A 57671-nucleotide genomic window follows, 5' to 3' on the forward strand; every position below is an offset into this window, starting at 1 on the left:
TTCCTCTCACGCAGATTCCTTCGTCACCGAGGCGGGAAAAGTGGCCCGCATCGTCGTCGCCACCAGGGCGGTTACCTCCTCGGCCGTGAGCCCCACCGCCTGCGCCCGACGCACCCAGTCGACCAGCTCGGCGCGCAGCTCGGCCTGGTTGACCAGGGCCTCGCGATGCAGTGACGCGGTGATGAACGTGCCGACACCGGGCCGCCCCTCCGCCAGTCCTTCGATCTCCAACTCGCGGTACGCCTTGAGCACCGTGTTGGGGTTAATCGCCAATGACTGCGCCACCTCGCGGACCTTCGGCAGCTGGTCGCCGGGCGCCAGCAACCCCACCCGCAACGCCTGTTTGACCTGCTGAACCAGCTGTACGTAGGTGTTCACCTTGGACCGGCCGTCCAGCACGAACTCGATCAACACGCTCCTCCCGACCAACCCTTACGGCTTGTCCTACGACAGTAGGACTATACGACAGGTTGGTGAACCAGGACGTCGCTGTCAAGGCATCGCGACGGCGGTCGCCGAGTCGGGGTGCCGATGGGGCCACCGGGCGCGTCAGGCACGATCAACGACATGGTGTTCCACGGGCTCGCGTACACCGCGACACCGCACGACCGGGCGGCGAGCCTACGCGTCGACCCGGCCCGGGTTGCCGACCTGCTCGACCGCGACGACAGCCAGGTGCTGCCGATGTGGCGCGACCGGCCGCTGCTCACGGCCGACGGCAGACCGGTGCGGCTCACCGGTGCGCCCGCCCGAACCCTGGTGGCGGTGGCCGGTCAGACCGCTCTGCTCGGCCTCGACGGCACCACAGCGAGTTTCACCGCCGATCTCAGCGACGTCGAGGAGACCGAGGCGCTGCGCCTGGCTACTGCGCACCGCAGCACCGACCTGCGCGGGCTGGCCACCACCCTGCCCGGCCCACTCGCCGCGACCCTGGCGTACGCGCGCGGCCTGCTCTACTGGAACCGGCACGCCAGACACTGCGGTACCTGCGGCGCGACCACGGCCAGCGCCGACGCCGGTCACCTGCGGATCTGCCAGGGCCCCGACTGCGGTCGGCAGTTGTTCCCCCGGATCGAACCCGCCGTCATCGTGCTTGTGGAATCCCCCGATCCGCAGCCACGCTGCCTGCTGGCCCGCCATCACGGTGCCGACCCGGACGGCTTCTCGCTGCTCGCCGGCTTCGTCGAGATCGGCGAGAGCCTGGAGGGCGCCGTCCGTCGCGAGGTCGGTGAGGAAGCCGGCGTGACGGTCGGTGCGGTCACCTACCAGGGTTCCCAGGGATGGCCGTTTCCGGCCGGTCTCATGGTCGGCTTCGTCGCCCGGGCCATCGAGGAGACGATCGCCGTGGACGGACGCGAACTGTCGGAGGCCCGGTGGTTCACCCGGGCCGAGATCGTCGAACGCGTCCGCAACGGTCCCGGCTCGGGACCGGTCGACTCCATCGGCGGTCGGCTGCTGCGCTCGTGGGCCGGGCTCGACCGGCCACCGCTTCCGCACGCCGAGGACTGAGACCTGGCCAGCACGGCGCACCCGCGAATGGCATTCGGCGAGTACGGCAGGTTAGCCTGCCCTAACTCATCGAACGTGAGGCGGGGGCATGACACAGACCACGGGGCGACTGATCCGCCGGATGTTCTGGCGGCAGCGTCGCGACACCGCCCTGTGCGCCGCGTTCTGGTCACTGCACCAGCTGTGTGAGGCTCTCGTTCCGGTGGCCATCGGCCTGGTCATCGACCAGGCCGTCGGAACCGGGTCGACCTCGGCGATGGCCTGGTCCGTGCTGGGCATCTTCGCGTTGTTCACCGCCCTCACCATGGGCTGGCGGTCGGGCTTCTGGTTCCTGTCCCGGGCGGTCACCGAGGAGTCGCACGAGCTGCGGATGCGGGTGGTCCGACGGGTCGTCGGCGGTCAGGGCGTCCGGACCAGCCGCCAGAGCGGGGAACTGCTCTCGATCGCGACCTCCGACACGCAGTCCGCCGCTGAGCTGCTCGAACTGGGCACCCGGGGGGTGAGCGCGCTGGTCGGGCTGACGGTGTCGACGGTCGTGCTGCTGCGGATCGACTGGTCGCTCGGGCTCGGACTGGTGGTGGGCGTGCCGCTCCTGGTGCTCGGGCTCAACGCGCTGGGGCCGGTCGTGGGCCGCCGCACGTCCGCGCAGCAGCAGGCGGTCGGTCGGGCCGCCGCCACGGCGTCGGACCTGCTGCGTGGGCTGCGACCGCTGCGTGGCTTCGGTGGGGTCGACGAGGCCGTCGGCCGTTACCGCACGGCCAGCCGTACGTCGCTGCGTGCCGGCATCGGGACGGTCAAGGCGGGCGCCACGTTCGTCGGCGCGTCCACCTTCACGACCGGCCTGCTGATCACCGCCGTGGCCGCGCTGGCTGGCTGGTACGCCCTGGACGGGCGGATCACGGTCGGGCAGCTCATCACGATCGTCGGGCTGGCCACCTTCCTCACCGATCCGGTGCTCAACCTCGCCGACTGCGTCTTCCGGCTGGCGACGGCGCGGGCCAGCGCGGCCCGCGTGGCCGAGGTGCTCGCCGCCCCGGAGCGGGTGCCCTCCGGGACGCGGACGGCCGAGCCGGGGACGTTGAGACTCGACACGGTGCACGCGCCGGGCCTGGCCGGCGTCGACCTCGCCGTGGCCCCCGGTGAGCTGCTCGGCATCGTCACCGCGGAGACCAGCACGGCGGACGACCTGACCGAGTTGCTCGCGGGGGCACGGCCGCCGGACCGGGGTGAGGTGCGGCTGGCCGGCACGCCGATGCGGGAGCTGGACCTCGCCTCGTTGCGGCGAACCGTGCTTGTCGAACCGCACGGCGTGGACCTGTTCGGTGCCACGCTGCGGGAGGTGCTCCAGACCGGCGACGACCGGGACGACGCCGCCCTGCGCGCCGCCATGGCCTCGGCCGCCGTCGGTGACCTGCTCGCCGATGACGCCGGATTCGACCGTGGACTCGTCGATCACGGCCTGAACCTCTCCGGTGGCCAGCGGCAGCGCCTCGCCCTGACCCGCGCGCTGCTGGCCGACCGGCCGGTCACCGTCTTCCGCGACCCGACCACGGCGATCGACGCGGTCACCGAGCACGCCATCGCCGACGGCATCCGCGCCTACCGGGCCACCGACGACCGGGCGACCGTCCTCATCACCACCAGCGCACCGCTGCTCGACCGGTGCGACCGGGTCGTCTTTCTCCGCGCCGGTCGGTTGGCGGCCGTGGGGCGTCACCGCGACCTGCTCGCCGACTCGTCGTACGCGGAGGTGGTGCTGCGATGACCCCGGGAGCGACGATTCTGCCGGTCGCGAGCGGCCGGGTGACGCTCACCGCCTTCTGGCGGGCTCTGCGGCGCTATCCGCTGCTCGCCTGGGCATCGGTGGCGGCGGCCACGGCGGCCAGCGTCGCGGCCGTCGTCGTGCCGATCCTGCTGGGCCGGCTGGTCGACCTGGTGGTGGCCGGTGGCACCGTCGGCTCGCTGCTGCTGACCTCGGCGTTGATCCTCGGCGCGGGCCTGGCCGCCGCGATCCTCACCGGCGCGGCCAACTGGCTGGTCACCGAGTGGGGCATGCGTGCCTGCGCCGACCTCCGCGAGGAGGTGCTCGACCGGGCGCTGCGGATGGACGCGACCCGGCTGGAGAGCGCCGGCTCCGGCGACGTGGCCTCCCGGGTCACCGAGGACGTGGAGCGGGTGACCGACTCGGTGCGGCTGGCGGCCGGGATCTTCACCGCCCTGGTCACCGTTGTCATCACCTTCGCCGGTTTCGCGACCCTCGACTGGCGCATCGCCGCCGCGTTCCTGGTCGTCTTCCCGGTGTACGTGCTGAGCCTGCGCCGTTTCGTGCCGCAGGCGAAGCGGCTGTACGCCGCCGAGCGGGAGGCCGCGGCGGTGCGTACGCAGAGCCTGCTGAACACCTTCACCGGTGCCCGGACGGTGCACGCGTACGGCATGCAGGACCGCCAGAGCCGACGGGTCGAGCAGGCCTCCCGGCACGCGGTGGTGGCGCGCCTGCGCGCGGTGCGGGGCTTCCTCTGGTTCGCGAACACGATGAACTACGCGGAGGCGCTCGGCCTGACCGCCGTGCTGCTCACCGGCTTCCTGCTGGTACGCGCGGGCGACAGCACGGTCGGCGACGTCACCGCTGCGGCGCTGCTGTTCCATCGACTCTTCGGCCCGCTCGGCCTGTTGTTGATGTCGTTCAACGACATCCAGTCGGCCGGGGCGGCGCTCGCGCGGCTCGTCGGCATCTCCGGGCTCGACGTACCCGCTACGCGGCCGGCCGGGCCGATCTCCGGTTGGCTGCCGACGAGCATCACCGCCAAGTCGGTGTGGCACCGCTACCCCGGCGGCCCTGCCGTCGTGCAGGACGTCTCGATCGAGATCGCCGAGGGCCAGTCGTTGGCGATCGTCGGCGAGAGCGGAGCCGGCAAGACCACCCTCGCGGCCATCCTCGGTGGCGTCTTCCCCGCCGCCGAGGGCGAGGTGTGGTTGGGTGACCGTCGGATCGGCGAGCTGGATCCGGCCGAGCTGCGCCGGACCGTCGGCGTGGTCACCCAGGAGGTCCACGTCTTCGCCGGCACCCTCGCCGACGACCTGCGGCTGGCCGCTCCGGCCGCCTCGGACGACGACCTGCACGCCGCCTTGCGGCTGGTCGAAGCCGACGGTTGGGTCAACGCCCTGCCCGACGGGCTGTCGACTCGGGTCGGCGACGGCGAACACCCGCTCACGGCCGGTCAGGCGCAGCAGGTGGCGCTGGCCCGGATCGCCCTGCTCGACCCACCGATCGTCGTCCTCGACGAGGCCAGCGCCGAGGCCGGCAGCGCGGGGGCCCGACAGCTCGAACGGGCCAGCGCCGCCCTGATCCGGGGCCGCACGGCCGTCGTGGTCGCCCACCGGCTCAGCCAGGCACACACCTGCGACCGGATCGCCGTGATGGCGCACGGCCGGATCGTCGAACTCGGCGCCCCGGACGATCTGGTCGCGGCCGGCGGCCGGTACGCCGAACTCTGGTCGGCCTGGCGACGCTGACCCGGCCCGTCCGACCGTCAGTCGCGCAGCAGCGGCAGTACCCGCCGACCCAGCAGGTCGATCCCGCGCTGCGGGGTCAGGCCGTGCGGGGTGCCGAACTCGACCCGGCTCGCCCCGGCGTCGAAGACCGCCGCGGCCTGCGCGGCGACCTGCTCGGGCGTACCGGAGAACGCAAACAGGTCGAGCAGGTCGTCACCGATCAGTGCGCCGGCCAGGTCGTCCTCGCGGCGGGTGACGTGTTGCTGGATTCGGGCCAGCAGTTCCGGGTCGACCTCGACGGTGGGGTCGAGGGCGGCGACCACCGCGAGGTACATGGCGACCTCGGTGCGGGCCATCCGTCGGGCCAGCGCACCGTCGGTGTCGACCACGGTGACCGCACCGAGCACCACCCCGGTGTCCCGGCCCGAGGCCGCCTCGTCCAGCCACGCCCGCATCGTCTTGGCCATCGCCGGATTCGCCGATCCGCCGACCTTCACCTCGTCGGCGAACGCGGCGGCGGACCGGGCGGTCTGCTGGCCCCACGTGCCCACCAGCACCGGCACGTCCGGCCGGGCCGGGGTGTACCGCAGCGCGGTACCCGGCGCGACGGTGAACTCACGGCCGACGAAACCACAGTCGTCACCGGCGAGCAGCCGCCGGACGATCTGCACCGTCTCGGCGATGCGTCGCAGTGGCCGGGTCTGCGCCACCCCGACCTGTTGCAGCCAGGTGCCCCGGGCCAGGCCGAGGTACGCGCGGCCGTGCGAGGCCAGGTCGAGGGCGGCCACCTGACCGGCCACCTCCACCGGGTGCAGGGTGAACGGGTTGAGGCAGGCCGCGCCGAGCCGGATCCGGCGGGTGTGCCGGGCGGCCACCAGCAGCGGAAACAGCGGCGGCTGGTACATCAGGTCGCCGAAGACCGACAGCACGTCGAAGCCGTGCCGTTCGGCCAGCTCGGCCAGCACGGCGTACTCGTCGGCGGACTTGTCCGACTGGAGGCCGACACCCACCAGGCGGGTCACGTCAGCTCCTCGGTGGGGATCTGCCGCCGTTCGGTGCGCTCGATGCGCATGATGAGCCGCTCCTCCGGGTCGGGGCAGGCGACGTGGCTGTCCCGGGCCATCCAGTCGCCGTCGTCAAGGGCCCGCTGCTTGGCCGGTAGCAGCGGCAGGCACGCGGCGAGCGCGTACAGGCAGAAGTGCTGGCCCTCGGGAATGCGCAACCGGCACGACTCGGTCAGGTCGACGTGGTCGCCCGGCTTCATGCCGCACACCGAGCGTCCCTCGATCCGCTCCACCACGATCCGCAGGTCGTAGACGTCGGTGGTGGGCTGGTCGTCGCTCATCGCACGGCCTCCGCGTGGTGGTGCACGATCCGCCAGCCCGCGTCGTCGCGCCGCAGCACATCGGTGACCCGGAAGCAGACGTCCGGTCGGTCGGCGGCGTGCCGGGCCCGCAGCACGTACCGGACCAGACCGGTGTCGTCCCACGACTCGGCGTGCAGCTGTTCCGGAGCCACGCTGACCGGTGCCGGTCCGGTCGCCTCGGCAGCCCGGCGGTCACGCAGCACGTCCAGCGCAGCCAGCCCGGTGAGCAGCCGGTCGGCGTCGGATTCCCAGATGGTCAGGTCGGGGTGCAGGTGGGCGTCGAAGGCGGACCGATCCCCCAGTGATCGGTACATGTCGGTGATCGTGCTGGTGAGTTCGTCGATACTCATCGGGGTCACTTCCGGTCGAGGGAGGCGGCAGCGGGTCGGAACGTCTCGGCGAGGCGCTCACGCAGCGGATCCAGGCCCATCGGCCCGAGCGCCAGCGCCGTGTGGTGGAACTGTTTGCGGTCGAAGGTCGGGCCGGCACGACGCTCGGCGTCCTGGCGGGTCTGCTGCCACAGCCGCGCGCCGACCTTGAAGGCGAGCGCCTGCGCCGGCCAGCCGAGATAGCGGTCGACTTCGAACCGGGCGGTGGCGGCGTCCAGCCCGGCGACCCGGGTGAGCAGATCCACGGCCACACCGTGGCTCCAGCGGGGCGCGTCGGTGAACCCGTTGCCGGGCGGGATCGGCAGGTCGAGGTGCAGGCCGAGGTCGATGACCACACGGGCGGCCCGCCACATCTGCCCGTCCAGCATGCCGAGCCGTTCCGCCGGGCCGGCGTAGAGGCCGAGTTCGTCGGCGAGCCGTTCGGCGTAGTGCGCCCAGCCCTCGGCGTACCCGTGCACGTGGCACAGCGTGCGCTGCCACGGGTGCAGGTCGGCGGTGGTGAGCGTGATGGCGTGCTGGAGGTGGTGACCGGGCAGCCCTTCGTGGCAGAGCGTGCCGACGTGCCGCCACACCGGCACCGTCGACTCGCCCGGCGGCACCGACCACCAGATGCCGCCCGGGCGGGTCAGTTGCGCGTCCGGTGGGGTGTAGTACATGACCCCGGAGGTGGCGGGACTGATCCGGCACACCACCCGGCGGGTGGCGGCGGGGATGTCGAAGTGTGTCCCGTCGAGCAGTTCGGTGGTCAGTGCGGTCCGCCTGGCCAGCCACTCCTCCAGGGCAGGGCCGACCGGCACCCGCCCGTCCGGGTCGGCATCCAGCGCCGTCCGGGCGGCGGCCACGTCCGGGTGGCCGCAGTCGGCCGCCGCCGCCCGCAGCTCGGCCGCGGTGCGGGCCAGCTCCGCCCAGCCGTACGCGTACAACTCGGCCAGGTCGACGGTGGCGCCGAGGAAGGCGCGGGCGGTGATCTGGTAGAGGTCGCGGCCCACGCCGTCCACCTCGGTCGCGGCGGGAGCCAGTTCGGTACGCAGGAACGTGGCAAATTCCGCCGTGGCAGCGGTGGCCAGCCGCGCCCCCTCAACCAACCGCTCGGCGAGCGGCCCGGCCGGTTGACCGGCGACGAGACCGCCGAAGAAGTCGGCGTCGACCCAGGCGGTGCACTGCGCGGCGACGGTCAGCACCTGCCGGCGGGCGACCAGTTGACCACGCTGGGCGGAACGGCGCAGCGTCGCGGTGTACTGGTCCAGGGTGGTGGGCAGCCGGTGCAGGTGATCGGCGACGACGGCCCAGTCGTCGACGGTGCTCCGGGGCAGGTTGTCGAAGACCTGCCTGGCCAGGTGCACCGGGGTGGCCAGCGGGGCGAGCAGCCGGGTGGTGAAGCCGGCGTCGTGGAGCGCCACCTCGCTGGCCAGTCGGTCCGCCAGGGCACCGGCGAGGGCACGCTCGGCCGGGCCGGTCACCGTGGCGGCGGCCAGGGCGGTCGCGGTCGCGCGGGTCAGTTCGGCGCGGGCGTCGAACCCGTCCGGCGACAGGTCGGCCAGCCGCCATTCGGGGGTACGCCCGGCTGCCTCGGCGGCCTGCGGGTCGAGCGCGGCGAGGGCGTGCAGGTATTTGTCGGCCACGGCGCTGACGCGCGGCGCGGTCGCGCCGGTCATCGGGGCGTCCGGAGCCGGTGGTGGTCGTCGCGGTACACCACGCCGCCCTTCATGACCCCGTGCAGGGTGCGCAACGCGGAGACGGAACGGGTCGGGTCGTCCCGCAGCACCAGCAGGTCGGCGTGCTTGCCGGCCTCGACGCTGCCGAGCGTGTCGGCCTGGTCCAGCCATTCGGCGGGACGGATGGTGGCGGCCTTCAACGCGTCGGCGACCGGCATCCCGGCGTCCACCATGAACTCCAGCTCACGCACGGTCGCGCTGGTCTCGTCGTAGCCCGCGTGCGGCGGCATGTCGCTGCCCAGTGCGATCGGCACCCCGTTGCGGATGGCGTGCTGGAGGCTCTCCCAGTGCCGGGGGCCGGCGGCCAGGGCCCGGTCCATCAACCAGCCGGGCACTGCGGAGTCACGGAAGAACTGTTCGCAGCGGCTCACCACGATTGTGGGCACGTACCAGACGCCCCGGTCGGCCATCAGGCGGGTGACCTCGTCGGTCAGCTCGTAGCCGTGTTCGACGCAGTCGAGGCCGAGTTCGACGGCCCGGCGTACGGTGTCGGCCGGGCCGGCGTGCGCGGTGACCTTGCGCCCCCAGTCGTGGGCGACCCGGATGACGGCGGCCATCTCGTCGTCGAGCAGCTGCGGGGTGTCGATCGCCTCGAACTGACCGGCGATCCCGCCGGAGATGCAGACTTTGATCAAATCGGCGCCGGCCCGGATCTGGGCCCGGGTGAGCCGCCGGAAGCCGTCGGCGCCGTCGGCCTCCAGGGCGTCGGCCTCCCAGCCGTGACCGCCGGTGCAGCACAGCGCGTGTCCGGCGGTGAAGATCCGGGGGCCGTCCACCGCGCCGGCCTCGATGCCCCGGCGCAGCGCGAAGTCGGCGTAGCGCCCCTCGCCGACCAGCCGGGCGGTGGTCACCCCGGCGTGCAGGGTGCGTCGGGCCGAGTCGGCCATCAGCAGCACCAGTTCGGCCAGGTTGGATCGGTGCACCGTGTCGGCGAGGTGACCGGGCAGCCCGAGGGAGAGGTGCACGTGCATGTTGGTCAGGCCGGGCATCACCACGTCGCCGCCGAGGTCGACCACGCGGGCGTCGCCGGCCTCGGCGAGCACGTCGTCGACGGCTGCCACGGCCTTGATCATCCCGTCGGCGCCGACCCAGACACCCCGGTCGGGCTGGAGGTGGTCGGCGACGCCGTCGTAGAGCGCGAGGTTGACCAGGACCTGTTCGGTTGCGGTGTGCATTGACGGCGTCCTCAGTTCGCGGGCACGGTGGCCGGGGCCACCGTGGGGTCGTTGAGCCAACAGGCGGCGCTGCGTCCGCCGAGGTCGAGGGTGGGTGGTTGGTCGTCGCAGGGGGCGAAGGCGTGTGGGCAGCGCGGCCGGAACCGGCAGCCGGTGGGGGCGTTGGCGGGATCGGGCACCTCACCGGCCAGGGTGGCGGGCAACCGTGGGGTGGGGCCGATGCGGGGCACCGCGTCGATGAGCGCCCGGGTGTAGGGGTGTCGCGGGTTCCGCCACAGCTCCCGGGTGGGCGCGCTCTCCACGATGCGGCCGAGGTACATCACGGCGGTGATGTCGGCGATCTCGTGTACGAGGGCGAGGTCGTGGGAGATGAACAGCATGCCCATGTCGAGATCGCGGACCAGGCCGACGAGCAGGTTGACCACCTGTGCCTGGGACGAGGCGTCCAGCGCGGTCACCGGTTCGTCGGCGATGATCATGCGGGGTTGCGGGGCGAGTGCCCGAGCGATGGCGAGGCGTTGCCGCTGGCCGCCGGAGAACTGGTGCGGGTACCGCTCGGCGGCGGTGGTCGGCATGCCGACCCGGTCCAGCAGCTCGCGCACCCGGTCGCGGCGGGCCGCGCCGGTCACCGTCGCCGGGACGCCGTCGAGCAGTTGCGCGCCGATGGTGCGCCTGGGGTTCAGCGAGGCGTACGGGTTCTGGAAGACCATCTGCAGGCCGATCTCGGTGTCCGGCCGGCGCCGCCAGCCCAGCGGGGTGACCGGCTGCCCGGCGAAGCGGACCACACCGGCGCTCGGCGGGGTCAACCCCACGGCCACCCGGGCCAGTGACGACTTGCCGCAGCCGGACTCGCCGACCAGGCCGACGATCTGCCCGGCCGCCACGTCCAGGCTGACCCCGGCGACCGCGAGCACCCGGCCGCGTCCCCGCGAGCGGTACTCGACCTCGACGTCGCTGATGTCCAGCAGGCCGGTCATCGGGCTGTCACCTCCAGGTGCGGGCGGACCACACAGGCAACCGACCGGTCGGCAGCCACCGGAGCCAGGGGCGGTGGCACGGTGCCGCAGGCCGGCTCGGCGTACCCGCAGCGGGGTTGGAACGGGCAGCCGGGCGGTGCCTCACCCGGCGCCGGCGGGGCGCCGGGGATGGGCCGTAGCGTGCCGACGGCCTGGGTGCCGTGTGGCCGGGCGCCGAGCAGCGCCGCAGTGTACGGGTGGGTGGGTGCGGTGAGCAGCGCCCCGGTGGGGCCGGTCTCCACCACGCGACCGGCGTAGAAGACGTAGCCACGGGTGGTCAACGCGCTGAGCACCCCCAGGTCGTGGGTGATGAAGGCGACGGCCAGCCCGGTCTCGGCACGCAGCCGGTCGAGCAGGGCGAGGATGCCGGCCTGCACGGTGACGTCGAGCGCGGTGGTCGGTTCGTCGGCGATCAGCAGTCGGGGCCGGGCGGCCAGGGCGATGGCGATGGCCGCCCGTTGCCGCATGCCGCCGGAGAACTGGTGCGGATAGGCGCGCAGGGCACGCTCGGGGTCGGGGATCCTGACCTGATCGAGCAGTTCCACCGCCCGGCGGGTCGCGGACCGTCGGTCCAGTCGCAGGTGCACCCGCATGTGTTCGGTGAGCTGACGGCCGACGGTGAGCATCGGGTGCAGGGCGGCGGTCGGGTCCTGGAAGACCATGGCGATGCCCGCGCCCCGGATCCGCTGCCAGCCATTGTTGTCCAGGCCGAGCAGATCGGTGCCGGCGAACCGCGCCGTTCCGGTGACCTTGGCTCCCGCCGGCAGCAGACCGAGCAGGGTCTGTGCGGTGAGGCTCTTACCGCAGCCGCTCTCCCCGGCGATGCCGACGAGTTCGCCCTCGTCGACGGTGAGCGACACGTCGTGCAGGATCGGCAGCGGCCCGCGCGGGCCGGGCAGGGTCACGGCGAGGGAGTCGACGTCGAGCAGCGGCGCCATCTCAGCGTCCCTTCGCGTAGCGGGGGTCGAGCCGGTCGCGCAACGCGTCGCCGAGCACGTTGAAGGCCATCACGACGGTGAGGATGGCCAGGCCCGGGAAGACGCTGACCCACCACATCGACAGGTCCTGGGAGCCGAGCGCGACCATCGAGCCCCACTCGGCGGCCGGTGGGCGGGGCCCCAGCCCCAGGAAGGAGAGCGCGGCGAGCAGCAGCACCGCGTTGCCGAGTTCCAGGGTGGCCAGCACGATCGCCGGGCCGATGCTGTTGGGCAGCACATCGCGGCGCAGCGCCCGGACCGGTCCGACGCCGAGCAGTCGGGCGGCGCTGAGGTAGTCGTCGCCGCGCATGCTGAGCACGGCGCTGCGGATGACCCGGGCGTAGACCGGCCAGGAGACGATGACCAGGGCCAGCACCGCGTTGCGGGTGTTCGGGCCGAAGGCGGCGGTGACCGCCATGGCCAGGATGATCTGTGGGAAGGCGAAGACCAGGTCGGTGAGCCGCATCAGCGCCTCGTCGGCGAACCGTCCCAGGTATCCGGCGACCAGGCCGAGCAGGCCGCCGACGAGCAGGGCCAGCGAGACGATGGCCAGGGCCAGCGGGATCGACAACCGGGCGCCGTGCACGACCCGGCTGAAGATGTCCCGGCCGAGGGAGTCGGTGCCGAACCAGTGCGCGGCCGAGGGTGCCGCGTAGGTGTCGGCGCTCTGGGCGAGTGGATCGTAGGGGGCGACGAGCGGGGCGAGGATCGCCACCAGCAGCCAGCCGCCGAGAATGGTCAACGCCACCACGGCGATCGGCTGTCGCCAGATCGGCCGGCCGGCCGAGCCACCACGCAGCCGACCGAGCCATCGACGGCGGGTCAGCGCCCGGTCCACCTTCGGGTCGGGGGCCACCGGATCAGGTGCGATCATCGTCATGACAGGCGGATCCTCGGGTCGATGAGCCCGTACAGCAGGTCGACGGTGAGGTTGACAAGCGTGTAGACCAGCGCGACGAACAGGCTGACACCGAGGATCGCGGGCAGGTCGAGGGCGGTGGCGCTGCGGTAGGCGTACTGACCGACGCCCGGCCAGCCGAAGATGCTCTCCACCAGCACCGTCCCGGACAGCAGCGAGGCGAAGGCCAGGCCGGAGACGGTGACCACCGGGACCAGCCCGGCGCGCAGCAGGTGCCGGCGCAGCACCACCCGGGCCGGCAGGCCCTTGGCGTACGCGGCCCGGATGTAGTCCTGCTGAAGCACCTCCAACATGGCGGAGCGAACAAAGCGGACCAGCAGCGCCACGGTGAGCGAGGTCAGCACCAGCACCGGCAGGGTGAGGTGTTGGGCCGCGTCCCAGGCCACGTCCCACTGACCGGCCAGTGCCGCGTCGACCGTGTACATGCCGGTGACGGTCGGCGGCGGGCTGAAACCGGTGGAGAGCCGTCCACCGCTGGGCGCCAGCCCGAGTTGGTAGAAGAAGACGTAGAGCACCACGAGCGACAGCCAGAACGGCGGCGTGGAGAGCCCGAGCAGGGCACCCACCCGCACGAGCTGGTCGGTGACCCGGCCGTTGCGGACCGCCGCGAGCATGCCGATCCCGGTGCCGATCACCAGCGCCAGCACCATGGTGGGGATGGCCAGTTCCAGGGTCGCCGGCACGTACCGGACCAGGTCGTCCAGGACCGCCCGACCCGTCTGCTGGGAGATACCCAGGTCACCGCGGAAGAGGTTGCCCAGGTAGTGCAGGTACTGCTGCCAGAGCGGCTGGTCCAGCCCCCACTTCTCGCGGAAGGCGGCCACCGTGGCCGGGTCGTTGAGCGCCTGGTCGGACAGGTTGGCGGTGACCGGGTCACCGGGCACCACGTTGACCAGCCCGAACGTCACCACGGTGACGCCCAGCAGCAGTCCGGCGGTGATCGCCAGCCGCTTGGCCAGGAAGGCCAGCAGCGGGTGGGACCGGCGGGGCCGGGGCGCGGTCGTGGTGACCGCGCCCGGCTCGCCGTTGTGGACGGTCGTCATGGTGCTCCGACTACCTGCGGCCGACCGCGGCGACGTCGACCTGCCAGCCGGCGGCGGAGTAGTCCGCGCCGGTCAGGTCGGCGGTCGCCACCACCGTGGAGGAGTTGCTGGCCAGCACGATGTACGGGGAGGACTGGTTCATCAGCCGCTGCCATTCCTGCATGGCGGTGGCCCGGGCCGCGAGGTCGAGGGTCTCGGTGACCTTCTCACCGGCGGCGACGACCGCCGGGTCGGCCCGCTCGACGGTCCAGCCCGAGCGCAGTGCGGTGGCCTGCCCGGGCGCCATGTTGTTGATCAGTGAGTCGGCGACCGGGTAGTTGAGGCTCTGCGGAGTGAAGCCCAGCGGGGACTTACCGCTGCGCATCTCGTCGAGGAAGGTGGTCAGCGGCTGCGGGTTCAACTCCAGCGTGATGCCGGCCTCGGCGGCGTCGCCCTGCACCTTGGTGGCGACGGTGCCCAGGTCGACGCCCTTGTAGGTGATGGCCGGGTAGTTGAACTTCACCGTCGGGTTGGTCAGTTCGGCCTCGGCGAGCAGCGCCTTGGCCTTCGCCACGTCCCGGGTGGACGCCTCACTCTCGGGCAGGGTGCCGGGGAAGGCCGGCGCGACCAGGCCGGCGCCGGGAGCGGCTCCCTCGCCGTACAGCGCGGCGATGCCCTGGTAGTCGATGGCGGCACGCAGCGCCTGGTTGAACTTCGGGTTCGCGGTCACCGCCGAGACCGCCGGGTCGGCGTTGAGGAAGAGGAAGTAGACGGTGTCCTGCACGCCGGAGGTCTGCAGGCTCTCCGGCAGGCCGTCGAGCAGCTTGCCGGAGATGTCCAGCGAGATCTCGGCGCTCTCGGCGCGTTGCATGGTCAGCTTCTGGGTCTGCACGTCCATGTTGCGCAGTACCACCCGCTCGAACTGTGGCTTGTCGCCCCAGTAGTTCGGGTTGGCCTCCAGCACCACCTGCGACTCCGGCTCGTACGACTTGAGCACGTACGGCCCACTGCCGATCGAGTTGGTGTCGAGGTACTGCTGGGCGGTGTCGCCCTGCGCGGCGTCCGCGCCGTCCTTGGCACCGTTGTCCCGGGCGACCTCGGCGTTGAGCACACCGGTGGACGGCATCGCCAGCACCACCGGAACGTTCGGGTTGGGGGTGGCCGAGGTGACCACGACGGTGCTGTCGTCGGTCTTGCTGACGCTCAGCTCGCTCACCGTGACCGCCGGGCTGCCCTTGATGTTCTTCAGCCGGTTGAGGGAGAAGACCACGTCGTCGGCGGTGAGCGGGCTGCCGTCGGAGAAGGTCACTCCGGAGCGGAGCTTGAAGGTGAAGGTCTTTGCGTCCGGCGACGCCTCGTACGACTCGGCCAACGCCGGGACGGGGGTACCGACGTCGGAGCCTTCGAAGGTGAGCAAGGTGTCGTAGAGGGCGTGCACGGCGGTCAGGCCGGTGGCTTCGTAGACGCGACCAGGGTCGAGGGTCTTGAGCACGAACGACGTGTTGACGGTGAGGGTCTTGGCCTCGCCACCGTTCGCGTTGCCACCACTGCCGCCGGCCGTGCAGGCGGTGGTGGAGATGATGGCCAGCGTCGCCAGAGCGAGCGCTCCGGCGCGGAGCCGGCGGGGGGACACCGACATGCTGTTCCTACCTTCGTATGGCGCGGCCCGCTGCGCGGGACCCGCGGGGCATCGACGTCCGGCGGCACCACCACCGGCCGGGCCCAGACGGCCAATGCCGGTGTTCCGGGTTCTCTCGGGGTGCGTCGGGTTCTCGGGGTGCGTCGTCGCAGGGTTGGATGTAGCCGGACTCGCATTCGTCCGGTTCATGTCTGGACGCGGCGTGTCCACCAGTACCAAACAGCGCCGCCCTCGTGTTTGACCACCCTAAACACGGCCGTGTAGCTTGGTCAAACATTTTTAGCCACACTGTTATCGGATCGAGGTTCACATGCTCGGTGACCGGCTCCGCGTCCTGCGCCAGCAGCACTCCCTCACGCTGCGGCAGCTCGCCACAGCCGCCGACGTGTCACCCGCCCTGCTGAGTCAGATCGAGAACGGGGCGACCGACCCGAGCCTGGCCACCCTGCGCAAGCTCGCGCAGGTGTTCGACACCTCGATCGCCGAGTTGTTCTCCGAGCCGGAGGCACCGGCGGTGCACATCAGCCGGGCCGGCAGCCGCAGCCTGCTCACCGCTCCCCCGGGCCAGATAACCTACGAGCGCCTGACCCCGGGGCGCGGCGATCTGGAGGTGCTCCAGGCCCACCTCGCCCCGGGCGACGCCAGCTCGGCCGAGCCGTGGGCGCACCCCTCGACCGAGTGCGCCATCGTCATCAGCGGCGAGGTGGTCGCCGACATCGGCGGCGAGACGTACACCCTCACCGCCGGTGAGGCCGTCACCTTCGACTCACGCCTGGCCCACCTCTACCGCAACGCCAGTGACCAGCCAGCCCACCTGATCATCGCGGTCACGCCACCCAACCCCTGAGCGGGCTGACCGGCATCGCGCTGTTGCGGCGGCCGCGCCGGTCGCTACTGTCGTCCGCGTGAATCTGGACGACATCGCCACCCGGCTCGGCGTGCCCATCGAGGACATCGACCGTGTGCACCGGCTGGCCGGCGAGCACCCGTCGGCGCCGGTGCCCGCCAGCGCCGACGCGCCCGCGCTGCTCGACCGGCTCGCCGTACGACCGGACGACGCCGCCGAGATCATGGCGGGCTGGCCGGACCCCGACTCCACGCAGTGGACCCCGGAGCTACGCTGGCTGCTCGACCGCTCGATCGCCCTGGTCCGCACGGATCTCGGCGGTCACGAATGGCTGCCGCCCGGTCCGGCGCTACCGCGCGAGCGGGGCCCCGCCTGGCGGCACCTCTACGTCTACACGTACCTGGCCCTGGTCGACGTGGTCAGGGGGTACCACCGTGACCACGGCGTTCCCGACGCCGTCTCCTGGGCGACCCTCGCTGACCTGGGTCGCAACCTCGCCATCGACCGGCGGATGAATCGCGAGGGCTGGTCGGTCATGCAGAGCTGGCTGACGCTGCACTCGCGCGGCGCGGTCTACGAGCTGGGTCGGCTTCAGCACCATCGCGGCGGCACCGCCATCGACCTGCACATCCCCGACTCGGGGTCGCTGACCCCGGAAGCGGTCGAGGCGTCCCTCGACGAGGCCCGGGCGTTCTTCCCGCGCCACTTTCCCGACGAGCACTACACGTCGTTCGCCTGCGGTTCGTGGCTGCTCGACCCGCAGCTGCGGGAGTACCTGCCCGAGGAGTCCAACATCATCCGCTTCCAGCGACGTTTCGAGCTGGAGCCCTATCAGGAACCGGAAGGGCTCGACGCCGACGTCGAAGTGGTGCGGTTCGTGTTCCGTACCCTGACCACACCGCTGGACCAACTGCCGCGCGACACCGTGTTGCAACGCGCCGTCATCGACCACCTGAAGGCCGGCCGCCACTGGCAGTGGCGCCGCGGACGCTTCCCGATTGAGCCGGTCCGCTGACCGCGGCGGGTCGGCTGGTGCTGCCGCTGTCACCTGACGCGCCCGGGTAACCCGCACCCGAGCGCTGGGACCGGATCCGGACGGCGATGGCGGCGGCGAGCAGGGCCAGACCAGCGACGTGCAGCGACCGGACGATTGTCGCGGCGAGGATGGTTGCACCGGGCAGCAGCGGCACGAGCGCCAGTCCGGCGACGGACACCAGCGCGGCGACGCTCCAGAACAGCACTGGAAGTCGACGTGGCGGTGCGAGCCGGCGAGCTCCTGCCGCCGCCGCTGCCCGCCGACCGAGGCGTGCGGTGAGCACGACGACGAGCAACGCACCGACGAGGGTGCTCGTCAGATCCGAGACCGTCCACCAGGCGACGTCCGTAACGCTCGACCATCGGAGACCGAACACCACTCGAAGCCAGCCGTCGGTGTGCGTCAGCCAGTCCCAGCCGAGGTGGCTCGCCGCGCCGAGGAGCGCCGAGCTGATCGTGATCCACCAGCGGTGCGGCCACCGGGCCAGGGAACCATGCCCACTCCAGCCGAACCGACGCTCGCCGGGCAGGTGAGCCAGGATTGCGTCGGCGCAGGACCGGCAGACCGCCGCGTACGCCAGCGCCACCGGCAGGCACCACCAGAACAGCGCCGGCCAGGAATGGGTATCGGCAAAGGTTCGTCCGGTCGGGCCGGTTGCCAGGTAGACGACGTCCGGCGACATCGCGCCCAAGCTCAACGTCACGCCGTCGAACCACCGGGGCCGCCACCACTTGAGCGCCAGCACCGGCGCGAGATGCGAAGGGAAGGTCAACGGCACGGTGCGGAGCATAGGGCCTGTCGTCCGCGCGGGCGTCGGCCCGCGACCGGGCGCGGACCCCCGAGTGGGATCCGCGCCCGGACAATGTACGGATCAGCTGACGGTGCAGGTCGCGCCGTTGAGGGTGAACGAACTCGGTTCAGCGGTGTTGCCGGTGTGGGTGGCCTGGAAGCCGATGCCGACCGACGCGTTCGGGGCGATGGTGCCGTTGTACGACATGTTCCGCGCGGTCACCTGCCCGGAGGTCGGTGAGTAACTAGCGTTCCAGCCGCCGGCGATGGTCTGCCCGCCGGGCAGCGTGAAGACCAGCGACCAACCGTTGATGGTGGAGCTGCCAGTGTTGGTGATGGTGATCTGTTCGGTCAGCCCGTTGTTCCAGGCGTTGACCTCGGCGGCGACCCGGCACGCTCCGCCACCGGGCGGCGGCGTCGTCGGGCTCGGGGCCGGCGTGGTGGGGTTCGGCGGCGGGGTGGTCGGGTTCGGCGGTGGGGTGGTGCCGCTGCCGAACTGGGTGAAGAAGCGCCAGGTCTCGCCCGGCAGCCAGGTCCGGGAGCCGCTGTCACCGGGTGCGCCGTCCTGTGGTGCGGCGATGTGTCCCTCGTCGAACGCCGCCCAGACCACCGGGTAGCCGGACGTGCAGCCGGAGTAGGTGGTGCTGCGGTGGGTGAGGCTGCCCTGCGACGGTTCCGGGGGATTCTGCGCGGTGCAGCCGTTGTTGCGGACGAACCGGTCCCGCAGCGACCGCCCGTTGGAGATGTTGAGGACGCTGTCGCGGATGCCGTGTGCCCCGAAGTAGGCGACCGGCTGGGTGCCGCCGCTGCATCCGCTCAGCTGCGCACCGCCGTAGACGGCGACGGCGCGGAAGATGTTCGGCCGGGCGCAGGCGACGGCGTAGCTCATGGCGCCGCCGTAGCTGAACCCGAGCGCGAAGCGCTGGGTGGTCTCGACGCAGAGGTCGCCCTCGATCTGCCGGAGCATGTCGTCGACGAACGTGACGTCTTCACCACCGGAGTTGGCCCAGCCGCTGTTGAGGCCCTGGGGCGCGACGAAGATGGTGCTGTTGTTCGACAGCGGCAACAGTCCGTAGTAGGCCCAGGTGTCGCGCTGCACCGTCTGGCCGGTGGCCACGTCGGTCGCCGAGCCGTTGAGCCAGTGGAACCCGAACACCAGTCGGTACGGGTGGTTGTTGTTGTAGTTGTCCGGCACCCGCAGGATGTAGCTGCGGTTCTTGCCGCTGCTCTGGATGGTGTGGGTACCGCTGCGCAGCGTGGGCGTCTTGCCGCAGCCGGCGGTCGCGGCCAGGATGCCCGACTGGGCGGCCGGGACGCTGCCGGGGTTCGCGCTCAACGTCGTACCGGCGGCGGCCAGCACCATCAGGGCCGCGAGCGCGACCGGTCCGAAAATCGATTTACGCCTGGACATCGTGACTCCATTCCGCGCCCGCTGTGGACGCGCGGCGGTGCGGCGCATCGCCCTGGTGGCGGCGCCGGGAACGGCCGGCGTACCGCGGGGTATGCGCCTGGGTACGGTGCGACACCGTTCGGGCTGTCAGGTCAGGTGGGCGGCCCGGAGCGGCGATGCTCTGCGTGTGCCACGGCTCCCGCGACGTACCGTCAGCCGCCCTGGACCGGCGGCGTGACCCGTCCCGCACGGGGCCCGCAGTGCCCGTCAGCCGGCGCAACGCGCCTCGGCTCGCCTGGTCACCGACCGGGCGGGGGACGTCGGAGCGTGCCCTTCGCTCCTGCCTCCGAAACGTAGCCAGTGAGCGATAACATCGCAAGGTGTGAATGTCTAAACTCCGAAGGGAGACGCCGTGCGTCGGTCCCCCTACCTGCTGGCACTGCTCGGCATCGGTCTGTCCGGCACGCTGGTGCTGCACGCGGCTCCGGCGGCGGCGCGGACCGCACCCACCGCCACACCGGGAATCGTGGTCGTCGACGGCATGACCCAACCGGTGTTCTCGCTCGCCGACGCGATCGAGGAGCGGGTTTACGTTCAAACCACTGTGGACACCGACCATGACGGCCGCCTCGACCGGGTGGCGATCGACATATCCCGGCCCCGGGAGACCGCCACCGAGGGATTCAAGGTGCCGGTCATCTTCGAGCACAGCCCGTACCGCAAGGACGTCTGGTATGACGTGCCGTACCCGAGCGTGCTGGTGGACGAGCTGCCGCAGAACGGCGTCGACCGCCGGGCCGGCCGACGGACGTCCGACGTGGCGGTGCAGCGGGCGGCGACAAAGGCCAACCTGCCCGGTTCACTCGACGACTACTACGTGCCCCGGGGCTACGCGGTGGTGCTCGGGCAGAGCGTCGGCACCGGCGATTCCGACGGCTGCCCGACCAGCGGCGACCAGGCCGAGACGCTCGGCACCAGAGCGGTGATCGACTGGCTGAACGGGCGGGCGAAGGGGTACGACGCGGCTGGCGCGCCGGTCACCGCCGGCTGGACCACCGGCACCGTCGGCATGACCGGCGTCTCCTACAACGGCACCCTGCCCAACCAGGTGGCTACCACCGGCGTCCCGGGGCTGCGGACCATCGTGCCCGTGGCCGCCATCAGCAGCTGGTACGACTACTACCGCGCCAACGGCCTGGTGGTGGCACCGGGGACCTATCAGGGTGAGGACACCGACGTGCTGGCCGGGTTCACCGCCGGTCAGTCCCGGGCACAGGGGCGCTGCGCCGACGAGATCGCGGAGCTGACCGCCCGGCAGGACCGGGTCACCGGCGACTATTCGGCGTTCTGGCGCGACCGTGATTACCTTGACGCACGGCAGGTGCGGGCCAGCGTGCTCGTCGTGCACGGCCTCAACGACTGGAACGTCAAGACCGAGCACTTCGCCGGCTGGTGGGACGAGTTGGCCCGGCACCGGGTACCGCGCAAGATCTGGCTGCACCGGGGCGGGCACGGTGGCCCGGGCAACACCGCGTCGGTGACCCTACCGGACGGCCGGACCTGGACGTGGAAGCAGACCGAGAACCGCTGGTTCGACCACTGGCTGTGGCAGGTGCCCAACGGGATCATGGACGAGCCGAGGGCCGTGGTGCAGCGCGAGGACGGTGGCTACACGACGTACGCCGACTGGCCCGATCCGGGCAGTCGGGAGGTCCCGCTGCGGCTGGCCGCCACCGACGCCACGATCGGCACGCTCACCTCCGCCCGGGCGCCGAAGCGCTCCGTCGAGCAACGCTTCGTCGACGAGGGGCGCACCATCCACCCGGACACCCTGGTCGCCGACCCGGAAACGGCAAGCCCGCACCGGTTGGCCTACCTGTCTCCCACGCTGCCCCGCGACGTCCGCGTGTCCGGCCGTCCGGAGCTGCGGCTGCGGCTGGCGATCGACAACAAACCGGACGCGAACCTCACCGCCTACCTGGTCGACTACGGGCGGGCCGGCTCGACCGCCGCACCGACGGTGGTGACCCGCGGCTGGATGGACCCGCAGAACCGGCGGAGCATCTCGCGCACCGACCCGCTGCGCCAGGGCAGACTGTACGACCTGCGGTGGACCCTGGAGCCCAAGGACCACGTCTTCCCGGCGGGTCACCGGATCGGTCTGGTGATCTTCTCCAGCGATCAGGATTACACCCTGCTTCCGCTGGGTGGCACCCGGCTGCGGGTCGCACCGCACCACAGTGAGCTGCGCCTACCGGTGGTCGGCGGAAGGGCCGACCTCGGCTTCTGACCCGGAAGGGTGGGCGGCACGACCGGCGCCGAAGACCCGTTCGTAGCCGACGAGCACCACGAGGAAGGTGGCGAGCAGGCCGAGGGCAACCAGGCCGGGCAGGTACCGTCCGGCCGGCAGCAGCGCCAGGGCCACCGCGGGCGCGAGCAGCTGCGCCGGGGACACCGATCGGACGCTGAGCCCACGGAACAGCACCTCGCCCGCGAGATACAGCGCGACCCCACCGAACAGCGCCACGGCCGAGATCCAGGCCAAACCCGACTCGGCGGCGTGCCAGGGTCGATGATGTGCCAGCGGGGCGATCACCTCGTGCACCCCGAGCGCCAGATAGATCGTCCCGGTGACCAGCGCGAAGTGGCCGTCGCTGTAGGCGTTGGCGGCTAGCCGATCCCGTCGCGGACCGCGCTCAGCCATCAGCGCCTCGCCCGCCGCCACCGAATTCAGCATGTACAGCCGAAACAGGCAGACCGTGACCACGAGGGTGAGCAGCGCGGCCAACATGGTCGGACCATTGATCATTTCGGAGCCGATGCCGGCGCCGACCGAGATCAACGTCTCGCCGAGCGCGATGATCACCACGAGGGTGTGCCGTTCGGTGAAGTACTCGGAGCTGCGCAACGGCCACCCGCTGATCCGTGAGGCGACCAGTCCGCCGGCGAAGTCGACCGCGACCGCCACCGTCCAGAGCAGCAACTGTGCGCCACCACCGAGGACGGCTCCGAGGACCAACGGGATCCAGGACAGCGCGGTGGTCGCGGTGTAGATGCGCAGCGTACGGTGCAGCCGCCGGTCGCCCTCGGCCGCCCGACGATAGAGCGCCAGGTGGACCGCCCGCACCACGAGATACGACAACACCAGGATCAGGCGCGGACCCGGGCTCGGTTCCCACACGTTCGGGATGACCACGGCGATGAGAAAGATCGGACCCATCACGGCGGTGGTGCCGGCCCGGATCAGCCCGATGTCGGCCCGAGCCTGGTTGCCCAGCCAGGCGTAGATCAGCCAGGAGATCCACAGCAGCAACAGGACGACCAGGCCCTGGAGCAGGGTCAGTGGCGAGGTGTGACCAGCCATGTAGGCGGTGATCCGGGTCAGCGCGAAGACGAACACCAGATCGAAGAAGATCTCGTACCGCGTCGTCCGGTGCATCTCCGTGGTCGTCTCGACGCGCCCTCGGAGGAACCGCCCCATGTGCCCATCTTCATCGTTGCGACCGCCGTGGTCCCGACGATTGGCCAAGCTCGACCCTCCGGCTAGGCCGGCAGCTGGCGCAGGTAGTGATCAAGGGTGACCCGCCCGTCGGGGACGAACGGCCAGGACGGGTCGGCGAGCCGGGCGGCCAGCTCGGCCAGGTCGAGCCACCACCCCTCGGCGACCTCGCTGGGCTGATGCACGACCGGGCCGCAGCGGTGCCGCCGGTAGCGGGCCTCGAAGACGTAGGCGAGGTAGTTGGTGCGCGTGTCGGCGTACCAGTACCGCAGGCAGGGCCGGATCTCGCAGTTCGTGACGCCCAGTTCCTCGGTGAGTTCCCGGGCAGCCGCCTCGAACGGGTCCTCGCCGGCCAGCACGACGCCTCCGGCGAAGGCGTCGTGCATGCCCGGATAGACGTCCTTCGTGTCGGTGCGGCGGTGGACGTACACGCGGTCCCGCTCGTCGCGCAGCAACACCGCCGTCGCGGCGTGCGGCAGGTTGCCGGCACGTACGGCACTGCGTGGCGCGGTGCCGGTGACGGTTCCCGAGATGTCACCTTCCAGGTAGAGCGCCACGAGTTCGTCCATCCGCCCACCGTAGCGCCCCACCCGCCGGCCACCGGCCGACCCTTCACCGGGACGGCAAGCCGTTCAACCAGCGTTCGAGGGCGTCCGGAGTCTCGAACAGCAACACCGGCGGTCCACTCGGATCGGCGTGCCAGGCCCGTAGTCGACGCCGTTCCCGGCCGAACTCGGTGAGGTGCCACACCAGGACCGACTCGCTGGACAGCACGCTGCCCAGCGACTCACGGTTGCCGTTGCAGATCTCCTCCCCCGTCGACAGCCGGCGCAGCGTACGCCGCAACAACCAGCGAAAGGACAGCCCGCGCGGGTAGTCCAGACCGATGACCAGGTCCGCGCGGGCCAGCGGCACGTCCCGCCAACCGTGGTACGCCCCGTCGAGAATCCAGCGGTCCCGGCGGCAGATCGCCTCGATCCGGCTGCGTTGCCGCGCCACCGGCACCTCGACCCAGTTGGGCTCCCAGAGCAGGTCGTCGACCGGGTACCAGGGCAGCCCGAGCCGCTCGGACAGCCGTTGTGCGAGGGTGGATTTGCCGGAGCCGTGGATCCCGTAGACCAGGATGCGCGACAGCGTCTTGCTCATCGCGCGGCAGCCTATCCGGCCGCCGCCACCAGCCCGAAGGAGGCGGCCGGGCGGCCGGTCGACGGCCGCCCGGAGCCGGGATCAGCGGTTGGTGGCCAGGTCGCCGCAGTCGATCTCGTCGGGCAGCAGCGGTCGCAGGGCCACCGTCCACCGCTTGCCGTCCGAGACCCACGGGGTGGCCGCGTTCGCCGCCGCCGCGGCGGTGAGCACCTGCTGCGCCTCGTCACCGGTCGCCGTGACACAACCCAGGCTTAGGCCCTCGCCGAGTTCGGCGCCCGGCAGCGCCGGCCCGGGCCAGGCCACCTCGGGCTGCTCACCGGCCTCGGCATTGGCGACCCAGGGCTCGGCCACGGCGGCGACGGCGGTCGGCACGTACGGCTGTGTATCGGTCGCCGCGGCGGCGAGCGGACCGGACTCGGCGGTCAGCGAGTCGGCGAACTCCCGCAGGGTGTCCCGCTTCGCCCGCTGGTCGGCAGTGAGCCCGGTCTGCGCTCCGCCGGACTCGGCCAGGGCATAGACCTCCAGCTCCTCGACGCCGTTGTCACCGAGGATCGTGAAGCGCGTCGCGGGCGCGTCGGCGACCGGCGGCGTACCGAAGTCCGCCGGTCCGCCCACCCCGGCGGCGCGGGCCGCCTTGAGCAGTTCCTCCACCTCGGTGGCGCTGATCGTGCCCACCTGAAGGTTGGGCAGCGCCGGACCGGGATAGATCAACGGCACCGGCCCCTGGGTGATCACCCGGCCGTCACCGTAGACGCTGACCGTGGGCAGGCGGGTGGCCAGCATGGCCGGCGTGACGAACCCCCCGGTGTGCTCCATCCGGAACACCACCGCGTCGGCGGAGTAGGACCGCTCGGGTGAGTCCGCCTCTCCAGACCCGGCGTCACCGGCCTGCTGGCCGCAGGCCGCGGACGTCAGCAACAGCAGAGGGACGACCGCGAGTCGCCCGCTTCGACGAATGCTCATGCCGATCGGACGTCGGCGGGCGCCGATCGGTTGCATCCGACCGGCACCGGCGCGGTCCGCCGCAGGCCCCGGGTCAGCAGCAGCGTCGTGACCAGCGACAACCCGGCCATCACCGCCACCGCCCGGTGGGTCGGCAGCAGGTCGGCGACCGTACCGGCCAGCGCCGCGAAGACCGCCTGACCGGCCAGCATCCCGTTCTGTTGCAGGCCCAGCACCTGACCCCGGGTCTGCGGCGGGGAGCCGGCGATCAGCCGCTCCTGCAACGGCAACGAGACCGCGAACCCGACCGAGGCGACCAGGGCGAGCAGCATCGCCAGCGGCAGCTCCGGACGGATCAGGAAGACCAGGTAGGGCACGGGAAGCAGCAGCCGCAGCGGCAACACGTACCGCTGCCGCGCCGCGACCGGCAGAAACCGCCCCACCAGCACATCGCCGGCGAGCATGCCCAGGGCACCGGCGGCGAAGAGGAAACCGGCCCGGTCCCCCGCGTACGGCAGGAAGAGCGCCTCACAACCGACGACCAGTCCGTTGGGCAGCCACAGGTTCAGATACAGCGACCGGCGTCCCGGGTCCGACCACAGCTCCCGGTTGATCCGCATGGTGCGGGCGGTCGAGGTCCGCTCACCGGCCCGCGCCGGCCGCTCCCGCAACCCGAACCAGGTCACCGCCACGGCCAGCGCGCGCAGCGCGGCGGCGACCAGGAACACCTGATAGGGGCTCAACCAGACCAGCAGCAGACCGCCCGCCCCGAAGCCGGCGATCTGCATGACGCCGACGCTCACGTTCATCGTCGACCGGCCCAGCACGTACGCGTCGGCCGGCAGAATGTCGTTGATCAACGCCCAGCGGGCACCGCCCGTCACCGACCCGACGTACGCCACGAGCAGGATCACCGCGAAGCGCACCGACAGCGGCAGACCGGGGACGGCCTGGAGCACCGCACCGGCGAGGCCGACAAGCGCGGCCAGGGTCAGCGCCCGGCGCGGCGGCAGGCTGTCGGCCGCCGAGAGCAACGTCAGGCTGCCGAACACGCTGGCAAGTGGCGCGCCGAACATGCTCAGCGCGGTGAGCAGTGCCGAGCCGGTCACGGCATAGGTAAGCGCACCGAGGGCCAGCGCCGACGTGGTGTGGGCCGCGATGCCGGCGCAGTTGGCCACGAAGAGGTTGCGGAATTCGGTCACGGCGAACAGTTCCGAGTACGTCCTCACGCCGACGATCGTGGGGGCGTCGATGCGGGCGGCGTAGAGTTACGGCTGGGGGCGAAACATGTCGCTGTGGCGGGTGCCGGTGGATCTGCTGGCGGGCAGTCGCTTCGTCATCTCGCCGATGACGGACACGGTGGCGGCGCTGAAGGCGCTGCACAGCCCCCGCCACCCGTGGCAACACTCCTGGCGACGGCCGCACCTCGGGGCGTACCAACGGATGCTGGCGCGGCGGCCGGTGCTTCCGGCGCTGCTGGCGGCGGCCTTCGCGCCGCGGTGGATCGCTGATTTCCTCACCCTGCCGCCCGCGACGGCGACGCCCGCCTTCGCTGAGGAACTGGCCGTGGTCGCCGCCCGTTCCGACGAGCGGATCCGCGCCGACCTGCGGGCGACCCGGCCGGGACCGCTCGCCGAGGTGCTGTGCCGAGACGGTCTCACCGAGCAGGTGGTGCGCCTGCTCGACTGGGTCTGGACCCACACGGTGCGCCCGGAGTGGCCGGAGCGGGAACGCCGGCTGCGGGCCGACGTGGTGGCCCGCACCTCACGACTGAGCGCCCACGGGTGGGCGAGCCTGTTCGCGGACCTCAACCCCGGGATGCGGTGGCTGGGTGACGGCTGGCTCCAGGTCAACGACCACCCCGCCGCGCCGCTACCGCTCGACCGGGCCGCACAACTGGTGTTCGTCCCGGCGCACTGCGCCAAGGGCTGGGTGGTGTGGGACCAGGACCGGTTCGGCATGGTCTACCCGGCCAGCGGCATCCTCGCCGAGGTGCCCCCGCCCACCCCGAACGGGTTGGACCGGCTGATCGGCCCGAACCGCGCCGCCATCCTGATCCGGTTGGGCACGCCGCTGAGCACCTCGCACCTGGCCGCGCTCACCGGGCTGTCCCTGGGCGCGGTCGGTGACCACCTGCGGGTGCTGCTCGACGCGGGCATGGTGACCAAACGCCGCTCGGGGCGGGAGGTGCTCTACTGGCACACCTCCCGTGGCGCCGCCCTGGCGGCCGGTGAGCCGGTGCCGGCGGATGTCCGGGTGGACGAGGTCCTCAGGCCAGATTGATCGTGAACGCCGCGGTGTGCACCTTCCCGTCCACCTGGAAGTCGAAGAACGCCCGGTAACGGCCGGCACTCGGCGCGGTCAGCCAGAACTTCACCGCGCCGTCGACCAGCTCCGGCTCCGGATGGACGTGCAGGAAACCCAGGTCGCCTTCGCGGACCACCACCAGATGCCCGTACGCGCCCAGGTAACGCTCCAGCGGCACGAGACCGGTGGCCCCGTCGCGGTCGACGCGGAGGGTCAGCGGAACGGTCATCCCGATGGTGGGCGCGCCGGCCAAGGACACCGTGTACGGACCGGTCGTCGTCTGCGGCTGCGGCGGGGGCAGTCCGGCCGGTTGGTAGTTGCCCGGCACCTCGTGGTCGACGCCGAGCACCAGCGGCAGCCCTTTGCCGTCAGCCGTGGTCACGGTGAAGTCCGCGTAGATGCGGTAGCCGCCGGGTCGGGTGATTTTCAGCGGCACGCTCCAGGTGCCGTCGTCCGCCATCGTCGGGTGCAGATGCTGGTATCCACCGAGGTCACGGCCGACCACGATCATGTGCAGCGGCTTGTCGTGCACCACCGCGAAGCGGGTCACCGGCTGCCCGTCGACCCCCACCACCCGGAACCGGTAGTCGCTGGTCGCGCCGGCCGCCTGGGAGCGCAGCACCGGCTTCAGCGTGTACCCGGCGACGCTTACCGTCGTACCGGTGGCCTGGTCCTGGCCGTCACCTGGATGCGAGTGCGGGCCGGTTCCCGGCCGGTGCTGGTGTCCGTCGCCGGCCGACAGCGCCTGCGCCGCGTCCCGACCGCCGCTGCCCGGTGCGGTGCCCGGCGGCTGCGCGGTGTAGGTGGGGTCGTCGTCGGTGCCGATCCGGCCGAGGGCGAACCCGGCCAGCAGCGTCAGGACGAGTCCCCCGACCAGCAACGCGAGCCGGGTGTCGCCGACGCGCTGCCACCAGCCGGTCGACGCGGATCCGTCCGCCGGTGCCGCAGCGGCGGCTTCCGCAGGTTCGCCGTCCGTCACCGGCGCGGTGGTGACCGCCTGCTGGGCCGGGGTCGCCGCCGGTACCGTGGCTGCCTTCGCGCCTCGCCGAGCGGCCGGGACCACAGCCGTGCGTGCACCACCTGTGGCACGCCGCCCCTTGGCCTTCGTGTTCGGCTTGGCGCGAGGTCGGTTGGCAGCGGACCGGCGTACCGCCTTGCGACTCCGCTCGACGCGGGCCGGGCGGCGCTGCCAAACGAGGAAACCGGCGACCGCGACGACGGCCACCACCACGACGACCCAGCCCAGTGGGCCCATGCCGCCGGAGTCGTCCGAGGTGGGTGGCGCGGCGGCAACCGACGGGAGCGGTGCCGTCGGGGCGACGGGAGTGGTGTCGCCGGCTGCCTGCTGCGATCCGGTGTCTCCGTGCTGCTCGGCGGCGGCGAGCAACGACGGATCCGGCTGACCGGTGGGCGGTTGCCAGTTCGGCGGCGCGGCCGTCGGCTTACCGGTGTACCGGAAGGTGACCGTGCCACGCACCGGGTCACCGTCCGAGGCCACCGACAGGTAGCTCACCGAGTACTGGCCGGCGGCGGGCAGGTGCGCGAGGGCCACCACCGCGGGAAAACCGGTGGTGTACTCGCGCGGTTCGAACACCCCGTCGACCAGGAAGTACTCCCGCACCGGACGGTCCAGTGTGCGGGGTTCGCCATGCGTCCAGCCGTTGTCGACCCGGGCGCCGCCCGGCGCTGTGACGGTGAAGTACGCGTCCTCGCGGACCCGCTCGGTGAAGGTGAGCTGCACGGCCGTCACGGCCTCATCGACGGTGGCACCATCGGCCGGTGTGGACGTCGCCAGGGTGCCGTGCGCCGAGACAGGCGTGGCGGTCCCGAGAAGGACGACGCTGGCGGCGAGGGCCAGAGCGAGCAGACCGGCGGCGACACGGCCGTGAGCCCGAGGGAGACGACGCATCGGATCATCCTCGCGATGACGCCGCTTTCTGCAATAGGTCGTCATCTTTTTGTTCAGATGGGAAAAGTTCTGGTCGTCCCGACCGATACCGGGATGGTGGTCCACTGCCGTCGTCCTGATCAGTCGGCGACGCGGACGGACTCGCGGCCCTCGGCCCGGGCCTGTTCGAGCAGTCGGGCGAGCTTCCGACGACGTCGGCGGCTGATGGTCCGCCAGCCCAGCAGCAGCGTGCCGACGAGCACGCCGAGGACCAGCTGTGGCCAGGGCAGCGCCCACGCGGTCACGGAGATGGTGGTCGGCCGGATATCGGCACCGGCCGGATCACCGGAGACGACCGTCGGGGTGACCTCGACAGTGGTGGTGAGCCGTCCCAGCCCCCAGATCCCCCCGACGTGGGCTTCGACCTTTCGCCCGTCGCCCGGTAGCAGCTCCGGCACGTCGGTGGCGGCGCTCCGGCCCGCCAGGCCGAACAGCTCGCCCACCCGTACGCTGCCGTCACCGGTAGCCGCGACGTTGCCGTTGTTCTGCGCCGTGAACGTCAGGTGGACATCGCCGGGGCTGAAGGGATTCCACGACCTCTCGTACCTGACGCTGAGATCCTCCACCGCGACTGCGGCGGTGACCGTGCCGCTGGCCCGCAACATGACCCGGAACCCGACCCTGCTCTGCACCGCCACCGTGCCCCCGGCGCTGGTCACCGTGGCCGCGACACCGGCCGGATGATCCCCCGGCGTCGCGTCCGGCGGCACGGTGATGGTGAACGGCACCACGGTCGTCTGCTTCGCCCCGACGGTCACCGTTTCGGGCAGGGTGATCCAGGTTCCACCGTCCACCGACTCCTGGCCGGAGGTCAGCATGTTGAACCGCCCCTTGTCGGTCAGGTAGCCGTCGGCGGCCTGCAACGCGAACACCACCGGCGCGTCGCCGAAGTTCCGCACCGCCAGGTGCTCGGTCAGCACCGTACCCGGATCCAGCGTGTGCTCGATCCACCGACGGCCGTCCGGGCCCCGGGCGTCCGCCGGCTGCACCGCCCAGGTCACCGTCGCACCGGTCGGCTCCGCCGACACGGGGACCGGCGCGGACAGCACGATGGCCGACATCGCGACCAGCACCGCCCCCCACCGTGGCAGGAATCGGATCATCACAGTCCTTCGAGGTCGGGATAGTACGGACCGGGGGCCGCCGGTCGGCGACCCCCGGTGTGCGGTGACGTGCCACCGCACCGGCCGTCACTCGAACAGGGACAGAGTCAACGTCGAGGTGTACGAACCGGCTGCGACATCCGCCGGGGTGCGCAGGAACAGGTCGGCGTCGACCGAGTACGCGTCCCCGGCCACCGCACCCGAGTCGAACGTCGAGACCAGCAGCTCCTGGTCGACCAGACCCACGTTGTTCCCCGGCTGCGTCGGCTCGTCCAACACCGTGACGACCTCTTCGCCCGCGCTGACCAGGCCGGTGTCGCCGCCGTCGAGCAGTCGCGGCTTCCAACCCAGATGCCCGGCGGCGATCGGCGCCTGACCGGCGCTACCGACGAAATCGGTAGCGCTGCCCAGCACCGCCCACGCCGCACCCTCGGGTGCCTCGTCGGCCGTGCGGGTGTCGGTGACGGTGACCGTCGGCAGCCCGCCGACGAACTGGCGTACCAGCAACGTCGAGCCGTCCTCGGTCAACGCCACCGAGTCCCCGGCGATCGACATCGCCAGCACTCCCGGCTCCTGGATCTCCTCGATGTCGACCGTGACCTCCACCTCGCCGGTGCCACCCGGCTCGGCCTGGGCCGGTGACGGCACCACCGCCGACCCGACCAGGAGGACGCCCGCAGCCCCCGCTGCGACCAGCCGCTTGCGATTCCATGTGCTCATCCGTTGCTCCGTTGTCGTGTGTGGATGGGGTGCAGGTCAGGCGCCGCAGTCGGCAGCGGGATACCCGGCGGTGCGTACGGTGGTGCCCTCGACACCGTCGGCGGTGACCCGGACGGTCGCCACTCCGGCCGGGACCGTCGGCGTCCGCGCGTTGAACTGCTGGTACGCGTTGGCGCCGGGTGCCACGCCGGTCACCGACCGCTGCCCGTACGCCGTCTCCAGCACCACGTTCACCGGCGTGTCGTGATCGTTGCGCGCCTGCACCGCCACGTACGCGTTACCACCCACGCACCGTGCCTGGGCACTGACCGTCACCGGCACCCCGGTTCCGTTCTCGAAGGCCCAGGTGTCCAGTTCGAAGAGGTCGGCGCCCTCCGGCCCGGCGTAGGTGAAGTACACGTCGTGCACGCCCGCGACACCGTCGAGTTCGGCGGTCAGTTCCGTCCACTCGCCGAGGGGCGCGTCAACCGGGATGGTCGCGACCACCGGTGCGGTGACCTCGCCCAGTCGAATCTGGATCGATCCGCCGCTGACGAGCGGCCGTACCTTCGCCGTCACGCTGCGGGCACCGTCACCGAAGTCCACCGACGACAACGCCGTCCAGTCGCCATCGTCGATGTCACGTACGACCAGGTTCGGTGCCGCGTCGCCGAACTGCGCGGACCCGCCGTCGACCTTGGCGGTCGCGACACCCTTGCTCCAGCCGAAGGTCTCCGCCTCGAACACCCGGTACGGGTCGAAGTCGCGGACCTGGTCGACACCGGCGTAGGTGCCCACCACCTGCTGGATGGTCCCGTCCTCGTTGAAGCTCAGCTCCTGGATGTGCGGGCTGCGGTACCCCTGGGTGGTGTTGCCGTTGATGCGCTTGTTCAACGTCGGGGCGTGATACGTGAAGTAGTGCCTGCCCTCGTACTCGAAGACGGACTGGTGGTTGTTGCCGCCGGTGCCGGTGCCGAAGAACTGGGACTGGTTCGGGAACAGCACACCCGCATAGGTCTCCTTCGGCCACTCCATCGGGTCGTCGGAGATCATGTAGCCGATCTGGCCGCCGCCGGGATAGCCGGGCAGCGGAGTCTGGTTGCCGCCGAAGTCGTTGCCGCCGAAGTGCGACGAGTACGACAGGTAGTACTTGCCGTCGCGCTTGAAGACCTGGGCCGCCTCGAACGCCACCGGGGCGTCCACCACCTCCGCCGTACCCTCGGTCGACACCATGTCGTCGCCGAGCTCGATGACCCGCAGGTTCTTCGGGTTGTTGAAGCGCTCGGCCGGCGGCATGCTTGTCGACGCCGGGCCACCACCGAAGTAGAGGTACGCCTCGCCGTCGGAGTCCACAAGCGGAGCGGGGTCGAACTTCCAGGCGACGTCCTCGGCACCCGGCGTGCGGCCGTCGATGAGCGTGCTCGTCCGCTCGCTGGTCCACGGACCGACCGGCGAGGCACCCGTGATCACGTTGCTCGAACTACCGTTGTTGGCGTAGTAGAGGAAGAACTTCTCCTCGCCGTCGACCACCTTCTTGGCCATCCCGGGGGCCCAGGAGTTGGCGGTGAAGGGTGCCACCCCGTTCGGGCCCGCGACCTGGATCTCGCCGTGATCGGTCCAGTTGACCATGTCCGTCGTGGAGATCACGGTGATCTGGTTGATGTCGCCGTAGTTGATGCCCGGCGAGACCCCGGTGGCCGGGTCGGGCGCGTACCCCTGGGTGTCGTTGGTCAGGTACAGGTAGACCCGGCCGTCGTGCACGAAGCCGAAGCCATCGGCACCGAACTTGTGCCCGATCAACGGGTTGTGCTCGCCGGGCAGCTTGCCGACGACCTCAATCGTCTTCGACGGCGCGGGCGGCGGCGCGGCGCCGACCACCGACACGCCGTCCAGCTTGAAGTCCATCAGGTGCACCTCGGGGTCCGACGACGGCGTGCTCGTCCACGGCGTCTCGAAGAACAGCCGGGCGGTCGACACGTTCTGATCGGCCGGGATGGTGAAGGTTCCGGTGAACTCCGCCCACTGGCCCTTGGTGGCGACGACGCTGACCAGGTTGGTGTAGGTCGCCGCGCCGTAGTGCATCGTGGCGAAGAACTGCTTCGTCGCCGGTCCGTTCGGGTTCTCGTACTTGATCCGGGCGGTCAGCGTGTAGCTCTGCCCGGCCTGCACCCGGCCGCTGAGATCCTGCATCGGACCGGACCCGGTGGTCGCCCGGTTGGTGACGAGCACGGCGTTCGAGCCCGCGTGGGCGTCCGCGGTGAGCGACAGAGTGGCGCTGTCGGTCGCGTTGCCGTTGTTGACGAACCAGCCGGTGAGGCCGTCCTCGAATCCGCCGTTCACGACAAGATCGGTCTCGTCCGCCTGGGCCGGCGACCCGGCGACGAGCCCGGTGGCCAGCATGAGCCCGACCGTGACGACAGCGGCGGCCCGACGTAGGGCCGCCCTTCGCACGCGATGTGTCACTGACATCCTCCTTGATCACTGCGGTGGATCCGGGGGTTCGGATGCTGGCGGCCGGCCCGGGCCGTCCAGCCTTCGCCGTGGCGGGTCAGCAGTCCGCAGCCAGGTGGTTCGCCGTATGCACGGTGGTCACCATGCGTCCGTCGACCGGCCCGGTGACCCGGACGGTCACGGTGCCGGCGGACACCGCCGGGGCACGGGTGTTGAACTGCTGGTAGGCGTGGGCGCCGGGCGCGACGTCCGGGACCGACCGCTGGCCGTACGCGGTCTCCAGCACGATGTCGACCGGCGCGTCATGGTCGTTACGGGCCTGCACGGCCACGTACGCGCTGCCACCGACGCAGCGCGCCTGCGCGTTCACGGTCACCGGCACCTCGACCCGGTCGGCCCGAAGTACGCCGAGCCGGGCGAGCTGGTAGCTCAGCGCCCGCTCGGGGGCGTCGATCTGGTTCTGGGTGCCGAACCCGGCGGCCCGCGCCGCCTGCGCCTCGGCCAGCCGGGCGAGCATGACGGCCCAGGCGTCGGCGGGATGGTCGGCCTCGTCCAGCGACCCGGCGTACGCGATGGCGGCGTCCAGTCGGCTGGTGTCCAGTGGTCGGCCCTGGGCCGTCAGCGTGTCGCTGAGCAGGAAGTGGTCGAAGTCGACGTGCCCGCCAGTCTGCTGGGTCGCGTAGTTGAACAGGCCGACCCGGTGCCCCATGAAGTGGGCGAGACTGCCGTCCAGCGTCTGCGGGCCGACCCGGCTGCCCAGTTGGGACCACTGACGCCCGTCGAGGCTGTAGTGGAAGGTCGTCCAGAGCTGACCGGTGGGCGAGGCGAAGTCGAGGTCCGCCTTCAGGTGCACCTCGGTGGCGTCGCTCAGCGGCACGGTGCTGCCCGGCAGGAAGTTCTCCAGCGTCGCCTGATCCAGGTCGACCGCGAACGGTTGGCCCCGGTTCACCACGCCGATGGTGTTGACGCCACCGGTCCGCTTGACCGCGACGTACGAGAAACCGCGGTTGTAGGCGGCCAGACCGGCGACGTCGCCGTCCTTCATCCCGGAGATGTCCATTCTGGTTTCCACCGACTGCCGTGGTCCGAACGTCCGCTGCGACAGGGTGTTGCGGGCCTCCTCGAACCAGGCCAGTTCGGCGCGGTTGGCGAGCTTGGTGTAGACGTAGTCGCCGGTGACGACCTTGCCGGCGGTGAGTCGCAGCCATCCGGCGCGGTCGGTCAGCGACCAGTACCGGTTGTCCGGGGCGTGGTTCCATTGCCACGCCAGGTCCAGCCGCGACCCGTTCGGCGCGATCTCCTCCGCGCTTCCCGGCGGCGGCGTCCACTCTTCGTCCAGGTAGGGCTTGTGCGGCGCGTCGTTGGCGAAGTCGTCGGAGACCACGATGCTCTGCTGCCGGGCGAACAGTTCCTCGGCGGGGCTGAGCCGGATCGGTTTGGCGAAGGTGCCGTCCACCGCCACGACCCCGTTGGCCCCGAAGGTCGGCCAGCCGTCTGACCAGGTGGCGGGGATGAGCGCCGGGATGCGGCCGATCGGGAAGGTGTCCCGGAAGAACATGCCGTACCAGTCCGTCGTCCCGCCGTCGCGGGTGATCGGCACCAGGCTGCCCTGCGCGAATCCGTTGGAGTTGAGCACGCCGCGCGCCTCGTAGGTGTTCACGCCGCCGGTCGAGGTGTAGCGGCCGAGCAGTTCGCGGGAGCGGAACATGACGACCTGCCGGCCCTGGCCGGAGGGCCAGGTGATGATGACCGCGTAGTACCAACCGTCGATGTGGTAGAACTGGGCCCCCTCGAACAACCCGCCGATGAACGGCTGACCGGCGTAGTCACCCGCGGTGAAGATGTTGGGGTAGTCCGCGGTGATCTCGGTCAGGTCGGCGTTGAGCCGTACCGCGCTGGTCCCGCCGGAACCGTAGAAGATGTACGGCGTGCCGTCGAGGTCGAAGAAGAGCGAGGGATCGTGCAGGCCCCGGCCCAGCGCCGTGCGCTGCCACGCCCCGTTCTCGATGTCGTCGGTGCGGTAGATGTACGCGCCGCCGAGGTTGTTGGTGTTGAACGCGACGTAGAAGACGCCGTCGTGGTGGCGCAGGGACGAGGCCCACTGGCCCTGCCCGTACGAGTTCTGCCCGTTGCGTAACGAGAACGAGTCGCCGACGCTCGCCCGGTTGAACACGTAGTTGACGATTTCCCAGTTCACGAGGTCGTAGGACTTCATGATCGGCGCACCCGGGCTGAGGTGCATCGTGGTGCTGATCATGTAGTAGACGTCGCGACCCTCGTCGTTCTCGGCCGCCGGCACCCGTTCCACGCTGATGTCCGGCACGTCGGAGCGCAGCAGCGGCACACTGTAGGTGCCGTCCCCGCGGTCGGTCGAGGTGTACGACGAAGGAGGGGCCCACTCGTCGGCGGCGTGCGCCACGCCACCTGGGGAGATCGCGGCGGCGCAGAGCAGCACGCCGGCCGTGACCAGTGGGATTCGTCGTGGCGGGCGTGGGGCAGGAGGGCCGGCAGACACCTGCATGGCGGGGCTCCAGACGCGAGTGGTACGGGAGCCTCTATGCTGTTAGCGCTAACATAGATCGTCAATACCTTGGTCGAGATCGATCCGAAATATTCGTGAAACAGCGCCGCCGCCAACCCGGCGCAGGTGGGTCCAGAAGGGACCGGTCACCGAACCCGGACGGCTCCGCCTCCACTGAATGGCGGGCAGCCGGCCGGGCGGCGGTGCCAGGGTTCAGCGCGAGTAGTACTCCACGACCAGTTGCTCGTCGCAGTGGACCGGCACCTCGGCGCGGTGCGGCAGCCGGGTCAGCCGCGCGGTCAACCCGGACAGGTCGACGTCGAGGTACGCGGCCGGGCGCTGCGGGGCGTGGGTGCCGGCCGCGGCGACGACGAAGGGCGTCTTGGCGCGGCTGCCCTCGCGTACCGCGAGCACGTCACCGGGGCTCAGTCGGGCGGACGGCCGGTCGACCCGCCTGCCGTTGACGTTCACATGCCCATGGCTGACAGCCTGGCGGGCCTGGTAGATGGTGCGGGCGAAGCCGGCCCGCAGGACGAGCGCGTCGAGACGGCTCTCCAGGTCGATCACCAGCTCCTCGCCGGTCTTGCCCGGGCGACGCACCGCCCGGTCGAACGCCCGCCGGAGCTGACGTTCCCGCAGGTCGTACTGGGCCTTCAGACGCTGCTTCTCCAGCAGGCGGACCTTGTAGTCGCTCTCCTTGGTCCGCGAGCGACCGTGGACTCCCGGCGGGTACGGCCGTCGCTCGAAGTAGCGCACGCACTTGGGCGTCAGCGGGATGCCGAGCCGGCGGGAGCGCTTGATCTTAGGGCGGGACTGGTTCATCATCACCTCTCTAGTAAGGTAAGGCTAACCTAAACGGAGGTGGGAACGTTGGGCAAGGCACTCCCGGCGGTGACGACCAGCACCCCGGCGGAACGGCTGCGTACGCTGCTCGTCGGCACCGGGTCACTGACCCTGCGTACCCCCACGCACCGCGCGAATCTGGTCGGTCGGCACACCGTCGCCGCCGACGGGCGGCTGCGACTCGCCCTGCCCGCCCGGACCGAGGTGGCCCGGCAGTTGCTCGACCTGGGCGAGACACCCGCACAGATCGAACTGACCGATCTCGTGCCGCTTCCCGTACGCGATCGGGTCCGCGCCCGCGCCACCCTGTCCGGCTGGCTCACCCTCGACGAACTCGACGGCGGCGAGGTGACCGCCCGGCTCGACCTGGCCAGCGCCGATCTCATCGACCCCGACGGCGACGCCAGCGTGGATCCGGACGCACTGGCCGGCGCACGTCCCGATCCACTCGCCGCGCACGAGGCGGAACTGCTGCGCCACCTGCACCGGCATCCGGACGCGATGCGACGCCTGGGCCGGCAGGCCACTGCCGGCCTCGGCGTCGACGCCCGATCCGTCCACCCACTACGACTCGACCGGTACGGGATCGTGCTGCGCCTGGAGTTGCCGACACACCACCGGGACGCCCGGATCGCCTTCGTCAGCCCGGCCGACGGGCTCCGGGAAGCGGTCGCACACCTGGCCGGTCTGATCGGCGCCCACCCGTCCTGCCGGGCCTGCGTCACCTCCCACCGGTAGCGCACCGCCGCCGTCCCGACCCACCTTCACGAACGGAGCCTCCATGCAGCCCAGCCGAGCAGAACTGGCCCGTACTTTGGTCAGCAGCACCACCCCGGCCACCGTCGTGGTGGAAGACCTTTCCCCGGTCACGGGAGTACGGCACGGCGCCGACGACGACGGCCGCGTCCTGCTGCTCTGTCACCGTGGCGACCCGCTCGCCACCGGGCCCCACGACGTGTGCGTGCAGATCGCCGACGAACCACCGCTGCCGTTCTCGCCCGGTTGGGGCCAGGTCCGGGTGAGCGGTCGGGCAACCCCGCTCGGTGGAAACGCGGCCCGGACCGCCGCCGACTCGATCGCCGTCACCCTGCCCGATCCCGACCTGCTCGACGTCGGCCACCACACCGTCATCGTCGAGGTCGTACCGAGCCGCGTCACGCTGCTCCCCCGGCGGGCCGAACCGCACGAGGGCCCCCGGCCGCCTGCGCCCGCGACCTCCGGCTGGCCGGACGGCCCGGTTACCGACGGCTCGTCGGTGGGCCGGCACGACGAACTCGCGATCGGTCTCGCCGACTATCGCAGTGCCGACCCGGATCCGGTGGCAGCGATGGAACGCCCGTTCCTGGTCGATCTGGTCGACCATCACGGCCCGCAGCTCTACCCGTTCCTGCGGCGGCAGCTGGTCGCCTCGGGTGTCGACCTACCGGCCGACTGCCTGCCGTGCCCGCTGCGGCTCGACCGGTACGGGCTGCTCGTCTCCGTTCCCGACGGTGACGCGACCGCCTGTTACCGGCTCTGCTTCACCCCGCCGCTCGACGGTCAGCAGGACCTCCTGGACCGGCTGCATCCGGTGCTGTTCCACCACCGCTGCGACCACCACTGACGAACGCCGACGACCGCGACAAACCGCAGCTGCGAGTCGAGAGTCGACGTGAGGCCCGCAGATTCGATGGTTTCCCTATCCTCAGGCTCGTAGCAGCATGGCGTAGGGTGAGCGCCGTGACGATGTTCCGCATGAGCGAGGCGGCCGAGCTGCTGGGGGTCAGCGCGGACACGGTGCGGCGCTGGGTGGATGCCGGTCGTCTCGCCGCCACCCGCGACGAGCAGGGACATCGGTTGGTCCACGGCGTCGATCTGGCCGCCTTCGTCCGGGCGCGGTCCGACGACCCGGTCGATCGGGCCGACGAGTCCTCGGCCCGTAACCGGCTCCGGGGGATCGTCACCGCCGTGCTCAAGGACGCCGTGATGGCCCAGGTGGACATTCAGGCCGGCCCGTTCCGGGTGGTGTCGCTGATGAGCCGCGAGGCCGTCGACGAGCTGGGACTGTCGGTCGGTTCGGTGGCGATCGCGGTGATCAAGTCGACCACCGTCGTCGTGGAGCGACCGCCGACCAACGCGGGCCGGAGTAGCGGCTCGTGACCACCCGACGCCTGGCCCTGTTCACCGCCACGATGACGGTCGCGATCACCGGCTGCGGCAGTGGCGGGAGCAGCGACCGGCGACCGCCGGACGGTGCCTTGACCGGTGACGTCACGGTGTTCGCCGCCGCGTCGCTCACCGAGTCGTTCACCCGGATCGGCGAGGACTTCGAGACGGCGAATCCCGGCGTACGGGTCACCTTCAGCTTCGCCGGCAGCTCCGCCCTCGCGAACCAGATCAACCAGGGTGCCCCGGCGGACGTCTTCGCCTCCGCCTCTCCCGCGAACATGACGACCGTCATCGACGCCGGCAACGGCGACGGCAACCCGCGCATCTTCGTCCGCAACCAGCTCGTGATCGCGGTACCGGACGGCAACCCGGGCGGGGTGAACGGCCTGGCCGACCTGACCCAGCCGGGCGTCAAGGTCGCGCTCTGTGCCGAACAGGTCCCCTGTGGCGCGGCGGCGGCGAAGGTCCTGGCCGCCGCCGGGACGAAACTCACCCCGGTCACGCTGGAACCGGACGTCAAGGCGGCCCTGTCCAAGGTACGGCTGGGCGAGGTCGACGCGGCACTTGTGTACCGCTCCGACGTACGGGCCGCCGACGAGGACGTGGATGGAATCGAGTTCCCCGAATCGGCCGGGGCGATAACCGACTATCCGATCGTCGTGCTGAAGAACGCCCCGAATCAGCCGGCCGCCCGGGCGTTCGTCGAGCAGGTGCTCTCCGGGCCGGGCCAGGCCGTCCTCGCCGCCGCCGGATTCCAGGCTCCGTAGCAGATGCCCCGGCCTGACCAGGTGACCGTCGCGCCTGCCCGGTCCACGCCACCTCCACGCGCCAGGCGCACCGGTCGGGTACCCGTCGCGTTGCTGCTGCCCGCCGCCCTCGGCCTGCTCTTCCTGGTGCTTCCGCTGGCAGGTCTGCTGGTCCGTACGCCGTGGAGCACCCTCCCACAGCGCCTGACCGAGCCGGGGGTGCTCACCGCGCTGCGGCTGTCCGTACAGGCGGCCACCCTCGCCACGCTGCTCTGCCTCGTCCTCGGGGTGCCCCTGGCCTGGCTGCTCGCCCGCATCGACTTCCCGGGGCGCCGCCTCGTGCGTGCCCTGGTCACCGTGCCGCTGGTGCTGCCGCCGGTGGTCGGTGGCGTGGCTCTGCTGCTCGTCTTCGGCCGGCGGGGCATCCTCGGCGGCTGGCTCGACAGCACCTTCGGGTTCACCCTGCCGTTCACCACGACCGGTGTGGTGCTCGCCGAGGCCTTCGTCGCAATGCCCTTCCTGGTGATCGCCGTCGAGGGCGCGCTGCGCGGCGCGGACGTCCGGTACGAGGAGGCGGCGGCGACCCTCGGCGCGGGCCGGTGGACCACCTTCACCCACGTCACGCTCCCGTTGGTCGCCCCGGGCATCGCCGCCGGAGCGGTGCTGTGCTGGGCCCGGGCGCTCGGCGAGTTCGGCGCCACCATCACCTTCGCCGGCAACTTCCCCGGCCGTACCCAGACCATGCCGCTCGCGGTGTACCTCGCCCTCGAAACCGACTTGGAGGCGGCGATCGTGCTCAGTCTCGTCCTGCTCACCGTCTCGGTGGTGATCCTGGCCAGCCTCCGCGACCGATGGCTCGGCAGCTCATGACCACCGATCCGAACTCCCCCGGCGTCGATCCGAGCCCGCCGGGCGATCCACCGCCCGGACGGGCGGTGCTCGACGCCCACCTCGTCGTGGACCGTGGCACCTTCCGACTCGACCTGCCGCTGACCATCCGCCCCGGCGAGGTCGTCGCACTCCTCGGGCCGAACGGTGCCGGCAAGACCACCGCGCTGCGGGCTTTCGCCGGCCTGCTCCCGCTCACCGACGGGCACCTCAGCCTCGCCGGCCGCCACCTGGATCATCCCGGCCGGCGGATCTGGACGCCGACCGAGCAGCGCCCGATCGGCGTCGTGTTCCAGGACTACCTGCTCTTCCCGCACCTGACCGCGCTGGACAACATCGCGTTCGGGCCACGTCGACAGGGCCTCGACCGGCAGCGGGCCCGGCAGCGGGCCGCGGACTGGCTGGCCCGGGTCGGGCTCGCCGACCACGCCCGGCGCAAGCCCCGGCAGCTGTCCGGCGGGCAGGCCCAGCGGGTTGCCCTGGCACGGGCCCTCGCCGTCGAACCGGCACTGCTGCTGCTCGACGAGCCACTCGCCGCCCTCGACGCCCGGACCCGGCTCGACACCCGCGCCCAACTCCACCACCATCTCGCCAACCACCGCGGCGCCACACTGCTGGTCACCCACGACCCGATCGACGCCGTCGTCCTCGCCGACCGGCTGGTCATCATCGAGGACGGGCAGGTGGTGCAGGAGGGCGACGTCGCCACCGTCACCGCCCAGCCACGCAGCGACTACGTCGCCCGCCTGGTCGGTCTCAACCTCTACCGGGGGTACGCGGACGGGCACCACGTCCGGCTCACCGACGGGTTCCACCTCGTCACCGGCGACCAGCACGTGGGTGCCGTCTTCGTCGCCTTCGCGCCGTCGGCCGTGGCGCTGCATCCCCGTCGCCCCGACGGCAGCCCCCGCAACACCTGGCCGGTCACCGTCAACGGGATACAGCGCCACGGCGACAACCTGCGGGTGCAACTCGACGGCCCGGTCACCGTGGCGGCCGACATCACCCCGGCCGCCGCCGCCCAACTGCAACTGGCACCCGGACGAACGCTCTGGGCCGCCGTCAAGGCGGCCGAAACCCGGGTCTATCCGGCCGCGGTGGCACCCACCGGCGCCGAGCCGTAGCCTGACCGGTCGCGGGACACCGTCCGCGTGCCCGACCAGCGACATCGACCACCGGCGACCCGAGGGCCGATCACGGGAAGTCGTCCGGGCTGGTGCCGGGTAGCGTGGCCAGCAGCTGACCGGCGAGCCCCCGTACCGTGGGATCGGGCGCGCCGGCCAGTCGGACGAGCAGCGGCCTGGTCCGGGTGTCCTCGCCGTAGTGCCGGGCGAGCGCGAGCAACGCGGTACGGCGGATCTCCCAGTCCTCGTCGTCGACCAGCCGCATCAGCAGCTCCCGTACCCCCGTCCGGTCGGCCAGGTTGGCCGCGAGTTGCTCCGCGGCCCGGCGGCGTACCTCCAGCGCCGGATCGTCGCGCACCAGACCCACCAGCAGCACCCGGACCTCCGGGTCGTTGCCGAAGTGCTCGCCGAGCGCTGCGGCGATGCGGGCCCGGATCGCCGGATCCCGGTCGGCCAGCCGGCGCATCAGCCGCAGCGTCACCGCCATGGCGGTCTCACCTCGCGCGATCAGGCAACACACCGCCGCGTCGAAGGCCGCCGGATCGGTGTCGGACTCGATGCATTCCAGCAGCACGTCGGTCACCACGTCCGGCTCACCGTACGCGCTGAGGGTCTCCACAGCGGCGAGTCGGATGCCGGCGTAGCTGTCCCGGCGTGCCCGCCGCGACAGCGTCTCCACCAGCCCGTCGCTGCCACCGTCGCGGGCCAGCGCCTGCGCGGCCGCCCGCAGCACGTTCGGGTCGGGATCCCGGCGGACCTGCTCGGCGAGGCACTCCACCACCGCCGAGTCGAGCGGCTCACCGAGGTGGGCCAGGCTGCGGGTGACGCGGAGCCGGACGATCGGATCCCGTTCCCGGGCCGCCCGGCTGATGAGCAGCTCCTGCGTGGCGGACCCGAGCAGCGGCCGACCGGTGAGCAGGTCGACGGCGGCGAGCCGGACACCGGCGGTGGGGTCCTGGCGGGCCCGTTCCAGCAGCAGCTCGCCGGTGCGGTGATCCGGGTACGCCTCGGCCAGCGCACGAACCGCGGCGAGCCGCACCGTCGCGTCGTCGTCCGTCCGCGCCGCCTGCGCGGCGACCGCCCAGCCGCTGTCGTCGACCCGGTACCGGTCGGTCAACGCCGCCACCGCCGCCGCCCGCACCGACGCGTCCTCGTCCTGCTCGATCCGGTCCACCAGCCGGTCCCGGCACCGCCCGTCCGGGTCGTTGACCAGCACCAGTCGCTGTACGGCGACGGCACGGACCCGTGCCGAGGCGTCCGAACCGGCCAGTTTCAGCAGCAGCTCGGTGCCCTCCGCGCCGACCCGCCCCGGCAGCAGCTCGCACACCAGGCAGCGTCGCACCTCGTCATGGGAGTCACCGGCGATCCGGGACAGGGCACGCCCACGGGCCGTCTCGCTCTGCTCGGGGAGGGTGAGCAGGCAACGCAACGCGGACTGCACCACGCCGGGGTCGGTGTCGGTGACCAGCAGTCGGTGCAGCGTCTCGGTGACATCTGGCAGGTCGAGACAGCGGGTGGCGAGCACCGTCACGGCGGCCCGCCGTACGCCGGTGTCCCGGTCCTCGGTCGCCCGCGTCAGCAGCAACCGTCGAATCTCCTCGGCCAGCTCGGACCGCCCGCCTAGGGACTGCACGGCGAGGGCGCGGACCGCCGCGTCGGCGGAACCGGCGAGTTCGCTCAGCGCCACGACCAGGTCACCGGCGGCACCGAAGTTGGCGACCAACGCGCGGACCGCGGCCTGGCGGACCGCGGTCGAGCCTTCCGCCCGGGCCTGTGCGAGCAGCAGATCCTGACAGTGGCGGCGGCTGCGGCCGGTGTCGTCCAACCGTCCGGCGGCCTCCGCCAGACCGGCGACAAGCGCGATCCGCGCCTGCCGTTCGCGTCCCTGGCCGAGTTCCCGGACCAGCAACTCCTCCAGTTGCTCATCGGCGGTGGACAGCACCGCCGCCGACCGGGTGGCGAAGGTCGAACCGGAACGCCAGCTGGTGCGCACCCCGCGGCGGCGGTACCAGTGCAGGAAGACGGCCCGGCCGGGCCAGTGCGGCCCGAGCGCCCGGATCGAGGAGAGCAGTTCCTGCTCGGTGACCTCGACGAGGTTCGGATCGTCGGCGGAGATGCCGTGCTCGATCAGCAGCACGACCTGGCGAAGCACCGCCTCGCCGGCACCGGCCAGACCGGCCGGCTGCGGTGCCTCCGCCACGCACTGCGCGGCCAGGACCAGGTTCCACGGTGCGCTGGGCAGGTTCAGCGGCGGCCACGGTCGGTTGACCTCGGTGGCCAGCAGGGTCACCAGCTCGTTGGCAACCTCGGCGGGCAACGCGCTGGCGACCAGCCGTAGCACCTCCCGCCAGGACGGATCTGCCCAGTTATCGCGGAACAGCGCACGCAACTGGTCGATCCCCCAGGTGTCCGGGTCATGATCGAACCTGTCCACGATCTCCTCGGCACAGAAGAACTCCAGAAACGTACGGTGCACGAACCCGAACAGGCGCAACCCGTACCGTTCCAGGATGAAGCTGCGCTGGCGCAATTTGTCAATCATCGAGTACGCCATGGCGTGCGCGCGGTCGTTCTCGAAACCGTAGAACTCCACCAGGTGGTCCCGGAAGATACGCGAGAGCTCATCCGCCTCGATGTAGTTGCCGGCCGGCCCCGACTCCCGGCACTGCATCCAGAAGGCCAGGTGGCGCAGCAACCGCAGCTTCGCCTGCGGATCCAACGGCGGCACGTCGCCGTGGCTCTCCCGCAGTTGCTTGGTCACGTCCCATTCGGAGATCAGCACATCGGTGACGTGCGCGTAGAGCCGGCGACGGTTGCGGGGCAGCGGGCGGTCCCGACCGACGATGGCCATGAGCATCAGCAGCAACGGATTGCCGGCGATCTCGTGCATCGCCCGGGATCGCCGCACCACGTCGAGGATCTGCCGCCGCTGCCGGTCCGCCTCGACCGACGGGGTCGGCACCACGTACTGGTACCAGTTGCCGAGGAAACGCGCGATCCGCTCGTCGTCGAGATCCTCCAGGGTGAAGTGGTCGAATCCGGCGTTGGCGAAGGTGTGCCGGAGGTAGCCGGCCGCCCGGGAGGTGACCATCGTGCGCACCCCGGGGTACTCGTTGGCAAAGGTGGCGATCTGCCCGGCCATCTCCTCCCGTTGCGCCGGATCGAACACCTCGTCCAACCCGTCGAAGAGGAACAGCGCCTGCCCGCCCTGCCGCAGGTACGCCTCAAGCACGTCCCGGTCGATCCCGGCCAGCCCCTGCTGGTGCCGGTGGCCGACGTAGTCCAACAGCCCGTCACACCGGCCGTCCCCGCGATGCGCGGCGTACGATCGCAGCTCGATCAGGACGGGAAGGTACCGGTCCAACGCCGCCAGCCGGGGCTCGTCACAGACGCCGGCAAGCGCGAGGGCGAGGTAACGTGCCGCCGCCGATTTGCCGGACCCGGGATCGCCGAGCAGCACGATGGCCCGCCGCGCCGGGTCACAGACCACGTCGAACAGCGCCGACGCCTCCTTGGCCGCGTACTCCTCCCAGAGCCGTTCCACGTCCCTCGGGTCCACCACGCCGGGCAGCGCGCCGGCGTCACCGTCCGGCCCGGAGCCCGCCCAACGCCACCAGGCCAACGGCATCTCCGGCCGGGCGTCCTCGTGCACCCGTGGCTCGACGAACACGTTGGACAGCCCGACGGTGAGGTAGCCGATGGTGGGCCGGGGCGCGACGGCGTCCAGCGGCACCGCCTGATACCGCAGCCGCAGCTGCTTGTGGTACTGGCTGCGGACCGCCTCCGGCAGGTGGGTGTCGGGGTCGCCGGGCTCACGCGCCGGTGACCGGCCGCTGCGCACGTCGGCCAGCGCCACGGTGACCTTCGCCGACAGATCGTCCACGCTGGAGAAGAAGGCGCACAGGTGGCGCTCCTTCAACTCGTTGCGCAACGCCACGATCTGCTGCCAGTCGCCGTTGCGGTCGATCATGTCGACCGGCCAGGGCGTGTCCTCGGCGACCAGGAAGATCAGGCACGGCTTGCCGGCGGCGAGTGCCTCACGGTACTCCAGCTCGGTGATCGAGGACTCCTGACCCGGTGGCCGGTAGCCGTAACGCCAGGCGAAGAGCCCGACGTAGAGATCACATCGGCGTACGTCGGTCAGGCAGCGTTCCAGGGGTGGACGGGCGTCGGCCCCGTACGCCTCCATGGCGACGTCCTCGATCTCGAGGCGACGCGCCACCGCGTGTACGGCCGCACGGTATTCCAGCAGGTCCTTTTGGGTGGCTGAAATGTAGACCTTCATCGACGGCAAACTCCAGGGGTGGCTGGCGACCGCATTCTTCAAAATATCAGCCGTCGTCACATCCATCCGGCCCGTGAAGTCCGCACCCCGGTCACATATCGGCTCTCCCGCCACGGATGGGCCTATGATGGCCGCGGGACGGATTCGATCCGGTCACCGGCCGCAGGTCCATGCCCGCCGGTGTCCCCCGTGGTGCCGATGCGGAGGAACCATGCTCACGGTGGGCGAGGTGCACACCAGCCTGCTACAGCACAGCACGGCGCTGGCGCAGGACCAGAGTGCCGAGGTGCTCAGTCTGGTCGAGGGTGAGGCGGTGCTGACCTCCCGACGTCCGTCGCTGTACGCGGTCTCACCCGACGTCCGTACCGGCGTGGACTGCTGGCTGCCGAGCGCGAAGAACCGCCAACTGCGGGGAGTTGGCGCGGTGGTCACCCGGGCCGTCATCACCGGCGGTCGGATCGTGCAGGCCTCCTCCATCATCCAGGTCGTCGCCGGGGAACGCCGCCGGCCGTGGTCGCACTACCTGGCCAACTCGGGTGTGCTGGAGACGGTCGGCAAGCTGGACGCCGACGACCTGACGAGCGGGTTCCTGCACGGCAACGCCGCCGACGTGCTGAACCTGGACGCGATCACCGGCCGGGTGCTCGACAGTGTGCAGATGTCCGACCTGCTGGACCGACGTCCACCGCTGCGTGCGGCGCGCACCCGGCTGCGGTGGACCGCCCAGGTGCATCAACAGCCGGGCGAGAACGCCACGGCGGACGTGGCGGTGGACTCACCGACGCTGCGCACCGTGCGACTCACGGTGAGTCCGCAGGACGTGCCGGCGGCGGTCGCCGGCCTCTGCGAGGATCTCGCCCTGCACGACTGGCTGCTCACCATGCTGTCCGCCCTGGTGGAAGCCGCGGTGACCCGCGCCGGCTCGACGCAGGAACACATCGAACGGCTGCGGCCGGTGCTGGAGCACCTGTTGCATCTGTGGCTGCCCGGTGCCCGCGTCGACCCACGGCTGCGGCCGATCTGGGACCGGCTGGAGCAGGTACCGGGGTTCAGCCGGCAGTGGCAGTCCTCGGTCAACTGGATCCGGGATCAGATCACCGTCGGCAACATGGCCATCCTGCGCGACCTGGCCGGCCGGGCGGCGGTCGGCCAGCCGTGTGGGCCCGCCCCGCTCACCGAACCGTTCTCGGCCGCCAACCGGGGCCCGTCGGACCGCAGGGTCGGTCGCGGTGCGCAGGCGCCACGCGGCTGATCAGTCGCCGATGAACACGTAGCTCAGCCGGTCGACCAGCTCGTCGGGCAGTTCCAGGCCCTCGCTGCCGGCCCGCTTGGCGACCTGGCGCGCGACCGCGGGTGGCACCGCCACCTGCCCGAGAATGGTCCGTACGGCCAGCTCGACCGGCAGGTACCGGGTGTCCATCATCGTCACCGTGCGGTACCCGCAGAACGGTGTGGCGTTCGGATTCAGCTGAACGATGGCGGGGAGGCGGTCCCAGTCGGTCGGCAGCGGCTCGTCGGCGGGAAGGCGGTACGGCTGGGTGATCGTCTGCCCCCGGTGCCGCAGCACACCCAGCCGGGTCATCTGCCACACCGAGGCGAGCAGCGCACAAGCCCACACCCGGCGGTCCGGTTCGTCGGACCACAGTTCGATGTCGACGAAGATCGAGTGCGGTGCGTCGCCGGACTGCAGCGGCGGTGACCACGGTATCGGCAGCGTCATCGCGGGCGCGTCGGCGTGCCCAGGTGAACGCTTGCCGTTGGACAGCCAGCCCGACTCACTCAACGGTGGGCGGCTTCCGGTGGTGTTGCGTGGCGGCTCCACGACCAGGGTGTCCACCACCAGCCGGGCCAGTTCGACGTCGTCGTAGCGGGCGAAGCTGGATTCGCGGGCCACATAGTCGAGCATCAGCCCGTGCTCCGCCGCGGCCTGCTGTACCTGCGGGATCACCTCGCGCGGCGTGGCGAACCTGTGGAAGTAGTCGTCGACGAGGAAACAGGTGCTGATTCTGGGTTGCCGGTGGGGGCGCAGCCCCCGGCGGGCCAGCGCCGGGATCGCCTGCGCCCAGTCCGCGATCCGGGCGAACTTGCGCCGTAGGTCGCGGCATCCGTCGCCGAAGTCCTCGGCGTAGACGTGCCCCAGCTCGACCGAGAGATGCGAGTACGGCACGCTCTCCGTCCGGCGTACCGCGGCTGCCTCCTGAAACCTGACGTCCACGCTCATCACACGGTCTCCCATGCGGTCTCGTCGAAGAGCTTCTCGGTCAGCTTCACGAAGGCGTCCACGGTCCCGGCGTTGGCGATCTTGGCCTGCACGTCATTGTCCGAGATCAGCTGCTCGCGCCATTGCAGGAGTGGGTCCAACGGCACCGCGCCGAGCAGCGTGGTCCGTCCGAGGCCCCGCTTGCTGGCCTGTTCTTTCAGTTCCTCGTGGCATTTACGCAGAAACGCCTGCTGCGCCAGTTCGAGATGGCCGACCTCCGGCCCGCGCGAGTCGATCACCGCGGTCCGCACGAACCGCAGCGACTCCCGTAGCCGGTCCGGCTCGTGGCCGTACTCCTTGCCCATGGCCAGGATCCCACCGGCCTCGAAGGCGAGATCCGCCGCCGCCGCCACGTGCTGCGGTGTCCAGCGGTGGAAGACCAGCCACCGCACGGTCACCTTGCGCAGGGTCCGGTTGGCGGTGGCGGCCAGCGCGATCTGGCTGGCGTACGAGCGACCGGCGCTGAGATCCACCAGGGTCAGGTCGAACTCCTCCTCCAGCCGGAGAAAGAGCTCGGCGCAGCGTCGGCCGATGTCGTCGGTGAAGCCGAACTCGCTGCCGTTGCGCTGCCCGGGCAGCAGCACCAGCGAGCTGGAGCGGGGCGGTCGTTGGCGCAGGCTGACCCGCTCCGAGGTGCCCCACACGTCCAACTGCTCCGGGGACGGGATCTCGCCGCGAAGGTAGCGGTGGAGGCCACCGCCGTTCGGGCCGGCGCCCTCGATACCGTTGGTGGCCTGGGGGATCTGGAACGTGATGCCGGCCGTCGGCGAACCGAAGTCGTAGTCCAGGTAGCAGGTGGAGCGGCCGGAGAGCGCGCTGCGGTAGGCGATGTTCGCCGCGGTCACCGAGCGCCCGGTGCCACCCTTGTGCGACGTGACGAAAACCAGCATTCAGATCCCCTCGCTGGCCTTCTGTTGGCCGGTGGTGATGTCGTTCAGCTGTAGCAGCAGGGTGCTGGCCAGCGCGGCGGCCGTGCCCGGTTGGTCGTCCACGAGCGACTGCGCACGGCGCAGCGTCGCCCGGATGCTGCGCATGCTGCGTTGCATGGCCTCACCGGCGAACGTGCCGCTCATCAGCTCACGGTCGAACACGTACTCGGCTTCGTCGATCAGGTCCTGGGCGTACGTGGCGAGGTTGACCGCGCGGGGGAACGGCCGCTCCCAGAGCAGCTGACCGGCGTTGACCAGGGCCTGCACGACCCGCTCGGTCAGGTACCAGGAGGGCGCCTCGGGCAGCGGCGCCAGCCCGGGGAACGCACCACCGGCGTGATCCCACAGCCCTCGGTGCCGACCTTCGGGAATGCGCCGCAACAGCAGGTGCTCCCACACCTCGTCCGCGAGTTCGAGCAGCTCGCTGCGGTGCCGGGCATTGTTCAACAGCCCGGCGACGGTGGTGGCCCGCTGCAGCAGCACAGTGGAGAACTCGTTGACGTTCCACGTCATGATCGGTTTGGAGGTGGCGTCGTTCAGGGTCACCTGCTTGCCCGGGGCGTGCACGACCAGCGCAGCCTCGTTGGGCGAGGCGCGCCTGGTGATCCGGCCTCGCTGCGCCAGCTCCACCAGCACGTTCCCGATCCGCCCGAACTCCTCGTCACCGCCGCGGCCGCTGGCGACCAGCCCTTTCACCGCCAGCGAGGTGGCCTGCAGGGTGTAGTAGTCGGTCCGGTCGCCGTCGGTGGTACGCCAGGGAATGTCCTCGATCGGCCACCGTCGCCGGTTACCGAAGGTGGCCACCGTCGCCCAGTACCTCCGGGTCAACTCCCAGCGCAGTTGCAGGATCCGGAACAGGCGCTGCTGTTCCTCGTTGAGCAGGCCGAGCAGCCGGGTACGTTCGGAGTTGAGGTCGTCGATGGCGTCCACCGCGATGACGGTGAAGTACAGGTAGGGAGCGTTCTCGGCCGAGCCCTCGCGTTGCGGGCCGATCGGCTCGGTCGTCGTGACCTCCTCGGCACCGGCGATCGTGCCCCACGACCAGCCACACTCGAAGAGCATTTCACTGCTGTCCAGATCCTCGGTGACCTGACCGGATCCGACCACGACGTTGCGCAGGCTCGCCATGGTGTCCCGCAGCTGCGCCCGCAACGCGGTCACCACCTCACGGCGTGGCAGTTCGTCCTGGTTGACCATGTCGCAGAGCCGGACACCGAACTCGTCGGTCGCGGCGAAGACCGAGGTGCTGAAGCTACGCAGCAGCCCGACCATGGCCGCGGTCAGCCGGATGCTGGCCATCTCCTCCAGCTTGTCCAACTGGGCCCGCAGATCGGCTCGCTGGGTGGAGGGGCGGTAGATCTTGACGAAACCGATCGTCGCCAGGGTGAGCGTGATCGACACCGCGAACGAGTCGACCACGTCCATGGAACGCTGCTCGTCGGTGAGGTCCGGACCACCCTCGACCGGGGTGAGGTAGCTGCCACCACCAAAGGTCGGCGCGCCGCTGTCGTCGGTGTAGCGGACGAAGTACTCGGTCATGATCTTGACCAGTCGGCGCGGGATCTCTATCGCGCCGCCGATCGCGCCGAAGGCGTCGATGACCTCCTCGTCGATCCGGTCCGGATCGTCGAGCGACAGCACCGGGATCTTGGTTGCCGGCAGCAGCAGGGTCAGCAGTTGCTCCGCGTCGCTGATGGAATTGGACCCGCTCCGGCCGCCCCAGTCCCATTCGCCGTTGCGAAGACAGCTACGCACCGTGGCCCGCCAGATGTCGAGAATTTCCTGGCGCGGCTGCATCCGCATGGTCCACCACCGTCTGCTGTAGTCGTCGAAACGGAGCTGCTGATGTTGCCTGACCCACGATGATCCACGATGACGTGCACCCATCATCGTATCCCTGCCGGAGCGTGACCTGAACGGCCGTGCGTACCGATGTCCCGCAGAATTCAGCCGGCCCAAGTGTCCAGGTGAGAGGGATGCGGGGCGGCGATATCCGAGGTCAGCCGCGGCTACGTCCGGTGACCAGCAGCATGCCAAGATACCCGTCGCGCAACGACGGCGTGGGGCGCACCTCGTGCATGTCCACGTCGTACGCTCCGGCCGCCATGCTCGCCACCACCTCCGCGCGGTGCAGTTGCACTGCCGGAAACCAGTGCTGCCCGACGCGGTAGCCGTTCGAGCCCAGCATGAATGCCGCGGCGAACGGCGAACCGGGACGCAGCGCTCCGAGGAACCTGCCGATCGCGCGCTCCGCCTCGACCCGGTCGGCCGAGATCGAGCAGGCCACAAAGAACATGGTGCCCGCACTCCAGACCCGCCTGGGCAGGTCGAAGACGCTCAGCTGCGACACCCGACCCACCCGGGCCAGGTGGCTGCGGGGGTCGGTCAGCGCCGCGTACGCCGCGTGTTCCGCACACACCTGCCAGTACGCGTCCCAGCACTCGTCATAGCCGCTGATCTGATCACGCAGCCAACGCACATTCGCGGTGGAATATTCGCAGAGTTCGACGCTGCGGGCGAATGGCAGAAGCGACAGCGTCGGGTAGAGGTTTGCGCCTGAGCCGACGTCGACACAGTCTGCGCCGGCAATCTTCGCACCCGCGAAAAAGTCTCTTATCCGACAGAGGATTTCACGATCATCATCGCGCAGGACCGAGTAGTTGTGCTGGACGTAGGCGCCCGGGTCGAACCCGTCCCACTCGACCTCGGAATTGACCGTTCGCGGGGACTCAACTCGTGGCGGCGGGGTCGACGGCCCACTACAACCTGCACCAGCCGCCGGAATCAATGCCATGGAGGTGCCTCCATTGAAGTCGGCAGATCACTGTGGTCGTTGCCCCGACGCACGCAGCCCGTTGCCCATTATGCATCGGATGCGATACCGATTCGCAAGTATCGACGTTGACGCGACTCGATCACCCGGGTCGGCATCGTCGCGCCGCCGACGGTGATTGATCGCTGTAAACCACGGTGCTTCCGGCGGCCACTGTGGACCGCGATCAGCAAACGTACTCAGCTGGATGAATGCGATCAGCCGCCGGCACCCTCGGCGGAGCCGTCCGGACCGAGCGCGCCCTCCACCTCGCCGACATCGAGGTGCACGTGCTGGTGACCCTGTCCGGCATCGATGTTGACCTGGTCGAGCTGGGTCGCCGCGACCGACCAGGTGGTGACGGCGAGGGTCGCCTGCCGCGCGGCCAACTGCATCCGCTCCGCGCGCCCGGCAGTCGGACCGCCGAGTGCGAGAGCGACCGAGTCGACCGCGACGGCCACCTGGTCGACGGCGCTACGCAGCCCGCCACGGGCGACGTTGGTGGCGGTCATGCCCGATGGCGGGTCGGCGAACTGGGCGACCAGCCGCCGCATGGTCTGCTGCCACTGTTCGACCTGGGCCCGCTCGGGCGTACGCCCCGCCTCGGCGTCCTGACGCACGGCGCGGATGATCGGCGCAAGTTCCTCGCCCGTCCGGTGAGCCATCTCGGTGAGTTCGACAACCTGCTGCGCGTCCCGCTCGGCGTCGGCCTGGCGCATCTTCGCCACGCTCGCCTCCGTCGGGTCCGGCCGACCCACAGCGTGCCCGACCAGCCCGCCGGCCGGGGCCGCCACCAGGACCGCCGCTGCGGCGGTAGCGACGATCCACGTCCTCTTCCGGTGCTGCCGCGCGGGCGGAGCGACCAGGTAGGAGGGCCTTCCGGTTCGACGGGACATGACACCCCTCGCATCGACGGCTGTTGCCTGGGAGCGTAGCTGTCGTCCCAAGCGACGTCGATAGTTTCCAACCCACCAGCCGAACTTTCGCCTGGAGCAAACGAAAGCTGCTCGGTCTACCCCTCGGCCGGCGCGCCCAGCCGGGCGAGCGCGCTACGGGCGCGGGCCTGTTCCTCGGGTCTGTCGATCTCAGTCGCCAGGGCCAACGCCTCGACATGCCGCGCGACCGCCTCGTCGCGTGCGCCCTGCCCGGTCAGCGCCCGCCCCAGCCCGTTGAGCACGCACGCCTCGCCGTACCGTTCCCCGATGTCGCGGAAGAGGGCGAGGGCCGGTTCGTAACACTCGACGGCGTCCGCGAACCTGCCCAGCGCGACGTAGGCGTCACCGAGGTTGTTCAGCGCGGTCGCCTCGCCGCCGAGATGCCGCAGCTCACGAAAGATCGCCAGGGCCCGGCCGTTCTGGTCGACCGCGGTACCGGGGCGGCCCAACCGTTCGTGGACGGCACCCAGGTTCGTCAGGGTGTTCGCCTCACCGACCCGGTCGCCGATCTGGACGAAGCGGTCGAGCGCCAACTCGTGGTACCCACCGGCGCGCTCCCAGTACCCGGCCGCGCTGTGCACCACACCGAGGTTGCCCAGCACCCGGGCCTCCCCGCGACCGTCACCGGCCGCGCGGAACAACGGCAGTGCGCGTTCCAGATGCCCGATCCCCTCCGGATAGCGGCCCAACTGCCAACACACCACACCCAGATTCGTCAGCGCGGTGGCCTCGGCGACGGTGTCCCCGAGCAGCCGCGCCGCGTGCTCGGCCTCGGTGTGCACGGTGATCGCATCGGCCGGATAACCACCGTTGTCGAGATAGACGTACAGGGTGCCGGCGAGCCACACGGCGTGCTGCGGCCAGCCGTTGCGGGCCGCGTGCACGCAGACCGCCACGAGGGTGGCACGCTCCGCGTCCAGCCAGCGCAACGCGGTCCTGGCCTTGTCGAGCACCGGGACGGCCGGGGGTGGCTGAGGCAGTGGCGGTCGACGGTGACGCTCGGCCGGATACAGCGCTTCCATCGCCGCCGCCGCGCTGTACAGGTAGTGGTCGAGCAGACGGGTCAGGGCTGCCCGACGATCCGCCGGCCGGTCCTCCTCCCGGCCGCGCTCCCCCGCGTATGCGCGGACGAGGTCGTGCAACGCGTACCGCCCGACGACGGGCTGCTGGACCAGGTATTCGGCGGCGAGATGACGCAGGTCGGCTGCGGCGGTGGCCGGATCGGTGTCCAGCAGGGCCGCGGCACCGTGCTCGTCCAGATCCGCGCCGGGCTGCGCGGCCATTCGCCGCAGCAGCGTCTGCCGCCGGTCCGGCAGGTGCTGGTACGACAGGTGCAGCGCCAACTCCACCCCGCTGTCGAGCCGGCGGTGCCGGTGCCGCTCGTCCAGCCGGTCGGCGTGGTCGGTGACCGTCCACCCGGGCCGCGAGGCCATCTGACCGACGACCACACTCAGCGCCAACGGCAGGTACCCGCACCGCAACGCGACACGCTGGTGCGCCGACGGATCGCTGCCCACCGCTACGCCGGGGTGCGACCGGACCAGCAGCCGCTCCGCCTCCTCCGGCGTGAACAGGTCGAGGTCGAGATGCACCGCCTCGTCCAGGTCGGCGAGCCGGCGCCGGGAGGTGATCAGCGTCAGGGTTCCGGCCGAGCGCGCCAGGAGCGGACGAACCTGCTCCGCGCCGGCCGCGTTGTCGAGCACGACCAGCACCCGCCGACCCGGGAGCCGCTCGGCGAACGCCGCCGCGCGCTCCGCCAGGCCGAACGGGATCTCGTGGCCGGACATGCCCAGCAGGCGCAGGAAGCCGTCCAGCACCGCGCCCGGCTCGGCCGGTGGCTGCCCCGGATCCGGGTGGTAGCCGCGCAGGTCGACGAAGAGCGTCGTGTCGAAGTGCCCCTCGTCGACAAGCAACTGGCCGGCGCGTACCGCGAGGTGGGTCTTGCCGACCCCGGCCATGCCGGCGAGCACGCAGACCTCCGCGCCGCGCCCAGCCGGGCCGGGTTCGGCGGTCAGCACGGCCAACTCCCGGAGCCGGGTCAGCTCCGCCTGACGGCCTGTGAAGGCCCCCGCGTCGTCGGGCAGCCGGTCGAGCACCCGTACCTGGGCGGCCGCGGTCGTCTCAGCGAGACTGACCCGCAGCGCCTGTCGCCAGTGCGCGAGGTAACCCGTCTCGTCGTGCAGTGCCTGTACGACGGCGAGCATCAGATCGGCGTTGATCCGCCGCCGCCCGGTCTTGAAGCAGTCCACGACGGTGCCTCGGCGAGCCATCTCATCGGCGGGGCGACCGTCGGCCCGCCACCGCTCGTTCACCCGCCGGGTGATCGTCTCGTACGAGGGATCACCGGCCCAGAGCTTGAGCGCCCGTAGGCAGCCGATCAGTTCGTCGAGGCTGTGGGCCGTGCCCGGGTCGGGTGGCCCGTTGGACACGGCAGCCTTCATGACACCCACGAGTTGCGACGATAACAATCGATCCCGTGACACCCCGTACGGAATCGTTTGGACTTCGCTGGCGGGTCAGAAAGACGTGTTGGGATCAGGCGGGGTGACGGCCGCCACGGGGTACGGGGGCGTGGCGGCCAGCAAATCGTCTGGCCACCACCGACGTAGCCCGGCGGACCTGCCGGAAGGTCAGGTGAAGCGGGCCGGGTCGCCGGCGCCCACCCGGACGATCTCGGGCTCACCGTCGGAGAAGTCCACCACCGTCGTCGGTTCGGTACCGCAGTCACCCGCGTCGACCACCGCGTCGACGGCGTGGTCGAGGCGTTCCTTGATCTCCCAGCCCTGGGTCATCGGTTCCTCGTCGTCGGGCAACAGCAGGGTGCTGGACAGCAACGGCTCGCCGAGCGCGTCCAGCAGCGCGCGGGTGACCGGATGCGCGGGAATGCGTACTCCGACGGTCTTCTTGCGGGGGTGCCACAGCCGCCGGGGCACCTCCTTCGTGGCGGGCAGGATGAAGGTGTAGCTGCCGGGGGTGGCCGCCTTCACCGCCCGGAACACCGCATTGTCCAACTGCACGAACTGCCCGAGCTGAGCGAAGTCGCGGCACACCAACGTGAAGTGGTGGCCGCTGTCGAGGTGGCGGATCTCCCGGATCCGGTCCATGCCGTCCTTGTTGCCCAGCTGGCAGCCCAGGGCGAAGCAGGAATCCGTGGGGTAGGCGATCAACCCGTCCCCGCGAACGATCTCGACCACCTGACCGATGGTGCGCGGTTGCGGGTTGTCCGGGTGCACGTCGAAGTACCTCGCCATGGGCGAAGCTTAGGCCGCCCACGTCCGCTGTCGCGTTGCCGACAGTGGCACGCTCAGGCAGGCGTCGACACCCATCGTTGTCTCTATGGTCGTACGCGCACCCGGCGGCGGCTACGGGGACATGCTCCGGCCTCCCACGACGCCAACCCCGGTCCGGGTCACCGTGCTCGCGTTCGCACTGCTGGCACTGCTGTTCGCGCTCGCGACGGTGCACCGGTCGCTGGCCGCGAAAGGCTCCCTCGGCGCCGTCGCCTTCTTCGCCGTGATGGCCACCGCGTGCGCCCTGGTCGCGGTCAGCCTGGCGGCCCGCCGCCGCTGGGCGCCGTACCCTGCGTACGCCGTGGCGGGTCTGCTGGCCGCCGCCTCGCTGGGACTCTTCGGCGCGATCACGATCGTCGGCCTGGGCCTGTTCGCCTGGGTGGCGGTGGCCCTGAACACCCGGTCTTCGCGGGACTGGTTCGGCCGGCGCGGTCGGCTGCGCTGACCGTCCGGTCCCGGCTGCGCCACCGCGACCGTCATGGCCGACCCACCGGCCGGCCGCACCGGCCGGACGGTCCTAAACAGATTGACAGGCGCACCGGCCCTCGACAGGCTGGGCGGGCAGGACGTTGTCAGCCGACGTGGCACACGGGGAGAGGCCATGAGGCGTCCACGCGTCAAACCTGAGCACGCGCCCTACCGGATCGCCGACGGCCGGATCCGGATCGGCGGCCCGACGTACGGCATCGCCGCCGAGGTGGCGGATCCCAGCGGTGCCATCTGGTGCCTGCTGGAGAGCATGGACGGCAGCCGCAGCGTGGCGGAGATCGTGCGCCACGTGCAGACGGCGCATGCCGACCAACCGAGCACCGACATCCGCGCCGCCCTGCAACTCTTCGTCGACTCCGGATACGTCGAGGAGACCGACGCGCCCGACCCGCCCGAGCTCAGTGCGCGCGATCGGCAGCGTTTCGACCGCAGTCGGGCGTACTTCCGCTGGATGGACCTCGTCCCCCGGGACAGCACCTGGGAGCCGCAGGTCGCCCTGAGCCGCGCGACCGTCACCGTGATCGGGCTCGGTGGCACCGGCGGGATCGCGGCCATGGCGCTGGCGGCCAGCGGTGTCGGCCGGCTCCGCTGCGTCGACCCGGACGTGGTCGAACTGTCGAACCTGAACCGCCAACTGCTCTACGCCGAGCAGGACATCGGTCGGGCCAAGGTCGATGCGGCGGTGGACCGGCTTCGGCAGTTGAACTCGACGGTCGAGGTCACCGGGCTCCGGCAGCGGGTCAACGGCACCGAGCAGGTGGCGGCCCTCGCCGCGGAATGCGACGTCCTGGTGCTGGCCGCCGACCGGCCACCGGCGCTGCGGCGATGGACCAACCGCGCCTGCCTGGCCACCGGCACCCCCTGGGTGGACGCCGGCTACCACGGCCCGCTGGTGCAGGTCGGACGGTACGTGCCGGGCACCGGACCGTGCTGGGAGTGCGTCCGGTGGGCCGACGCCGAGCAGCACCACGCGATCGGTGTCCGACACGCCGACACGGTACGGCGCAACGCGGCGGTCGCGAACG

48 protein-coding genes (1 of these 48 only partly in view) are annotated in these 57671 nt (G+C 71.2%); 16 read left to right on the forward strand and 32 right to left on the reverse strand.

What is annotated here, in order from left to right; genetic code table 11:
• Positions 1 to 6: 6 nt before the first annotated feature.
• Positions 7 to 411 (reverse strand): GntR family transcriptional regulator, encoded by a 405-nt coding sequence (locus tag O7624_RS02110; RefSeq protein ID WP_093402445.1) that lies wholly within the window; start codon positions 409 to 411, stop codon positions 7 to 9.
• Between the two features lie 156 nt (positions 412 to 567).
• Between O7624_RS02110 and nudC the strand changes: the two genes are divergently transcribed.
• From nudC to O7624_RS02125, 3 genes are all read left to right on the forward strand, one after another.
• The gene (gene nudC, locus O7624_RS02115; RefSeq protein WP_282238679.1) at positions 568 to 1509 is read left to right on the forward strand and encodes an NAD(+) diphosphatase; all 942 of its coding nucleotides are present in this window, start codon (positions 568 to 570) and stop codon (positions 1507 to 1509) included.
• Positions 1510 to 1597: 88 nt separating this feature from the next.
• A complete protein-coding gene (locus O7624_RS02120) occupies positions 1598 to 3274 on the forward strand; it encodes an ABC transporter ATP-binding protein (RefSeq protein ID WP_282238680.1) in 1677 nt (558 codons plus the stop codon).
• A complete protein-coding gene (locus O7624_RS02125; protein WP_282238681.1) occupies positions 3271 to 5022 on the forward strand; it encodes an ABC transporter ATP-binding protein in 1752 nt (583 codons plus the stop codon). The genes O7624_RS02120 and O7624_RS02125 overlap by 4 nt, the downstream gene beginning before the upstream one ends.
• 17 nt (positions 5023 to 5039) lie before the next feature.
• On the opposite strand, the gene O7624_RS02130 is transcribed toward O7624_RS02125, so the two are convergent.
• From O7624_RS02130 to O7624_RS02175, 10 genes are read right to left on the reverse strand one after another with little or no spacing between them, the layout of a single operon-like run.
• Positions 5040 to 6023: an LLM class flavin-dependent oxidoreductase gene (locus tag O7624_RS02130; protein WP_093402131.1), complete on the reverse strand. Its 984-nt coding sequence runs from the start codon at positions 6021 to 6023 to the stop codon at positions 5040 to 5042.
• The gene (locus O7624_RS02135) at positions 6020 to 6346 is read right to left on the reverse strand and encodes a TIGR04076 family protein (protein ID WP_282238682.1); all 327 of its coding nucleotides are present in this window, start codon (positions 6344 to 6346) and stop codon (positions 6020 to 6022) included. Before O7624_RS02135 ends, O7624_RS02130 begins: the two co-directional genes overlap by 4 nt.
• Positions 6343 to 6717: a nuclear transport factor 2 family protein gene (locus O7624_RS02140; RefSeq protein WP_282238683.1), complete on the reverse strand. Its 375-nt coding sequence runs from the start codon at positions 6715 to 6717 to the stop codon at positions 6343 to 6345. Before O7624_RS02140 ends, O7624_RS02135 begins: the two co-directional genes overlap by 4 nt.
• A gap of 5 nt (positions 6718 to 6722) precedes the next feature.
• Entirely contained in the window at positions 6723 to 8411 is a 1689-nt protein-coding gene (locus tag O7624_RS02145; protein ID WP_282238684.1) for a DUF885 domain-containing protein, read from the reverse strand.
• Positions 8408 to 9646 (reverse strand): amidohydrolase family protein, encoded by a 1239-nt coding sequence (locus O7624_RS02150; RefSeq protein WP_282238685.1) that lies wholly within the window; start codon positions 9644 to 9646, stop codon positions 8408 to 8410. The genes O7624_RS02145 and O7624_RS02150 overlap by 4 nt, the downstream gene beginning before the upstream one ends.
• 11 nt (positions 9647 to 9657) lie before the next feature.
• Positions 9658 to 10623: an ABC transporter ATP-binding protein gene (locus tag O7624_RS02155; protein ID WP_282238686.1), complete on the reverse strand. Its 966-nt coding sequence runs from the start codon at positions 10621 to 10623 to the stop codon at positions 9658 to 9660.
• On the reverse strand, positions 10620 to 11600 hold the full coding sequence (locus O7624_RS02160) for an ABC transporter ATP-binding protein (protein WP_093402126.1): 981 nt from the start codon (positions 11598 to 11600) through the stop codon (positions 10620 to 10622). The genes O7624_RS02155 and O7624_RS02160 overlap by 4 nt, the downstream gene beginning before the upstream one ends.
• Before the next feature lies 1 nt (position 11601).
• Entirely contained in the window at positions 11602 to 12519 is a 918-nt protein-coding gene (locus O7624_RS02165) for an ABC transporter permease (RefSeq protein WP_282238687.1), read from the reverse strand.
• Positions 12516 to 13601, reverse strand: a complete 1086-nt coding sequence (locus tag O7624_RS02170; protein ID WP_210939475.1) for an ABC transporter permease — start codon at positions 13599 to 13601, stop codon at positions 12516 to 12518. The genes O7624_RS02165 and O7624_RS02170 overlap by 4 nt, the downstream gene beginning before the upstream one ends.
• 10 nt (positions 13602 to 13611) lie before the next feature.
• The gene (locus O7624_RS02175; protein ID WP_282238688.1) at positions 13612 to 15219 is read right to left on the reverse strand and encodes an ABC transporter substrate-binding protein; all 1608 of its coding nucleotides are present in this window, start codon (positions 15217 to 15219) and stop codon (positions 13612 to 13614) included.
• A gap of 310 nt (positions 15220 to 15529) precedes the next feature.
• Here O7624_RS02175 and O7624_RS02180 point away from each other — a divergent pair, with 310 nt between their 5' ends.
• Together O7624_RS02180 and O7624_RS02185 are read left to right on the forward strand one after the other, a co-directional pair.
• A complete protein-coding gene (locus O7624_RS02180; RefSeq protein WP_282238689.1) occupies positions 15530 to 16066 on the forward strand; it encodes a cupin domain-containing protein in 537 nt (178 codons plus the stop codon).
• A gap of 58 nt (positions 16067 to 16124) precedes the next feature.
• Positions 16125 to 17081 carry an acyltransferase domain-containing protein gene (locus O7624_RS02185; protein WP_282238690.1) on the forward strand — a complete coding sequence of 319 codons (957 nt, stop codon included), beginning with the start codon at positions 16125 to 16127 and terminating at the stop codon, positions 17079 to 17081.
• On the opposite strand, the gene O7624_RS02190 is transcribed toward O7624_RS02185, so the two are convergent.
• Both O7624_RS02190 and O7624_RS02195 read right to left on the reverse strand, forming a co-directional pair.
• Entirely contained in the window at positions 17008 to 17880 is an 873-nt protein-coding gene (locus O7624_RS02190) for a DUF4184 family protein (RefSeq protein ID WP_282238691.1), read from the reverse strand. The genes O7624_RS02185 and O7624_RS02190 overlap by 74 nt on opposite strands.
• Positions 17881 to 17973: 93 nt before the next feature.
• Positions 17974 to 19302: a cellulose binding domain-containing protein gene (locus O7624_RS02195; protein ID WP_282238692.1), complete on the reverse strand. Its 1329-nt coding sequence runs from the start codon at positions 19300 to 19302 to the stop codon at positions 17974 to 17976.
• A 391-nt stretch (positions 19303 to 19693) separates the two neighbouring features.
• Here O7624_RS02195 and O7624_RS02200 point away from each other — a divergent pair, with 391 nt between their 5' ends.
• Entirely contained in the window at positions 19694 to 21571 is a 1878-nt protein-coding gene (locus tag O7624_RS02200) for a Xaa-Pro dipeptidyl-peptidase (RefSeq protein WP_282238693.1), read from the forward strand.
• On the opposite strand, the gene O7624_RS02205 is transcribed toward O7624_RS02200, so the two are convergent.
• From O7624_RS02205 to O7624_RS02225, 5 genes are all read right to left on the reverse strand, one after another.
• A complete protein-coding gene (locus O7624_RS02205) occupies positions 21533 to 22762 on the reverse strand; it encodes a low temperature requirement protein A (RefSeq protein ID WP_282238694.1) in 1230 nt (409 codons plus the stop codon). The genes O7624_RS02200 and O7624_RS02205 overlap by 39 nt on opposite strands.
• A 62-nt stretch (positions 22763 to 22824) precedes the next feature.
• Entirely contained in the window at positions 22825 to 23349 is a 525-nt protein-coding gene (locus O7624_RS02210; protein WP_282238695.1) for an NUDIX domain-containing protein, read from the reverse strand.
• Positions 23350 to 23392: 43 nt separating this feature from the next.
• Positions 23393 to 23926 (reverse strand): AAA family ATPase, encoded by a 534-nt coding sequence (locus O7624_RS02215; protein WP_282238696.1) that lies wholly within the window; start codon positions 23924 to 23926, stop codon positions 23393 to 23395.
• Between the two features lie 81 nt (positions 23927 to 24007).
• Positions 24008 to 24889, reverse strand: a complete 882-nt coding sequence (locus O7624_RS02220) for a hypothetical protein (RefSeq protein ID WP_282238697.1) — start codon at positions 24887 to 24889, stop codon at positions 24008 to 24010.
• Positions 24886 to 26097, reverse strand: coding sequence for an MFS transporter (locus tag O7624_RS02225; RefSeq protein WP_282238698.1), 1212 nt, complete (start codon positions 26095 to 26097; stop codon positions 24886 to 24888). The genes O7624_RS02220 and O7624_RS02225 overlap by 4 nt, the downstream gene beginning before the upstream one ends.
• A 58-nt stretch (positions 26098 to 26155) precedes the next feature.
• On the opposite strand from O7624_RS02225, the gene O7624_RS02230 reads away from it, so the two are divergent.
• Entirely contained in the window at positions 26156 to 27151 is a 996-nt protein-coding gene (locus O7624_RS02230) for a helix-turn-helix domain-containing protein (RefSeq protein WP_282238699.1), read from the forward strand.
• On the opposite strand, the gene O7624_RS02235 is transcribed toward O7624_RS02230, so the two are convergent.
• The 6 genes from O7624_RS02235 to rpsD all read right to left on the reverse strand — a co-directional run bounded on the left by O7624_RS02235 (position 27138) and on the right by rpsD (position 36719).
• A complete protein-coding gene (locus O7624_RS02235; protein ID WP_282238700.1) occupies positions 27138 to 29084 on the reverse strand; it encodes a copper resistance CopC family protein in 1947 nt (648 codons plus the stop codon). The two genes, O7624_RS02230 and O7624_RS02235, sit on opposite strands and share 14 nt — an antisense overlap.
• A gap of 119 nt (positions 29085 to 29203) precedes the next feature.
• On the reverse strand, positions 29204 to 30226 hold the full coding sequence (locus tag O7624_RS02240) for a hypothetical protein (RefSeq protein WP_282238701.1): 1023 nt from the start codon (positions 30224 to 30226) through the stop codon (positions 29204 to 29206).
• 87 nt (positions 30227 to 30313) lie between these two features.
• The gene (locus tag O7624_RS02245; protein WP_282238702.1) at positions 30314 to 30946 is read right to left on the reverse strand and encodes a hypothetical protein; all 633 of its coding nucleotides are present in this window, start codon (positions 30944 to 30946) and stop codon (positions 30314 to 30316) included.
• A gap of 36 nt (positions 30947 to 30982) precedes the next feature.
• Positions 30983 to 33388 (reverse strand): family 43 glycosylhydrolase, encoded by a 2406-nt coding sequence (locus tag O7624_RS02250; RefSeq protein ID WP_282238703.1) that lies wholly within the window; start codon positions 33386 to 33388, stop codon positions 30983 to 30985.
• A gap of 85 nt (positions 33389 to 33473) precedes the next feature.
• Positions 33474 to 35897: a glycoside hydrolase 43 family protein gene (locus O7624_RS02255; RefSeq protein WP_282238704.1), complete on the reverse strand. Its 2424-nt coding sequence runs from the start codon at positions 35895 to 35897 to the stop codon at positions 33474 to 33476.
• 213 nt (positions 35898 to 36110) lie between these two features.
• A complete protein-coding gene (gene rpsD / locus O7624_RS02260) occupies positions 36111 to 36719 on the reverse strand; it encodes a 30S ribosomal protein S4 (protein ID WP_282240517.1) in 609 nt (202 codons plus the stop codon).
• A gap of 48 nt (positions 36720 to 36767) precedes the next feature.
• On the opposite strand from rpsD, the gene O7624_RS02265 reads away from it, so the two are divergent.
• From O7624_RS02265 to O7624_RS02290, 6 genes are all read left to right on the forward strand, one after another.
• Complete coding sequence (locus O7624_RS02265) at positions 36768 to 37478, forward strand: DUF2470 domain-containing protein (RefSeq protein WP_282238705.1); 711 nt, start codon at positions 36768 to 36770, stop codon at positions 37476 to 37478.
• Positions 37479 to 37521: 43 nt separating this feature from the next.
• Positions 37522 to 38343, forward strand: coding sequence for a hypothetical protein (locus tag O7624_RS02270; RefSeq protein WP_282238706.1), 822 nt, complete (start codon positions 37522 to 37524; stop codon positions 38341 to 38343).
• A gap of 116 nt (positions 38344 to 38459) precedes the next feature.
• Positions 38460 to 38879 carry a helix-turn-helix domain-containing protein gene (locus O7624_RS02275; protein WP_282238707.1) on the forward strand — a complete coding sequence of 140 codons (420 nt, stop codon included), beginning with the start codon at positions 38460 to 38462 and terminating at the stop codon, positions 38877 to 38879.
• A gap of 32 nt (positions 38880 to 38911) precedes the next feature.
• Entirely contained in the window at positions 38912 to 39655 is a 744-nt protein-coding gene (gene modA / locus O7624_RS02280; RefSeq protein WP_282240518.1) for a molybdate ABC transporter substrate-binding protein, read from the forward strand.
• A gap of 3 nt (positions 39656 to 39658) precedes the next feature.
• Positions 39659 to 40504, forward strand: coding sequence for an ABC transporter permease (locus tag O7624_RS02285; RefSeq protein WP_282238708.1), 846 nt, complete (start codon positions 39659 to 39661; stop codon positions 40502 to 40504).
• Positions 40486 to 41646, forward strand: a complete 1161-nt coding sequence (locus O7624_RS02290; protein ID WP_282238709.1) for an ABC transporter ATP-binding protein — start codon at positions 40486 to 40488, stop codon at positions 41644 to 41646. Before O7624_RS02285 ends, O7624_RS02290 begins: the two co-directional genes overlap by 19 nt.
• A gap of 70 nt (positions 41647 to 41716) precedes the next feature.
• Here O7624_RS02290 and O7624_RS02295 read toward each other — a convergent pair whose 3' ends face one another.
• Positions 41717 to 45931: a HEAT repeat domain-containing protein gene (locus O7624_RS02295; protein WP_282238710.1), complete on the reverse strand. Its 4215-nt coding sequence runs from the start codon at positions 45929 to 45931 to the stop codon at positions 41717 to 41719.
• Between the two features lie 211 nt (positions 45932 to 46142).
• Here O7624_RS02295 and O7624_RS02300 point away from each other — a divergent pair, with 211 nt between their 5' ends.
• Positions 46143 to 47183: an SCO2521 family protein gene (locus tag O7624_RS02300; protein ID WP_093402103.1), complete on the forward strand. Its 1041-nt coding sequence runs from the start codon at positions 46143 to 46145 to the stop codon at positions 47181 to 47183.
• On the opposite strand, the gene O7624_RS02305 is transcribed toward O7624_RS02300, so the two are convergent.
• From O7624_RS02305 to O7624_RS02335, 7 genes are all read right to left on the reverse strand, one after another.
• A complete protein-coding gene (locus tag O7624_RS02305; RefSeq protein ID WP_282238711.1) occupies positions 47184 to 48167 on the reverse strand; it encodes an SCO2522 family protein in 984 nt (327 codons plus the stop codon). It lies immediately after the preceding gene.
• Positions 48152 to 49081 (reverse strand): SCO2523 family variant P-loop protein, encoded by a 930-nt coding sequence (locus O7624_RS02310; RefSeq protein ID WP_093402101.1) that lies wholly within the window; start codon positions 49079 to 49081, stop codon positions 48152 to 48154. Before O7624_RS02310 ends, O7624_RS02305 begins: the two co-directional genes overlap by 16 nt.
• Positions 49082 to 50923 carry an SCO2524 family protein gene (locus O7624_RS02315; RefSeq protein ID WP_282238712.1) on the reverse strand — a complete coding sequence of 614 codons (1842 nt, stop codon included), beginning with the start codon at positions 50921 to 50923 and terminating at the stop codon, positions 49082 to 49084.
• Between the two features lie 196 nt (positions 50924 to 51119).
• Positions 51120 to 51914: an SCO2525 family SAM-dependent methyltransferase gene (locus O7624_RS02320; RefSeq protein ID WP_282238713.1), complete on the reverse strand. Its 795-nt coding sequence runs from the start codon at positions 51912 to 51914 to the stop codon at positions 51120 to 51122.
• A 236-nt stretch (positions 51915 to 52150) separates the two neighbouring features.
• Entirely contained in the window at positions 52151 to 52828 is a 678-nt protein-coding gene (locus tag O7624_RS02325; protein ID WP_282238714.1) for a hypothetical protein, read from the reverse strand.
• 116 nt (positions 52829 to 52944) lie between these two features.
• Entirely contained in the window at positions 52945 to 55308 is a 2364-nt protein-coding gene (locus O7624_RS02330) for a tetratricopeptide repeat protein (protein WP_282240519.1), read from the reverse strand.
• Between the two features lie 189 nt (positions 55309 to 55497).
• The gene (locus O7624_RS02335) at positions 55498 to 56118 is read right to left on the reverse strand and encodes an L-threonylcarbamoyladenylate synthase (protein ID WP_282238715.1); all 621 of its coding nucleotides are present in this window, start codon (positions 56116 to 56118) and stop codon (positions 55498 to 55500) included.
• Positions 56119 to 56203: 85 nt separating this feature from the next.
• On the opposite strand from O7624_RS02335, the gene O7624_RS02340 reads away from it, so the two are divergent.
• Together O7624_RS02340 and O7624_RS02345 are read left to right on the forward strand one after the other, a co-directional pair.
• Positions 56204 to 56602 (forward strand): hypothetical protein, encoded by a 399-nt coding sequence (locus O7624_RS02340; protein ID WP_282238716.1) that lies wholly within the window; start codon positions 56204 to 56206, stop codon positions 56600 to 56602.
• A 156-nt stretch (positions 56603 to 56758) separates the two neighbouring features.
• Positions 56759 to 57671 carry the 5' portion of a ThiF family adenylyltransferase gene (locus tag O7624_RS02345; protein ID WP_282238717.1) on the forward strand. It continues 188 nt past the right edge of the window, so only the first 913 of its 1101 coding nucleotides appear in the window; its start codon is at positions 56759 to 56761; its stop codon lies off the right edge, out of view.

Source organism: Verrucosispora sp. WMMD1129, assembly GCF_029581255.1.
Classification (GTDB): Bacteria; Actinomycetota; Actinomycetes; order Mycobacteriales; family Micromonosporaceae; genus Micromonospora; species Micromonospora sediminimaris.

Bases quoted from the DNA above. Each gene is read 5' to 3' on its own strand.
- nudC (WP_282238679.1), top strand. From the start codon at position 568: ATGGTGTTCCACGGGCTCGCGTACACCGCGACACCGCACGACCGGGCG.
- O7624_RS02120 (WP_282238680.1), top strand. From the start codon at position 1,598: ATGACACAGACCACGGGGCGACTGATCCGCCGGATGTTCTGGCGGCAG.
- O7624_RS02125 (WP_282238681.1), top strand. From the start codon at position 3,271: ATGACCCCGGGAGCGACGATTCTGCCGGTCGCGAGCGGCCGGGTGACG.
- O7624_RS02135 (WP_282238682.1), bottom strand. From the start codon at position 6,346: ATGAGCGACGACCAGCCCACCACCGACGTCTACGACCTGCGGATCGTG.
- O7624_RS02140 (WP_282238683.1), bottom strand. From the start codon at position 6,717: ATGAGTATCGACGAACTCACCAGCACGATCACCGACATGTACCGATCA.
- O7624_RS02145 (WP_282238684.1), bottom strand. From the start codon at position 8,411: ATGACCGGCGCGACCGCGCCGCGCGTCAGCGCCGTGGCCGACAAATAC.
- O7624_RS02150 (WP_282238685.1), bottom strand. From the start codon at position 9,646: ATGCACACCGCAACCGAACAGGTCCTGGTCAACCTCGCGCTCTACGAC.
- O7624_RS02155 (WP_282238686.1), bottom strand. From the start codon at position 10,623: ATGACCGGCCTGCTGGACATCAGCGACGTCGAGGTCGAGTACCGCTCG.
- O7624_RS02160 (WP_093402126.1), bottom strand. From the start codon at position 11,600: ATGGCGCCGCTGCTCGACGTCGACTCCCTCGCCGTGACCCTGCCCGGC.
- O7624_RS02165 (WP_282238687.1), bottom strand. From the start codon at position 12,519: ATGACGATGATCGCACCTGATCCGGTGGCCCCCGACCCGAAGGTGGAC.
- O7624_RS02170 (WP_210939475.1), bottom strand. From the start codon at position 13,601: ATGACGACCGTCCACAACGGCGAGCCGGGCGCGGTCACCACGACCGCG.
- O7624_RS02175 (WP_282238688.1), bottom strand. From the start codon at position 15,219: ATGTCGGTGTCCCCCCGCCGGCTCCGCGCCGGAGCGCTCGCTCTGGCG.
- O7624_RS02180 (WP_282238689.1), top strand. From the start codon at position 15,530: ATGCTCGGTGACCGGCTCCGCGTCCTGCGCCAGCAGCACTCCCTCACG.
- O7624_RS02195 (WP_282238692.1), bottom strand. From the start codon at position 19,302: ATGTCCAGGCGTAAATCGATTTTCGGACCGGTCGCGCTCGCGGCCCTG.
- O7624_RS02205 (WP_282238694.1), bottom strand. From the start codon at position 22,762: ATGGGGCGGTTCCTCCGAGGGCGCGTCGAGACGACCACGGAGATGCAC.
- O7624_RS02210 (WP_282238695.1), bottom strand. From the start codon at position 23,349: ATGGACGAACTCGTGGCGCTCTACCTGGAAGGTGACATCTCGGGAACC.
- O7624_RS02215 (WP_282238696.1), bottom strand. From the start codon at position 23,926: ATGAGCAAGACGCTGTCGCGCATCCTGGTCTACGGGATCCACGGCTCC.
- O7624_RS02220 (WP_282238697.1), bottom strand. From the start codon at position 24,889: ATGAGCATTCGTCGAAGCGGGCGACTCGCGGTCGTCCCTCTGCTGTTG.
- O7624_RS02230 (WP_282238699.1), top strand. From the start codon at position 26,156: ATGTCGCTGTGGCGGGTGCCGGTGGATCTGCTGGCGGGCAGTCGCTTC.
- O7624_RS02235 (WP_282238700.1), bottom strand. From the start codon at position 29,084: ATGCGTCGTCTCCCTCGGGCTCACGGCCGTGTCGCCGCCGGTCTGCTC.
- O7624_RS02240 (WP_282238701.1), bottom strand. From the start codon at position 30,226: ATGATCCGATTCCTGCCACGGTGGGGGGCGGTGCTGGTCGCGATGTCG.
- O7624_RS02245 (WP_282238702.1), bottom strand. From the start codon at position 30,946: ATGAGCACATGGAATCGCAAGCGGCTGGTCGCAGCGGGGGCTGCGGGC.
- O7624_RS02255 (WP_282238704.1), bottom strand. From the start codon at position 35,897: ATGCAGGTGTCTGCCGGCCCTCCTGCCCCACGCCCGCCACGACGAATC.
- rpsD (WP_282240517.1), bottom strand. From the start codon at position 36,719: ATGAACCAGTCCCGCCCTAAGATCAAGCGCTCCCGCCGGCTCGGCATC.
- O7624_RS02270 (WP_282238706.1), top strand. From the start codon at position 37,522: ATGCAGCCCAGCCGAGCAGAACTGGCCCGTACTTTGGTCAGCAGCACC.
- modA (WP_282240518.1), top strand. From the start codon at position 38,912: ATGACGGTCGCGATCACCGGCTGCGGCAGTGGCGGGAGCAGCGACCGG.
- O7624_RS02285 (WP_282238708.1), top strand. From the start codon at position 39,659: ATGCCCCGGCCTGACCAGGTGACCGTCGCGCCTGCCCGGTCCACGCCA.
- O7624_RS02290 (WP_282238709.1), top strand. From the start codon at position 40,486: ATGGCTCGGCAGCTCATGACCACCGATCCGAACTCCCCCGGCGTCGAT.
- O7624_RS02295 (WP_282238710.1), bottom strand. From the start codon at position 45,931: ATGAAGGTCTACATTTCAGCCACCCAAAAGGACCTGCTGGAATACCGT.
- O7624_RS02300 (WP_093402103.1), top strand. From the start codon at position 46,143: ATGCTCACGGTGGGCGAGGTGCACACCAGCCTGCTACAGCACAGCACG.
- O7624_RS02305 (WP_282238711.1), bottom strand. From the start codon at position 48,167: ATGGGAGACCGTGTGATGAGCGTGGACGTCAGGTTTCAGGAGGCAGCC.
- O7624_RS02310 (WP_093402101.1), bottom strand. From the start codon at position 49,081: ATGCTGGTTTTCGTCACGTCGCACAAGGGTGGCACCGGGCGCTCGGTG.
- O7624_RS02315 (WP_282238712.1), bottom strand. From the start codon at position 50,923: ATGCGGATGCAGCCGCGCCAGGAAATTCTCGACATCTGGCGGGCCACG.
- O7624_RS02320 (WP_282238713.1), bottom strand. From the start codon at position 51,914: ATGGCATTGATTCCGGCGGCTGGTGCAGGTTGTAGTGGGCCGTCGACC.
- O7624_RS02325 (WP_282238714.1), bottom strand. From the start codon at position 52,828: ATGTCCCGTCGAACCGGAAGGCCCTCCTACCTGGTCGCTCCGCCCGCG.
- O7624_RS02330 (WP_282240519.1), bottom strand. From the start codon at position 55,308: ATGAAGGCTGCCGTGTCCAACGGGCCACCCGACCCGGGCACGGCCCAC.
- O7624_RS02335 (WP_282238715.1), bottom strand. From the start codon at position 56,118: ATGGCGAGGTACTTCGACGTGCACCCGGACAACCCGCAACCGCGCACC.
- O7624_RS02340 (WP_282238716.1), top strand. From the start codon at position 56,204: ATGGTCGTACGCGCACCCGGCGGCGGCTACGGGGACATGCTCCGGCCT.